Here is a 57,671-nt window from a genome sequence, read left to right on the forward strand (position 1 = left end):
GGACGCGAGTTCGTCGAAATTGGCGGCCATCTTGGTGGGAACGGGAACCGGTCGTCCATGGTATCACCGGCCCCGCGCGCACCGGTCAGCGCAGCACTTCGACGTGATCGGCGTCGACCTTCACGCTGCCCGACCATTTGCGCTCGAATTCGCCGGTCACCTTCACTTCGTTCTTGTCGCTGACGGGCTGGCCGGCCGCCCACAGCTTGCGGTCGATCTCGACGCGGATCGTGCCGGTCGCATCGGCGAATTCGTAATCCTCGCCGCCGACATGCTTGACGATGCGGCCCTGCAGCTGCACGTGCTGGTCGTCCTTGCCGTTCGCGAGCAGCTCCTTCACGGTGGTCGTGGTCAGCGTGGACGGCCCCGTGTATTGCGCGTAGACGGCGGCGGGCAGCGTGGCGAGCGCAACCGTCAGGATTCTGGCCAGGTGTTTCATGATCGTGGTCCTCTTCTTCGATGTGACGCCGCGCCCCGTTGAACGCGACGGCGCCAGATTACGGACCGTAAGATTAAGCAAACCTGAAGGTCGCCCGGAAGCGACGCGGTGCCGCATCGGACGCACGGGAGCGCCCGCCGCGCGCCGCCCGCATTTAAGCTGCGCCTAAGACACGGGCGCTTATCATGGGAACCCCGGGTGCCACGGCGCCCCGTTGAAGAGACACGAATTCATGCGCGTATTGCTCGTCGAGGACGATCCGCTGATCGGCAGCGGGCTCGAACAGGGCCTCAAACAGGAAGGCTTCGCGGTCGACTGGGTGAAGGACGGCGACGCCGCGTCGCTCGCGCTGCGCGCGACCGGCTACGGCCTGCTGCTGCTCGATCTCGGGCTGCCGAACCGCGACGGCCTGTCGGTGCTCGCCGCGCTGCGCCGCCGCGACGAAACCCTCCCCGCGATCATCATTACCGCGCGCGACGGCGTGCCCGACCGCATCGCGGGCCTCGACAGCGGCGCGGACGACTATCTCGTCAAGCCGTTCGAGCTCGACGAACTGCTCGCCCGCATCCGCGCCGTGACCCGCCGCCATGCGGGCCGCGCGCAGACGACGCTCGTGATCGGCCCGCTGCGGCTCGACCCCGTCAAGCACCTCGTCTGGCTCAACGACGACGAAGTGCCGCTGTCGCCGAAGGAGTTCGTGCTGCTGCACGAGCTGATGCGCGACCCGGGCGCGGTGATCTCGCGCGAGCAGTTCGAGGAACGGCTGTACAGCTGGGGCGAGGAAATCGAGAGCAACGCCGTGCAGGTGCATATTCACAACCTGCGCAAGAAACTCGGCCACGACATGATCCGCACGGTGCGCGGCGTCGGCTACCGGATCGGTGACGGCGCATGACGCGCATCCAACGGGCGATCGCGCGCTGGCGCAACGCGTCGCTGCGGCGGCGCCTGCTGACGTGGCTGATGCCGGCCGCGTGCGTGATCGGCCTCGTCGCGAGTGCGGGCACCTACTGGGGCGCACTGCGCGAACTCGACGACCTGCTCGACGACCAGATGCGCAGCATGTCGAAGCAGATCGTCGTCGGCCCGAACGGCGAACTGTCGTTCAGCAACCATGCCAACGGCAAGCACGGCTTCGAAGCGAGCGATCCCGACGCCGTGCTGCTGCAGGTGTGGCGCAACGGCGCGCTCGTGTATTCGACCGACCGCGATTCGAAACTGCCGCCGCCCGAGCAGAAAGGCATCGCGAGCGTCGACGTCGATGGCCAGCCGTGGCGCACCTATGTGACCGAGCGCGGCGGCACGACGATCCGGCTCGCGCAGGCACGCCACGCGCGATGGGAAGCGATCGCGGGCATCGCCGTGCACCTGCTGTGGCCGGTGTTCTCGATGCTGCCGCTGCTCGCGATCGGCCTGTGGTTCGGCATCGGCGCGGGGCTGCGGCCGCTGCGCACGATTGCATCCGGCCTCAAACGAAGGAATGCGAACAATCTGGAACCGGTCGACGTGGGCGCGATGCCGAACGAAGTCCGCCCGCTCGCCGAAGCGATCAACGACCTGCTCGCGCGCCTCGACCGCTCGTTCACGCTGCAGCGCCACTTCATCGCCGATGCCGCGCACGAGTTGCGCACGCCAATCATGGGGCTGTCGATCCAGTCGCAGCTGCTGCGGCGCGCGGCGACCGCCGAGGAACGCGAGCACATCCTCGCGCAGATCCAGGCGGGCACGACGCGCCTCGGCCACCTCGCCGAGCAGTTGCTGACGCTCGCGCGCCTCGAGCCCGACGCGCAGGCGGCCGCTTCCGCATCGGCGCCCGTCGATCTCGCCGCGCTGTGCCGGTCGGTGGTATCGGATCGCACGCGCGTCGCCGACGCGCACCGGATCGATCTCGGCGCGATCGTGTCGACGCCGGTGATGACGTCGGGCAATGCGGACACGCTGCGCGTGCTGCTGAACAACCTCGTCGACAACGCGATCCGCTATGCGGGCGCCGGTGCGCGCGTCGATGTGTCCGCGCGGATCGACGGCACGACGCCCGTGCTCGAAGTCGCCGACGACGGCCCCGGGATCCCGGAAGCCGAACGCAACGACGTGTGGGAGCGCTTCTATCGCGGTGAAGGCGCGCAGGCCGTCACGTCGTCGGGCAGCGGGCTCGGGCTGTCGATCGTCAAGCGGATCGCCGAACAGCATCGCGCGACGGTCGCGCTCGGCACCACGCACGGCGGACGCGGGCTGACCGTCACGGTGCGCTTTCCGCAGCCGGCCTGACGCGCGGGCGACGCACGACGCACGGCTTTTCCACAGATTGTGTTGGCAAGCTTGTGGACAACCTGCCATTAACGACACCAAGCCATTGATCGGAAAGGGTTTGCCGGTCGTGCGCGGCAAATGCGCCACGCCGGGTCAGCTACGCACCCGCCTCAGTTGTCGTCGACGATTCGCTCGATCCGCAGGCCGGTCGAGGTTTCGAGGATGCTGGCGTGATGCTCGACACGGCAATACAGTCGCCCCTTCGGATAGTCGTCCGGCCTGGGGCGCGTGCGATCCTCGACATGAACGACGACGGTGCCTCCGCTCGGATTCGCACCGACTCGCTCGCCCATGTAATAGAGCTGGCCGTTCAACTGGTAATAGCCGTGCCCGAGATACCAGAACGAGTCCTTCTCCGTCGCGATCGGCTGGTTGCCGAGGTAGATCGCGTTGCCCTTTCTGACGATCGGATAGAACAGCAAGCCGATTTGCGGCTCGATGACGGTGTAGTGATTGGCACGGATGTCGTCGAGCACCTTGTCGCGAATTTGTTCGCTCAGGTAGGCGCGCTCGCCGAAATACTCGGTGTGACGGTAGGCCGGCTGACAGGCATGCGCACTCGTGCCGCATACCACCGCCATCAACGGCACGGCGATCGATTTCCAGATCGTTCTCACTGATTTCTCTCCAGGTTCCTTATTGTTGGCCTGCGATCCGGCGCGGCAAATGTTACCGGTGCCGGATCGCATCGCCAGTTTATCTACCCGGCCTCGTTCCGTGACGTTTAATCGCAAAATTGACAACTAGTTGTCTAATACGTAAAGTAGTTGTCAATTCATCCTGCGTATCGAACATGACGAAATCCGCGAAGTTGACCACCGTCGCGCTGTCCGTATTCCGCTTGAACGGCCTGCTGATCGAATGGGGCAACACCTTTGCCGGGCCGCACGGCCTGACCAGTGCGCGCTGGCAGGTGCTGGGCGCCATCTCGCTGGCGCCGGAAGCCCCGAACATCCCGCAGATCGCCGACGCGATGGGCATCACGCGGCAGGCGGTGCTGAAGCAGATCAACGTGCTGACCGACGAAGGGCTGGTTGAGTCGCTACCCAATCCGGCACACAAGCGTTCCCCTTTGTACGCGCTGACGCCACGCGGCGAGGGGGCCTATCAGGCCGTGGTCGGGCAGTGGCAACAGCATGTCCGCGACATCGCCGGCGATTTCAGTTCGGCTGACCTGGATGCAGCGATCCGCGTGCTGTCGGCGATGTCCCGTGCACATGGCGCCGATGCATCGACGTGAACGTTCAATCACCCCGGTCACCCATAGGAGTTCCCATGCCTCATTTCAAACCGATGGATCCGGCCTTTCCGATCCAGCAACAGATCGCCATCGACGCGGAGCCGGTCGTCCTCGTCAACGTGTTCACGCTGGCCGCCGCCGACGAAGCGGACTTTCTCGCCGTGTGGAAGGACGACGCCGAATTCATGAAGCGGCAGCCGGGATTCATCTCGACCCAGTTGCATCGCGCGCTGGGCGACAGTCCGACTTACCTGAACTACGCGATCTGGGAATCGACCGCGGCGTTTCGCGCGGCGTTCACGCATCCGGCGTTCGTCGCCAAGCTGTCGGCCTATCCGTCGTCCGCCGTCGCGAGCCCGCACCTGTTCCAGAAAGTCGGTGTGGCCGGTATCTGCACCGCGTGAGTGCACACGGGAATCGGGGCAACGCGTGGCATTGGCGGGCGTGTCGCGCGTCGCTCGCGCACCCGGACTTCTCCACAGAAAATGTTGGCAAGCTTGTGGATATCCTGCGCACCGCAACGCTAAGCCCTTGATCCGACGGACTTTGGCACGCGTGATGCAGACGAGGCCCGGTGACGGCCATCGCCTACACCGCTTCGCCGCACTTCGCATCACGACGCCACGACGATGCGCGCCGCAGTCGGCGCACACGTGCCCGCCATGCGCGGCGCCACTTACCCACAGATTTTGTTGGCAAGCTTGTGGATATCCTGCGCAAGCCTGCGCTAACCCGTTGATCGCACGACGTTTCATGCACGGCGTCACGGTTGCGGCACCCTACGGCCCCGGCCTGCGCGCAAGCGCACGATCCCGCGCGACAGCAGCGCCTCACCGTCACCTTGACGCTCGCGCCCGCCACGCGTCAAGATCACGCGAGCCGCCGCGGCCGCGCATCATCGGCTACTCGCGACGGCTCAACGCGCCGGCCGTTCCGCCGGCGCCGCACCACGACACCTCACTCCGAGGAAGACCATGGAACACTTCACCGCGTGGCAGCTGGTCGTCTCACTCGTGCTGGTCGCCGTCGTCATCTATCCGTACGTCCGCATCGTTCGGCGCACCGGGCATTCGGGCTGGTGGATCCTGACGATGTTCGTCCCGGTCCTGAACTTCATCATGTTGTGGGTGTTCGCGTTCGCGCGCTGGCCCACCGTCGACGATCGGCAGCCCTGATCGTCGCCAGCGCGGCCGCCAGGCTTGTCCACAGATTTTGTTGGCAAGCATGTGGATAGCCTGCGCATACCGCGACCAAGCGCTTGATCCGAAAGACTTTGTCCGCGCCGCTTCAAATGCGGCACGCGGCCGGAAAAGTGCCGCTCGCACGCCCATTCGCCACGTGACCGGGCGCCTTCCGCGCGTGCGGACCGGCTTGTCCACAGATTGTGTTGGCAAGCGTGTGGATAGCCTGCGCATACCAAGGCCAAGCGCTTGATCCGAAAGACTTTGTCCGCGCCGCCTCAAATGCGGCACGGCGGCCCGCGCCACGCCGGATGCGGCCGCGCGCGGGGTTGTCCACACTTTTTGTTGGCAAGCATGTGGATATCCTGAGCATGCGTGACCTAAGTCGTTGATCGCACAACGTTTGATCACGCGGGTCACGGTTGCGGCACGGCATGCACGCGGATCGCGTCACGCACGGCGTGCCGCCCGCCTCAACCGAATGCCCGGACCACGATGCGTGCGACCGACGCGATCACGTCGTCCTTCGCGCGCGCATCGGCACGCGCCTGCGTGTAGTACACGGCCAGCGCGATCGGCGCACCCGACGGCGACCACACGACACCCGCGTCGTTGGTCGTCCCGTAGTCGCCGGTGCCCGTCTTGTCGCCGACCGTCCACCCGGCCGGCACACCCGCACGGATCCGCTTGTCGCCGACCTTGTTGCCGCGCATCCACGCGACGAGCTGCGCACGCTGCGCGGCCGGCAACGCCTCGCCGACCATCAGCACGCGCATGCTCGCGGCCATCGCGGCCGGCGTCGTCGTGTCGCGCAGGTCGCCCGGCAGCGCGGTATTCAGTTCGGTCTCCCATCGATCGAGCCGGAACGTGTCGTCGCCGATCGAGCGCGCATAGGCCGTCACCGCCGACGGGCCGCCGAGCAGCTTCATCAGCAGGTTCGCGGCCGAGTTGTCGCTGTACTGGATCGTAGCCTCGCACAGCGCGGCGACGGTCATGCCGTCGTCGACATGCTTGCCCGACACCGGCGAATAGTTGACGAGGTCGGCCTGGGTGTACGTCACGCGCTGTTGCAGCAACGCCGGTCGTTCGACGCTCTGCGCCAGCACCGCCGCGCTCAGCATCGCCTTGAACGTGCTGCAGAACGGGAAGCGCTCGTTCTGACGATGTTCCACGCGCCGGCCGGTCGCGATGTCGATCGCGCACACGCCAAGGCGGCCGCCGGCGCTGCGTTCGAGCTCGGCCAGCATCTGCCCGGCGGCAGCGGGTGTCACGGCCGCCGCCGCAGCCGCGGCCGTTGCGTCGTCCGGCGCCGCGGCCTGCCGCGACGCGCATGCGGCAACGGTCAACGCAAGCGGCGCCGTCGCAGCGGCCAGCAACAGGGTTCGACGTTTCGATGAATAGGTCATGTCGGTTGTCTCGTGGTGGAATGTGAGCGAAAGGATGTTGAACGCGCCCGGCCGGCGAGACAGCACTATCGGGACTTTACGGTTGCCTGACAAGCAAAGATAATTGAGCGCTGACAAAAGAAATTCTTATGACTAAGCTCCGCCCTCATCTTCCGCTCAATGCGCTGCGCGCGTTCGAATCGTCGGCGCGCCACCTGAACTTCACGCGCGCCGGCCTCGAGCTGAGCGTGACCCAGGCCGCGGTCAGCCAGCAGGTGCGCTCGCTGGAGGAGCGGCTCGGCTGCACGCTGTTCACGCGACTGCCGCGTGGCCTCGGGCTCACCGACGAGGGGCGCGCGCTGCTGCCGGTGCTCAGCGACGCGTTCAGCCGCATCGAGACCGTGCTCAAGCAGTTCGACGGCGGGCGCTTCCACGAGGTGCTGACGCTCGGCGTCGTCGGCACCTTTGCCCTAGGCTGGCTAATGCCGCGCTTGAAGCAGTTCGGCGATACGCATCCGTTCGTCGAGCTGCGGATGCGGACCAACAACAACGTCGTCGACCTGGCCGCCGAGGGCCTCGACTTCGCGATCCGCTTCGGGGAAGGCAACTGGCCGGCCACGCGCAACGAGCGTCTGCTCGACGCGCCGCTCACCGCGCTGTGCGCGCCGGACATCGCGCGGCGCCTCGCGCAACCGGCCGATCTCGCGAACGAAACGCTGCTGCGGTCGTACCGCACCGACGAATGGCATGGCTGGTTCGACGCCGCGCAGCTCGCGCCGTGGGCGGTCAACGGGCCCGTGTTCGATTCGTCGCGGCTGATGGTCGAGGCTGCGATGCAGGGCGCGGGCGTCGCGCTCGCGCCGGCGTGCATGTTCGCGCGCGAACTGCAGCTCGGCCTGCTCGTGCGGCCGCTCGACATCGACGTGCGCGCCGGCGGCTACTGGCTCACTTCGCTGAAGTCGAAACCGCTCACGCCGGCGATGACGCTCTTTCGCGACTGGATCGTGGCCGAGGCGGCCGCGACGGCGCAGGCCGAATGACCCGGCCCGGCTTGTCCACAGAAAGTGTTGGCAAGGATGTGGATATCCTGGGTACCCGGGACCTAAGCCCTTGATCGCGCACGAATTAGCGTTCCGACGCAGACATCGGGCAGCCTCTGTTCACGGGCGTCGCGAGCCGGCCCCCGACGGCCCGATCCTCAACTGTCGCGACGCAATCGATTGCGAGTTGTCCACAGAATATGTTGGCAAGCCTGTGGATATCCTTCCCATGCGGCGCGTAACATCCTGATACAAAAGGGGATTCAATCCACGGATCTTGCGAGGTCAACCCTGTGGCAGCGCCGGCGCTTTCGCACGGCCCGCGCCGCACCCGGCTCGGGGCCGGACGGTTCTCCACAGATTGTGTTGGCAAGCTTGTGGATATCCTGCGTACCGGCCACCTAACTCCTTGAGCGCACGGGGTTTTGTGCTTCATCTACAGAATCGGGCAGCCCCGGCGCGGCCCGTGCGGCAGGCGCCGGGGCCGGGGCCGGGGCCATCCGGGCATCAATGCCGGTCGAGCCCGCCGCGCAATTCGCTCGCCTTGTCGCGCAGCGCCTCGTAACCCGAGCGGGCATGCTCGGGCAGGTCGGGATCGCCGATCAGCGCACCGAGCGTTTCGATCAGGCTGAACAGGATGCCCTTCGCCGCGCCGACCGCGATGCTCTGCGATTCGATCGACTTGTGCAGGTGGTCGACCGCCGCTTCCAGATTCTCGAGCTTGTGCTCGCTGTCGTCGGGCCGGTTGTCGGTCGTCATCGTCTACCTCCGCCATCGTTCAAGGGTCATGTCACGATTCTATGCCGCTGCACGCGAACGTGGCGCGACATCGCGCAACGTTCGCGCCGCGCCGCGCTACAGCACCGCGACCACCTTCACGCGGCCCGGCTGCTCCGCCGCCGCGACGACCTGGCCGTCGACGCGGCGGAACGTGAGCGACACGGTTTCGTCACCGACGCGCAACGCGTCGATCCGCAGCCAGTCGACGCCTTCCGGCAGCGTCGGGCGCTCGACGCGCACCTCGTGGCGCGATGCGTCGATGCTCACGCCGAGGCAGGCCTGCAGCATCATGAACGGCGCACCGGCCGCCCACGCCTGCGGCAGGCAGGCCACCGGATACGCGGTCGGCGGTTCGCCGCGCCGGCGCGGGAACCCGCAGAACAGTTCGGGCAGGCGCATCTCGAAGCTCACTGCCGCCTCGAACAGCGCACGCAGCAGGTTCACCGCGGCGGTCTTGTCGCCGTAGCGCGCCAGCCCGCGCGCGATCAGCGCATTGTCGTGCGGCCACACCGAGCCGTTGTGATACGCCATCGGGTTGAAGCGCGGCTGGCCGGCCGCGAGCGTGCGGATGCCCCAACCCGTCTGGAACAGCGCCGAGCCGAGCACGCCGGCGACCGCCGCGCCGCGCTCGGCGTCGGGCAGACCGAATGCGAGCAGGTGGCCCGCGTTCGACGCGAACACGCGGCACAGGTCGCCATGACCGTCGAGCGCGATGCCGTAGAAATTGCCTTCCGGCATCCAGAACAGCGCGTCGACCTGCTCGCGCAGCGTCTTCGCGCGCAACGCATAGCGGGTGGCATCGGCCGCGTGGCCGCGCCGGTGCGAGCACATCGACATCGCATCGAGCGCCGCGCACGCATACGCCTGCACCTCAACGAGCGCGATCGGCCCGTCCGGGAAGCGGCCGTCCGCGTGGAACACCGAATCGTGGCTGTCCTTCCAGCCCTGGTTCGCGAGGCCGCGCTCCGACGTGCGCTGGTAATCGAGCAGTCCGTAAGGATTGCGGTCGCACTTGTCGATCACCCATTGCGCGGCGCGCTCGAGCGCGGGCCACAGCTCGTCGATCAGCGCATCGTCGCCGGTGCGTTCGACGTATGCGCCCGCGAGCACGATGAACAGCGGCGTCGTATCGACCCCACCGTAGTACAGCGCGAACGGCACCTCGCCGGTCGCGGCCATCTCGCTGCGGCGGAACTCGTGCATGATCTTGCCGGGCTCCGCGTCGCGGAATGCGGACGTCTCGCGCGCCTGGTGCTCGGCCAGAAAGCGCAGCACGCCGCGCGCGAGCGACGGCTGCAGCCACAACATCTGCAGCGACGTGATCACCGCGTCGCGGCCGAACGGCGTCGAGAACCACGGAATGCCCGCGTACGGGTACGGCCCCGTGTCGAGCTGCGTCGTGAGCAGCCCGAGATCCGCGAGCGAGCGGTCGAGCCACGCGTCGAACAGCGGATTGCCGGTGTTCACGCGCGCCATCGATTCGCGCCGCGCGCGCATCTCGCGGTGCACGCCGACGAGCGCGGTGCGCAGCGCGACGCGGCCGCACCCCGGCCCTTCCGCATGCGCGGGGCCGAGCGTCGCGTCGACGGTCAGGTAGATCGACACGCAGGCCTGCGCGGCGATCGTCAGCGTGTAGTCGGCACGATCGACCGACAGCGCATCGGGCGCCGGCGAGAAATGCACGGTCACGTTGCGCTCGACGCTGTCGAGGCCGTCATAGCGCAGCCGCACCGCGCCCGCGTCCACACGCGGCGCCGCCACGGTGCCGCGCTTCGGGCGCTGTGTGCCGCGCACCTCGAACATGTCCTTGAAATCGGCCGCGAACGACAGCGACAGCGGCACCTCGGCTTCGCTCGCGCCGTAGTTCGTCAGCGTCAGCGCTTCGTAAAGCACGTCGCCCGCGAGCACGCGCATCCGCTCGATGTGGATCACGCCTTCGGGCGTTTCGTGGCCGCCGAGCGGCGGCAGCGGACGGTTCGTCAGGTGTGCGGTGAACGACGCGTTGTCGGCGCTGGTCGCGCCCGACAGCAGCGACGGCGCGCGACCGCCGAAGGTCAGGCGCCACGTCGACAGCACGCGCATGTCGTCAACGAACAGGCCGTCGTCGTGACCGCCGATGTCGCCGAGCGCGTCGCTGACCACGAACGCGTCGCCGGATTTCAGCACGTACTGGTTGTTGCGCGCCAGTGCCTGCGGATCGGCTTCAGGCGCGATGAAGGCGGGGCCCGTCGGTGCGATCGGGGCAACAGGCGCGACTTGCGGCGCCTGGGTCGTCGTGGCTTCAGCGTGATTCGGCATCGATGCTCCTGTGTCGGGTCGCAACGCGCGGCGCGTCGCGTGTTTCGCACAGGATAGGACAGAACCGGGAACGTGCGCAGCGAGGAAAAAGCCGCGACACCGTGCGACGTTGCCGTCACCGCATGGCGTCGCGTTCAGGCACATCAGTAACCGCTCAGAACTTCCACAGGATGTTGCCGAGTATCGCGTTGTCGCGCACGCCGCTGCCGTACTGGCCGCTGTACGTGAGGCCGAGTGTCAGGCGCTTCGTGATGTTCGCGTCGATGCCGGCCTCGAGCACGGCGCTGTCGCGAGCAATCGGCACGCCCGATACCTGGAACGACGTGCCGCCATTCGCGAACGTGAACGCCGATGACGGCGTCACGTTGCCGAACGCATGCCGCCAGCCGACCGTCCCGCGTGCGGTGAACGTGCCGCTCGCGATCGAGCCGAGCTGCGACGCCGCGCGCACGCCGAGGGTCGAGAAGCCGACGTGCGTCGTCTCGCCGCCGGCGCGCAGCGCGGCCGCGCCACCGGTTTCCGTATAGCCGTCGGTGTGCAGGTTCACATACGCGAGGCCCGCGAACGGTTCGATCGCCACGGGCCCGACCGGCAGCGCGTAGCCGACTTCGCCGAACACCTGCGCCGAATTCGCGTCGTAGCCGGCCGAATCGTGATCGGAGAAGCCCGCGAAGCCCGGCGAACGGTCGCTGTTGATCCGGTACCACGTGTACGACGCGCCGCCGCGCACACCGAGCGCGCCGTACTGCGCGCCGCCGTACAGCGACAGGTAGTAGCTGTTCACCGACGCCGACGAACTCTGGTCATTGTCGAGCGAGCTGTGCGTGACACCCGCGGCCAGGCCCGCCCGCCACTTGTCGTTGAGCGCCATGTCGGCACCGGCGATGAAGCCCGTCATGCTGCGGTTGACCGTCGACGCGTTGCCGTCGCCGGTGAGCCGGCTGCGGCCGCCGAACGCCTGCCCCCAGACGACCGGCTGGTAAGGCGTGCCGCCGTAGCAGCCGTCGCGCGAGCCGATCCGGCGTTCCGGCGGCAGCGTCGGGTCGACCGCGCCGGCCGTGTTGTCGCCGCACAAGGCCGCGCCCCCCGACGACAGCGCCGCGAGCGGGCCCGATCCCGGCGCGAGGCCCTGGCGGACACGATCGGTCACCGCGTCGCGCACATAGCGGCTGTCGAGCAGCAGCATGCTCTTCAGGCTCGCCTGCAGTTCACCGTCGAGCATCCCGTAGGCGCGGCGTGCGGTCGTCGCATCGGTCGTCACCACGGCGTCGTACAGCGGGTTGCCGGCGCCGAGCCCGCCGAGCGCGCCCGCGACCGAGCGCTGGTTCGGCGTCGTCGCGACATCGGGAAACGCGGTACCGTTCGAGACCAGCCGCAGGTACACGTGATCCGGATCGTAGCTGAGCGTCGGCGCGAGGAACGCGTAGTTCGCATTCACCTGGCTGAACGTGCCCTGCACGCCCGCCCCTGCGGAGAGGATCGTATAGGTCGTGCTCGGCTGGTAGCCGCTCTGGTTCGCGAGCACCTGCACGGTGCCGCCGTTCAGCGTCGCCGTGCCGCTTGCCGCGAGACTGCCGCTTTGCTGCGGCGAGGCCGCGACCTGGAACGTCGAGCCCGGCTGGAACGTGACGTTGCCGCCCACGTTCAGCGCCGCGCCCGGCTGCGACGCGGCCGCCGTCGCGCCGCCCTGCACCACGAGGCCGCCGATCGTGCCGGTGCCCGTGACCGTCGCACCGTTCTGCACGGTCACGGTCGACTGTCCGAGCGAACCGTTCACGGCGAGCGTGCCCGCGCTGACCGTGGTCGGGCCGCTCAGCGTGCTGGTGCCCGTCAGCGTCAGTTGCCCGCTGCCGGCCTGCGTGAGCGAACCCGCACCGGACAGCACGCTTGCGATCGTCACGTTGCCGGATTGGTTGACGATCAGCGCGCCGTTGTCGACGACATTGCCGGCGATGCTTCCCGACGTGCCGCCGTTGCCGAGTTGCAGCGCGCCGCCGGCCGTGATGGTGGTGCCCCCCGTGTACGTGTTCGCGCCCGTCAGCGTCTGGATGCCGGTGCCGGCGATCGTCACGCCGCCCGTGCCGCCGATCGTCCCGCCGAACGTGCCGTTGCCGCTGCCGTTCAACGTCAGCGCATTGGCGCCGAGATTGACGGTCGCGCCGGCCGCGCCGTTCAACGTACCGATCGTCTGCGCGCCTGTCGCGCCGCTCGCGTCGAACGTCGCCCCTGCGCCCGCGAGATTCACCGCGCCCGTCGACGCAAGGCTGCCGCCCGCGCCAAGTGCCAGCGTGCTGCCGCCGTTGATGGTCGTGCCACCCGTGTAGGTGTTCGCGCCCGTCAGCGTCTGCGTGCCGGTGCCCGCGAACGTCACGCCGCCCGCGCCGCCGATCGCGCCACCGAACGTGCCGTTGCCGCTGCCGTTCAGCGTGAGCGCATTCGTGCCGAGGGTCACGTTCGTGCCGGCGCCGCCGTTCAGCGCACCAATCGTCTGTGCCCCCGTCGCGCCGCTCACGTTGAACGTCGCCCCCGTGCCGGCCAGATTCACCGTGCTGCCCGACGCGAGGCTGCCGCCCGCACCGAGCGCCAACGTGCTGCCGCCGTTGATGGTCGTGCCGCCCGTGTAGGTGTTCGCGCCCGTCAGCGTTTGCGTGCCGGCGCCCGCGAACGTCACGCTGCCGGTGCCGCCGATCGCGCCGCCGAACGTGTTGTTGCCGCTGCCGTTCAGCGTGAGCCCATTCGCGCCGAGGTTCACGTTCGTGCCGGTGCCGCCGGACAGCGTGCCGAGCGTCTGCGCGCCCGATGCGCCGCTCAGGTTGAGCGTTGCGCCCGTGCCGGCCAGATTCACTGCGCTACCCGACGCGAGGCTGCCGCCCGCGCCGAGCGCCAGCGTGCTTCCACCGTTGATCGTCGTGCCGCCCGTGTACGTGTTCGCCCCCGTCAGCGTCTGTGTGCCGGCGCCCGCGAACGTCACGCTGCCGGTGCCGCCGATCGCGCCGCCGAATGTCCCGCCGCTTCCGTTCAACGTCAGTGCGTTGCCGCCGAGGTTCACGTTCGTGCCGCCCGCGCCGTTCAACGCACCGAGTGTCTGCGCACCCGTCGCGCCGCTCACGTCGAACGTCGCCCCTGTGCCGGCCAGATTCACCGTGCTGCCCGACGCGAGGCTGCCGCCCGCACTCAATGCCAGCGTGCTGCCACCGTTGATCGTCGTACCGCCCGTGTAGGTATTCGCGCCCGTCAGCGTCTGCGTGCCGGCGCCCGCGAACGTCACGCTGCCGGTGCCGCCGATCGCGCCGCCGAACGTGTTGTTGCCGCTGCCGTTCAGCGTGAGTCCATTCGCGCCGAGGTTCACGTTCGTGCCTGCGCCGCCGGACAGCGTGCCGAGCGTCTGCGTGCCCGATGCGCCGCTCAGGTTGAGCGTTGCGCCCGTGCCGGCCAGATTCACCGCGCTGCCCGACGCGAGACTGCCGCCCGCGCCGAGCGCCAGCGTGCTGCCGCCGTTGATGGTCGTGCCGCCCGTGTACGTGTTCGCCCCCGTCAGCGTCTGCGTACCGGTACCCGCGAACGTCACGCTGCCGGTGCCGCCGATCACGCCGCCGAACGTGCCGTTGGTGCTGCCGTTCAACGTCAGCGCATTGGCGCCCAGGTTCACGCTCGTGCCGCCGATGCCGCTCAGCGTGCCGAGTATCTGCGGGCCCGATGCGCCGCTCAGGTTGAACGTCGCGCCCGTGCCGGCCAGGTTCACCGTGCTACCCGTCGCGAGGCTGCCGCCCGCGCCCAACGCGAGCGTGCTGCCGGCATCGATCGTCGTGCCGCCCGTGTAGGTATTCGCCCCCGTCAGCGTCTGCGTGCCGGTGCCCGCGAACGTCACCCCCCCGGTGCCGCCGATCGCACCACCGAACGTGCCGCTGGCAGTCCCGCTCAACGTCAACCCGTTCGCGCCCAGATCCACGTTCGTATTGGCCGCGCCATTCAACGCACCGATCGTCTGCGTGCCCGATGCGCCGCTCAGGTTGAACGTCGCGCCCGCGCCGGCGAGATTCACCGCGCCGCCCGACGCGAGGCTGCCGCCCGCACCCAGCGCCACCGTGCTGCCACCGTTGATCGTCGTACCGCCCGTGTAGGTATTCGCACCCGTCAGCGTCTGCGTGCCGGTACCCGCGAACGTCACGCTGCCGGTGCCACCGATCACGCCGCCGAACGTGCCGTTGGTGCTGCCGTTCAACGTCAGCGCATTCGCGCCCAGGTTCACGCTCGTGCCGTCGATACCGCTCAGCGTGCCGATCGCCTGCGGGCCTGATGCGCCGCTCAGGTTGAACGTCGCACCCGTGCCGGCGAGATTCACCGCACTGCCCGATGCGAGGCTGCCGCCCGCGCCCAACGCCAGTGTGCTGCCGCCGTTGATGGTCGTGCCGCCCGTATAGGTGTTCGCACCCGTCAGCGTCTGCGTGCCGGTGCCCGCGAACGTCACGCTGCCGGTGCCGCCGATCACGCCGCCGAACGTGCCGCTGGCGGTGCCGCTCAGCGTCAGCCCGTTCGCGCCCAGATCCACGTTCGTACTGGCCGCGCCATTCAACGCGCCGATCGTCTGCGGGCCCGATGCGCCGCTCAGGTTGAACGTCGCGCCCGCGCCGGCGAGATTCACTGCGCCGCCCGACGCGAGGCTGCCGCCCGCACCCAGCGCCAGCGTGCTGCCACCGTTGATCGTCGTGCCACCCGTGTACGTATTGGCGCCCGTCAGCGTCTGCGTGCCGGTACCCGCGAACGTCACGCTACCGGCGCCGCCGATCACGCCGCCGAACGTGCCATTGGTGCTGCCGTTCAACGTCAGCGCATTCGCACCGAGGTTCACGTTCGTGCCGGCCACCCCGGTCAGCGCGCCGATCGCCTGCGGGCCCGATGCGCCGCTCAGGTTGAACGTCGCGCCCGTGCCGGCGAGGTTCACCGTACCCGTCGACGCGAGACTGCCGCCCGCGCCGAGCGCCAGCGTGCTGCCGCCGTTGATCGTCGTGCCGCCCGTGTACGAGTTCGTGCCGGACAGCGTTTGCGTGCCCGTGCCGGCCACGGTCAGGCCGCCGGTGCCTCCGATCGTGCCGCCGAAATTGCCGCTGGCGGTGCCGCTCAGCGTCAGCCCGTTCGCGCCGAGGCTCACGGCCGAGCCGGCGACGCCGCTCAGCGCGCCGATCGTCTGTGCGCCCGTCGCGCCGCTCAGGTCGAGCGTCGCGCCCGCACCGGCCACGTTCACCGCACCCGTCGCCGCCAGGCTGCCGCCGGCACCGAGCGCCAGCGTGCCCGCGTTGATCGTCGTGCCCCCCGTGTAGTTGGCCGCGCTCGTCAGCGTCGTCGTCGCCGCGCCGTTCTTCACGAGGGCACCCGCGCCGGTGATGCCGCCGTTCAACGTGAGCGCGTTGCTGCCGCCGAGCGTCAGCGTCGCGCCGGTGCCGAGATTGACCGCGTTGTTGACCGACAGGCTCGCGCTCGTGTCGAGCGTCGCCGCGCCGCCGACGTTCAGCGCGCCGCCGCCGAGCGCCCCGTTGTTGCCGAGCACCAGGCCGCCGCTGTTCAGGTTCGTGCCGCCCGTATAGACGTTCGCGCCCGTCAGGGTCTGCGTGCCGGTACCGGCCAGCGTCAGGCTGCCGGTGCCGCCGATCACGCCGCTGAAGGTGCCGCTGGCGGTCCCGCCCAGCGTCAGCCCGTTGCCGCCCATGTTGACGGCCGTCCCCGCGACACCCGACAGCGCACCGATCGTCTGGGCGCTGGTCGCCGTGCCCAGGTCGAGCGCCGCGCCCGCGCCTGCCAGGTTCACCGCGCCCGTCGCCGCCAGGCTGCCGCCGGCGCCCACCGCCAGCGTGCCCGCGTTGATCGTCGTGCCGCCCGTGTAGGTGTTCGCACCCGTCAGCGTCGTGGTCGCCGGGCCGTTCTTCAAGAGACCGCCCGCGCCGGAAATGCCGCCGCTCAACGCGAGCGCATTGCTGCCGCCCAGCGTCAGCGTCGAACCGTTGCCAAGACTGACCGCGTTGGCGACCGACACGTTCGTGTTCGTGTCGAGCGTCGCCGCGCCCGCGACGTTCACCGTGCCGGTACCGAGCGCGCTGTTGTTGCCGAGTACCACGCTGCTGCCGCCGCTCAGGTTCGTGCCGCCCGAGTAGGTGCTCGCGCCGTTCAGCGTCTGCGTGCCGGTGCCGGCCAGCGTCAGGCTGCCGGTGCCGCCGATCGCACCGCTGAAGGTGCCGCTGGCGGTTCCGCCCAGCGTCAGCGCGTTACCGCCCAGTGCGACGTTCGTCCCGGCGACACCGGACAGCGCACCGATCGACTGCGCACCGGTCGCGGCGCTCACGTCGAGCGTCGCACCCGCACCGGCCAGGTTCACCGCGCCCGTCGCCGCAAGGCTGCCGCCCCCGCTGATCGCCAGCGTGCCCGCGTTGATCGTCGTGCCGCCCGTGTAGGTGTTCGCGGCCGTCAACGTCGTGGTCGCCGCGCCGTCCTTCACGAGCCCGCCCGCGCCGGCGATGCCGCCGTTCAGCGTGAGGGCATTGCTGCCGCCCAGTGTCAGCGTCGAACCGGTGTTGAGGTTGACGGCGTTGTTGACCGACAGGTTCGTGCTCGTATCGAGCGTCGCCGCGCCGCCGACGGTCAGCGCGCCCGTGCCGAGCGCCGCATTGTTGCCGAGCACCAGGCCGCCTGCGTTCAGGGTCGTGCCGCCGGCGTAGTTGTTCGCGCCGGACAGCGTCACCGTCGCCGCGCCGTTCTTCACGAGACCGCCGCCACCCGACACCGTGCCGCTCAGGCCCAGATTGGTGCTGCCGGCAAGCGTCAGCGTCGTGCCGGCGGCGATGTTGACACCGTTCGCGAGCGATACGTTGGTGGTCGCGTCGAGCGTCGACGAGCCGTTCACGTTCACCGCGCCGAGGCCGAGCGCCGTATTGCTGCCGACGGAGAGGTTGCCGCCGTTCAGGTTCGTTCCGCCCGTGTACACGTTGGCGCCGGTCAACGTCTGCGTGCCCGTGCCCGACAGCGTCACGCCGCCCGTGCCGCCGATCGTGCCCGCGTACGTCGCATTGCCGCTGCCGTTCAACGTCAGCGAATTGCCGCCGAGGTTCACGGCCGAGCCGGCCGCGCCCGCCAGCGCGCCGACCGTCTGCGTGCCCGACGCGTTGCTCAGGTCGAACGTCGCGCCCGCGCTGCTCAGGTTCACCGTGCCGGATGCCGCGAGGCTGCCGCCGGCACCCAGCGCGAGCGTGCCGCTGTTGATCGTCGTGTCGCCGGTGTAGGTGTTCGTGCCCGTCAGCGTCAGCGTTGCCGCACCGTTCTTCACGAGGCCGCCGTTGCCGTTGATGCTGCCGGCCAGTCCGAGATTGTTGCTGCCGCCGACCGTCAGCGCGGTGCCCGTAGCGAGATTGACGGTGTTGTTGAGCGTCGCGTTCGTACTCGAGTCGAGTGTGGCCGAGCCGTTGACGTTCAGTGCACCGGTGCCGAGCGACGCATTGTTGCCGACCACGAGGCCGCCCGCGTTCAGGTTCGTGCCGCCCGTGTAGTTGTTCGCGCCGGACAGCGTCAGCGTGCCGCTGTCGTTCTTCGTCAGCGCGCCGCCGCCCGATACCGTGCCCGACAGCGTGAGCCCGGTCGAACCCTGCACCGTCAGGCCGCCCGCGCCGAGGCTCACGTTGTTGCTGACGTTGAGCCCGACCGCACCCGCCTGCAGCGCGCCGCCGGTGGCCGTGATGGTGCCGGTGCCGAGCGACGCGTTGTTGTTGATGATCGCCACGCCGCCCGCGAGCGTCGCGTCCTGCGCGGTCGACGCGCCGTTGATCGTCCAGTTGCCGCTCTGGACATCGACGTGATTGAAGTTGATGTAGTTGTTGGCCGCGATCGTGCCGTTCGCGCTCGCCCCCTGTTGCAGCTTGAGCGTGTTGTCACCGCCCGCGCCGCCGTCGACCGTGCCCGTCGCCGCGATACCGAGCGTGATCGGGCCGACCGTGATGTTCAGTGCGCCCCCGGTGCCGCCCGCCGTGTTGACCGACGAGCCCGTCACGGCGGTGAACGCGTTCGTGCTGTTCGCGCCCATCGACACGCTGCCGTTGATCGTGCCCGAGTTGACGAACGTATTGCCCGCCCCGGGCGTGCCGTTCGAACCGAGCGACACGCGGCCGGTGATCGTCCCGCTGTTCGTCATGTTGACCGTGGCGCCGCCGTACGCGGCGACCACGGGCGCATCCGCGCCGGTGAGGGTCGCGCCGACCAGCGGGTTCGAGCCGATCGTGCCGGTGTTGTTGATCGTCGACGTGCCGCCCGTGCCGTTCTGGACCGACAGCGCCATGCCCGTCACGCCGCTGATCGCCACGCCGGTCGAGCCGTTCATCGTGCCGTTGTTGACGACGGTGGTGCCGGCGCTCGCCGCCGCGTTGCCGATCACCGTGCCGCTCGACAGCACGCCGAGGCCGGTGCCGAGCGCCGACGGGTCGATCGTGCCGTTGTTGGTCAGCTGGGTGTTGTTGCCCGTCAGCGACATCGCGGTGCCACCGACGCCGAGCAGCACGCCAACGCTCGCGCCGGCGTTGACGGTGGCATGAACGTTGTTCGCGTTGTTCGAATAGTTCGGCGCCAGCGGGTTGGCGACCCCGGAGCAGGTCACCGTCGTGCCCGCGGTGCTACAGGTCGCATAGGCGGGCACGATACCGGCGCCGGACAGCGCCAGGAAAACACCCGTCGGCAACAGCAATTTCGGAAACGGTTCGCCGGATTTTTTCGAACGCGCAAGATTCATGCTTTCCCTCGTCATGTTATTGGAATTGGCATTACCGTGAAATCGAACAGCCGGCCGCAGAAAATCGCGGACAAAAGCGTACCCCCGGCTGTCGCGATGCGACGCCGGCTAATTCATGGACGAATCTTTAATTGGCCCTGGCAGGCAGGCGTGAAACTAGTCGAATGACATGTCGGTGGCCCCTGTTTTTTCTGCAGCGATTTTCTGGTTGATTTGATTACCGCCCTGCTTTTGTCAGACAAGGCTAGTTCAAAAAAACAGGCTTTTCCAGTCGATCTTTACCCTTGCATATCAGGGGTGCAGCGAGCGCGTATTTTTTACTTATCGGGGCGCTTCAGACAGGCAATTTCGTATGCCGCTTGCCCGCTAATTTGATATTTATCAAAAAATACGGAAATCAACCGCATCGGTGAAAATACCGATATCGGCGCGATTATCACGATGATTTATTGCAACGCAATATCCGCACGCCCGAAAAATATCGACACGAGATAATCCCCCGCGCCGTCATTTGTCAGACAAAAGGAAGGCAAATCCGACATTTAGCCGATCCTTTGGATTTCCGTCGCGTATCGGTCGAACACCATCCCCGTTACGAAAACAGGCTCATCAGATAAAGCATCGGCCGGAACGAAACCGGCCGCGCATCGGGGTTCACCCACAGCCGCGCCGCATACACCGCATACGCCGGCACTTCGCGCCAGCTCGAATAGACGTCGCGCAACTGGAAACGGCGCGGATACGCGGCGGAGATGTCCGCCCGCGCGATGCCGACGCGCTCGAACGCGAGGCGCGCCCGCGCGAGGTGGTAATACTGGCTGACGATCACCACGCGCGACACGCGATGCGCCTGCAGATAGGCGAGCGTGTGCTGCGCGGTCGCGAGCGTGTTGTCGCCCTGGTCGTCGACCGCGATCCGGTCGGCCGGCACGCCGCGCGCTACGAGATAGTCGCGCATCGCGGTCGCCTCGTTCAGCCCGGGGCCGTCGATCGCGCCGCTGACGAGGAACGCCGGGCACTGCCCCGTGCGGTAGCAGCGCACGCCCACGTCGAGCCGGGCGGCGAGCACGGGCTTCGGCGCGCCGGCCTCGTCGAGCGCGTTGCCGAAGATCACGGCGACGTCGGCCGGCTCGCTCGCCATCCGCATCCCGGACGCGACGAGCACAACGGCCGCGACGATCCAGAGGCACGCGACGACGGCCAGCAGGCGGCCCAGGCGGGCAAACACGCCCCGTTTGGTGTGGTTTTTCAAGGTTTCGGTCTCTCAGGTCGTCGGGCGTAGCGGCTTGCCCCGCCCCGGACGGGCGCGTCACGCTAGCACGATGCGCGTTCGGGTGTCCACGCAACGGACCGATGCCGGACGGCGGACGGCCTTCCCGAAAGTCGACCGGAGACAGCTACCCGGCGAGGCGGGTAAGCAATACGGAGATCGAATGGATGCGCATGCGCGCGCCGCTCGGCGACGCCCGGCCGGCACGACCCGGATCAGTCGACCTGGCACATCGTGAGCCGCCCCATTGCCTCGCCCGCGCCGCGCACCGCGCAGGTGGCCGGCTCGTCGGCGATCCGGGCGACGAGCCCCGTCTCGTCGTACAGCAGGCGTTCGAAATCCGCGAGCAGCGCGCCGCCGCCCGTCAGCACCACGCCGCGATTCGCGATGTCGGTCACGAGCTCGGCCGGCGCGTTCTCCAGCACCGACTTCACCGCGCCGATCACCTGCTTGAGCGGCGCGGCCAGCGCGTCCGCCACGTCGTGGTTGGACAGTTCGATCGAGCGCGGCAGCCCGTCGCCGACACCCCGCCCGACCGCGCGCGTCGACCGGCGCGGCACCGCGCTGGTGGCCGAGCCGATCGTCTGCTTCACGTGTTCGGCCGTCTGTTCGCCGAGCAGCACGCCATACAGGTTGCGCACATGGTTGACGATCGCCGCGTCGAACTGGTTGCCGCCCACGCGAATCGCCTCGCGGTAGACGATGCCGCCGAGCGCGATCACCGCGACTTCGGTCGTCCCGCCGCCGATATCGACGACCATCGAGCCGACCGGCTCGGTCACCGGCAGGCCCGCGCCGAGCCCGGCCGCGAGCGATTCCTCGATCAGTTCGACCTCCGACACACCCGCGGCAAACGCGGCCTCGCGGAGCGCGCGGCGCTCGACGGCCGTCGCGTCGGACGGCACGCACAACGTGACTTCGACGCGACGGCCGAAGCGCGAACGCGTGCGCGACATGTCGATGAAGCTGCGGATCATCTGCTCGGCCGCGTGCGCGTCGGCGATCACGCCGTGCCGCATCGGCCGCACGGCTTCGAGATGCCCTGGTTCACGGCCGAGCAGCGCCTTCGCGAGCTCGCCGACGGCCTCGAGCGTCGGCCGGGCGTCGGTCGCACCGGCACCGGCCTTGCGGAAGCAGACAACCGACGGCTGGTTCAGCACCACGCCGCGTTCGTGCGTATAAATCCGCGTACTCGCCGTTCCAGGGTCGATCGCAACGGGTTGCGCAAACAACTTTCCGAACAGCGGTGTCGACATATCAAACCTTTGTAATCGAACGGACCAGGGCAGCCGCGCTGCATTTCGCGGCGCGTCCATGCCGCCCCATCACGAACTTAGCGGCAAATCGTTCCGATACTTTAGGCAATTCCGATGATTTTTTCGCGAAACAATTGTCAAAAGTGCCGACCAGGACACCTCCGGCTACGCAACAGCCTCTCGCATTGCGCCTGTAAAACACGGTAATCTCTCGGTCTTGCCTGCTCCCGGCAGGCCTCAGACGCCCGATCACGCCAGGTATTTCCTCCATGACAGCGACCGGTTCCTTCCGCTGGGCGCGGGTGCGCCCGCTTTGCACGACGCTCGTCGCCTTCTGGTGCTGCACGGTCGCCGCGCAACCGCTGCCGGCAGCCGACTCCGCCGCCGCCCCGGTCGCTGCCGCCAGCGCGCCGGCTGCCACGCCCGCCGCATCCGGGCACACCTGCGAAGCCGACGGCGGCCCGGCCGGCCGCCCGTCGATCGGCCTCGTGCTGTCCGGCGGCGGCGCGCGCGGCTACGCGCACCTCGGGGTCCTGAAGGTACTGGAAGACAACCGCATCCCGATCGACTGCATCGCGGGCACCAGCATGGGCGCCGTGGTCGGCGGCCTGTACGCGAGCGGCATGGCTGCCGACGAGATGCAGAAGCGGCTGTCGGAGGTCAACCTCGCGGACATCGCATTCGACGTGACGGAGCGCGCGGACCTGCCGCAAACCAGCCGGGAGGACGAGCGCCTGTACATCAACGGGCTGACGCTCGGCTTCGGCAAGAAAGGCGTGAAGGTGCCGGTCGGCCTCGTGCAGGGCAACCGGCTGCAGGCGCTGCTCGCGAACTGGACGGCCGCCGTGCCGACCAACCAGCCGTTCGACCGCCTGCCGATCCCGTACCGCGCGGTCGCGACCGACCTGCAGACGGGCCAGATGGTGGTGCTCGACCGCGGCTCGCTGCCGCTCGCGATCCGCGCGAGCATGGCGATGCCGGGCCTGTTCGCGCCGGCCGAGATCAACGGGCGTGCGCTCGTGGACGGCGGGCTCGTCAGCAACCTGCCCGTCGACACCGCGCGGCAGATGGGCGCGAACGTCGTGATCGCGGTCGACATCGGCTCGCAACTGCGTCCGCTCGACGCGCTCGCGTCGCCGGCCGACGTGATGCAGCAGATGGTCGGCATCCTGATCCGCCAGAACGTGACCGCGCAGCGCAAGCAGCTCGACACGCAGGACGTGCTGCTCACGCCGGACCTCGGCTCGCTCGCGTTCACCGATTTCCAGAACGCGAAGCAGGCGATCGCCGCAGGCGCCGCCGCCGCGACCGCGGCGCTGCCGAAGCTGAAGCGCTTCGCGCTCACGCCGGAACAGTACGCGGCCTACCAGTCCGCGCACGCGCAGCCGCTGCCGCCGCCGATCCGGATCACGCGCATCGACATCAAGACCACCGGCGGCGTGCCGAAGCAGGTCGTCAGCAACGCGCTGCACGTGAAACCGGGCGACACCTACGATCCGAACACGGTCAGCCAGGATCTGCTCGGGCTCACGACCGGCGGCAACTTCGAGAGCGTCACGCAGCAGATCGTGAGCCACGGCGACGAAAACGTGCTCGAGATCGATGCCCGCGAGAAATACTGGGGGCCGAATTTCCTGCTGTTCGGGCTCGGCATGTCGAGCAGTTCGACCGATGAGGGCGGCTTCCGCCTGCACGTCGGCTACCGGCGGCCGTGGCTCACCGAATCCGGGCTCGAATTCCGCGCGGACACGACGATCGGCAGCGACCTGCAATCGGCGCGCATCGAGTTCCGCCAGCCGCTGTCGATGGCCTACGGTGTCTATCTGTCGCCGTACGCGGAATACCAGCGCCGCTACGCGAACCTGTACGACGACACCGGCGACGTGAAGATCACGCAGTACCTGATGCAGACCGCGCGCGCCGGGCTCGATCTCGGCCTGCCGATCGGGCGCCTCGGCGATTTCCGGATCGGCCTCGGTTATGTGACCGGGCACGGCTCGCCGACCTACAACGTGCCGTTCGACGACGGCAGCGGCCGGTCGCTGCTGTGGCCGAGCTTCACGTCGCAGGCGCTGACCGCGCGCGCGCGGCTCGTCATCGACCAGCTCGACGATCCGCTGTTCCCGCGCAAGGGCTATTTCACCGAACTGCGTATCGAACGCTCGCTGGTGTCGCGCAACGGGGGCTCGGCGTCGGACTTCGACGACAGCATCAACAGCGCGCCGTACACCGAGATCTACGGCAAGGCGATGGTCGCGCAGCAGTTCGGCCGGCACAGCGTCAGCGCGACGATCGAAGGCGGCAAGAGCATCGGCGGCACCAACCTGATCAACGCGTTCAATTTCACGCTCGGCGGCTTCCAGCATCTGTCCGCGTATGCGGCCGACCAGCTGAACGGCAACGAGCTCGCGTATGCGCAGGTGACCTACATGAACCAGCTGATGACGTTCAACGCATCGCCGATCAAGGCGCTGTCGGTGGGCGCCAGCGCGGAAGTCGGCAACGTCTGGTCGAGCGGCCAGCAGATCGGCGGCGGTGCGCTCAAGCAGAGCTATACGTTCTTCACGAGCCTGTCGACCGCGTTCGGGCCCGTATACATCGGCGTCGCGCTCGCGCCCGGCGGCCGCCGCAACTTCTACCTGCAGCTCGGCCGTACCTACTGAGCGTGCGCGGATGCCGCTTCGGCGGCCTCCGCGTCTGCCTCGCGCCGCCCAGCCGGGTCAGAACTCCGCCGCCATCGCGACCGCGCGGGCTTGCGCCCGCTCGATACTGTCGCTTGCGCGTGCCCCCCACGTGTGTTCGACGGTCAGGCTCCTGACCTCGCTCACGCCGATGAACCTCAACCAGAATTCGATGTAATCGGCCTGATGCCGGAAACCGGGATTGTCGGCGCCTGCGCCGGGTTCCCGGCTTTGCCCGCGAACATGGATCACCAGCGCGCGCGGAATCTCCAGCAACGGCGCGTACGCCGTACCGTCGAACGAAAACAGCATGTTCCGCTGGCTGACGAGATCGATCAGCTGCTTGAGCTTGTACGGATAGCCGAAATTCCACATCGGCACGCCGACGACGATCCGGTCGGCCTCCTGAAAGCGCGTCACGAGCGACTGGATGCGCCGCCAGATCGACTGCTCCGCCTCATCCATCGGCGCGTTGGCGACGCCCTTGTACTTGGCGCCGATCGCCTCGCTGTCGAAGTCCGGCAAGTCCTCCTCCCAGACATTCAGCGTATCGACGTCGATCGTGGCGCCCGTCTCCCGGTACGCATCGACAAAGGCAGTGGCGACCGCGATCGAAGCCGACCTGGCGCCGCGGGGAGAAGACACGATATTCAACAGCCGCATGATGGGTGACCCGGACAGGAATGCATGAACAAGGGGCGGCCATCGCGGCGGCCCCGGCTTCACTGCTGCGTCGCGGGCCGCCCGCCTGCGCTGCTGGGATCGGCCCGTCGATATAGTTGCAATTGCAATCGTAATGCAAAGCGCGTGCGCGTGGCAAACGAATCGCCACGCGATTGCGGTGTGGGAAGGCATCGAGATGGGGAAGGTGCGGCGGGAACGGCCGGCGACGCGCCCGAATCCGGCGCGCGCGGCTGTGTGCTGTCGTGGTGTGGTGACTAACGAGGCTCGGCGCCCGCGACGTGTATCGCTAGACCGGCCAGCTGATCTCGAAGCGCGCGCCGCCGAGCTCGACGGGATCGACGACCGCGATCCGGCCGTTGTGCGCATGGAGCACCTGTCGCGTGATCGACAGGCCGAGGCCATAGCCGCCGGTGCGGCGGTCGAGGCGCACGAATGCGTCGAAGATTCGCTCGCGTTCGCTCTCCGGCACGCCGGGGCCGTCATCCTCGACGAAGATCCCGATGTTGCCGTGCACGAGCGAGATCCCGACGACGATCCGCGATTTCGCGTACTTGCTCGCGTTGCGCAACAGGTTGCGCATCGCATACGACATCAGCCGCCGGTCCATCTTCACGCGCAGGTCCGATGCGATCGCGATGCGCGACTCGATCGCGCGCTCCGGATACAGCAGCTGCGCATCGCTGACCTGATGCTCGAACCACGCGACGGGGGCCGTCATCTCGAGGTTCGACTGCAGCGAGCTGTATTCGAGCCGTGCATACGTGAGGCTCATGTCGATCAGCTCTTCGAGCTCGGTCACGTCCTGCGCGATGCTCTCGAGCGCGCCCTGGTATTCGGCCGCGGAACCCGGTTCGCGCAGCATTTCGAGCGCGAACCGCACGCGCGCGAGCGGCGTGCGCAGCTCATGCGAGATCCCGTTCGTCAGGTCGCGCTGCGCGGCGATCAGCCGTTCCATGCGCATCGCGAGCGCATTCAGCGTCCGCGCGAGCGGGCCGATGATCACGCTGTGCGATTCGCGCGCACGCGTGTTGAAGCGCCCGCCCGTGAAGTCGATCGCGCGCTCGCGCACCATCACGAGATCCGACCACACGGGCCGCATCCACCGGTACGCCGCGAGCGCGGGTGCGGCGAACACGAAGACGAGCACGATCCAGATGTCGCCGGGCAGCGAGTCGAACGCATGCCACACGACCTGCGGGGACAATTCGACGCACAGCGCGAGCGCCGGCACGAGCGCGGTCAGCAGCACGAGGCCGAGCAGATGCAGGTACGTGCGCACGTAAAGGCGCGACCAGCTCGGGATGCGGTCGGCGCGCGTGTCGGTCCACGCGCGGCGGAAATGCAGCCAACGCCACTTCACGTAGCGCAGCGTCGGCAGCGGCGGTGCATCGGGGTGCGAACGGGTTCGTCGGATCATCTCGGCTCCCGGCCGGCGGGTGGAATGCCCGCGCGGAACGTGACGGCGTCGTGCGACCGCCGCGTCATTCCCACGCGTGCTTGCTGAATTGGTAACCCTTGCTGCGGATCGTCTTGATCCGCTGCGGGTTGCTCGCGTCGTCGCGCAGCTTGCGGCGCAGCTTCGAGATGCGCCCGTCGATCGTGCGGTCGAGGCCGTCGAATTCGACGCCGCGCAACTGCAGCATCAGGTCGTCGCGGCTGACGACTTCGCCCGCATGGCAGACGAGCGCCCACAGCAGGTCGAATTCGGCCGACGTCAGGTCGGGCGTGCTGCCGTCGGGCAGCACGACGGAGCGGTCGGTGCGGTCGATCGAGAACTTGCCGAACGCGTAGCGCTCGGGTTGCGGCGCGGTGCTCTCGGTCACGCGCGCGGGCGCGCGGCGCAGCTGGGCCTTGATCCGCGCGAGCAGGATGCGCGGCTCGACCGGCTTGTGCACGTAGTCGTCCGCGCCGAACTCGAGGCCGAGCAGTTCGTCGAACGGCTCGTCGCGGGCCGTCACCATGATGATCACGCCGTCGTACTGCTTGCGTGCCTCGCGGCAGATTTCGAAGCCGTCCTTGCCCGGCAGGTTCACGTCGAGAATGACGAGATCGGGACGAATGGACAGGATCGCCGGCACTGCGGCGTCACCATGCAGCACAGTGTCGACTTCGTAGTCGTTCTTGCGCAGGTAGCCGGCGATCAGCGTGGACAGGCGGGTGTCGTCTTCGACGAGCAGGATGCGAAAAGACATGGGCAGCGGTCGGGTCATCGGGGAAGCCGCGGCGGCGGCGCCGGCCCGTGCCGGACGCCGGCCATTGGCCGAAACGTACCGCATGATACTGCGCCGGCCGATTGCCTGTTCAGAGGTCTTGAAAATAAGGGTTCGATATCGTCCGAGCTTGACGAATCGGCGCCGGGACGGTTCCATACGGGCTCGCCTGAATCCGGCCACTCACCTACCCGCCTGACTTGATGAATTACCAGACGATCCTCGAACGCATCCATACCGAACTCGCCCCCTGGATTGGCCAGGGCCGGGTTGCCGACTACATCCCCGAACTCGCGAAAGTGCCTGCCGACAAGTTCGGGATGGCCGTCGTGACGCTGGACGGAAACGTTTGCACGGTGGGCGATGCGTACGAGCGCTTCTCGATCCAGAGCATCTCGAAGCTGTTCGCGTGCACGCTCGCGTTCCAGCTGCTCGGCGACGAACTGTGGGAACGGGTCGGCCGCGAGCCGTCCGGCAACGCGTTCAATTCGCTGGTCCAGCTCGAGAGCGAGCGCGGCAAGCCGCGCAATCCGTTCATCAACGCCGGGGCACTGGTCGTCACTGACGTGCTGTGCCGCCGCTTCGTGAAGGCCGAGACGGCGCTGGTCGAATTCGTGCGGCGGCTGATCGGCGCGAACGACATCGACTACGATTCGCGCGTCGCGCAGTCGGAGCTGCAGCACGCGGAACGCAACCGCGCGATGGCGCACTTCATGGCGAGCTTCGGCAACATGCAGATGCCGCCCGACACGGTGATCGACGCGTATTGCCGCCAGTGCGCGATCACGATGAACTGCGTCGAGCTCGCGCGCGCCGCGCTGTTTCTCGCGAACGGCGGCGTCGCGCCGGTCACCGGCGAGCGGATCGTCGATTCGAGTTCCGCGAAGCGGCTGTCGGCGCTGATGCTGACTTGTGGCACCTACGATGCGGCGGGGGATTTCGTGTATCGCGTCGGGTTGCCTGCGAAGAGTGGCGTCGGCGGCGGGATCGTCGCGGTGCTGCCGGGCGAGATGGCCGTGTGCGTGTGGGCGCCGGGGCTCGATGCGAACGGGAACTCGCTGGCGGGGACGTTGGCGCTGGAGTGGTTGACGACTTATTCGGGAAGGTCGATTTTTTGACGCGGCGGGGTTAGGCGAGCGCCACCTGGCACAACGGCGGCAGAGTCATATCGGCGCATGCGCTTGATGGGGAATTCGGCCATCGGCTGCGATCGACCCAACTGGGCCGCACAAAACGCCGACCTCCAAAGGGCCGTTTCCGAAGGTAAAACGGTCACTCGCATGCAGGCCGATGTCGATTCGGTGCAAGCCGAGCCGCTAGAAATTGTGCGCCACGCCGACCATGAACATGTCCTGGTCCTTGTCGTTGCCGGTTGCGACACGATTAAAGCGTAAGCTCGCCGCCCAATCGTTCGTTACCTGATAGGTCACCTGCGCGCTGAGCAAGGCATTCAGTCTCGTTTTACTCGCGACCTCGTCCCGATCATGCGAGAGATACGGGCCCACACCTGCCGAAAGCGTCCATTTGCTCTTGATCGGCGCGACATACCAGAATTGCGCCGCCACACCTCTTCGGCCGGCGACGCCGTTATTGCCTTCGTAGACGAAGCTCGCCGAATAGGCCCACGCATTGCCGAGCGGCCGCTTGACTTCGACCATATACCCTTTTTCGATGGGCACTTGGGGACGGTTCGTCTGCGATGTCCCGGCCCAAACGCCAACCTGCGTCTTGCCGTCCGAAAAAGCCGGGCCAGGATCGCCGCCAAAATCCGAGCCGATGCCGAAGAGCACCGCGTCGGAGTTGAATCCGTCGATCATCTGCACGTGGTTGTACTGCACCTTGAGGAAGAAGCGGTTGGGAACGACGTAATAGCGCACCGCTGCCGAGGCGCGCACGCCCCATCGCTTTTCATTGCGCGGCTGGTCGTTGACATGTGTCGTGTCCATGCTGAAATACGGCCCCGCCGACAACTCGAGCGCCAGGCGATCGCCGACCGGCCAACGAAACGAACCTATGGCGGCGAAGCCGTCACGGTGGTGATCGAGGGGATGCCCCTCGTTCAGATACGCGAGGTAGACCGAGAGGTAGTCATTCAAGACATCGCCGAAGCCGACTTCGTACGCACGCCAATGCATATCGCCGCCGTTGGTCGCGCGTCCGTCGCCATACACCGCATAGACGTTGATCGTTCTTTCCGATGGCTTGAACCCGGTCGGCACGCTCGACGGACTGTCCTCCGCGTACGCGAGGCCTGCGCCTGCCAGACATCCCAGACCGGCGATCGAGCTTGCGAGGACGAAGCGCGAATAGATGCGACGGCACTGTCCCATTTGGACACCCCCTCACCTTGGTAACCGCGATTTCTCGCGCAAGTTGATGACGATTATAGGCAGCCTCGGGTAATAGGGGTAATAGGGGCAATCCGCACAACTTCGGCCGCTGCTCCTGATAGGCAAAGGTCGGGCGGCCATGATCCGATCCGTCGTCATCGCTGAATTCCGGATTCAGCTATCGGCTATCGTCGGAGACGATGAAGGCGACCGCCAGTACATTGCCGGCCGGCAGGAATGCGACGCCGGCGTGACGGTCGCCGGCTCGCAACACGATAAAACCTACGAAAATCGCATCGGCAGCCGACCCGATTTTCCGGTACAAATCGGGGACGCTGACATTCCTCACGGGCTATCGGAGACTCTCGTTCATGACTCGGCAACACGCATCGGATATCGCAACGACCACCCGCACGAACCCCGGCGACAGCCCGTCCGCGCCGGTTCCCGCCATCGTGCCGTCGAGCACCGCGCTGCTCGTCATGCATTACCAGACCGACATCCTCGGCCTCTTTCCGTCCGTCGCGCCCGAATTGCTCGCCAATACGCGCCGGCTCTGCGATGCGGCGCGGGCCGGCGGCATCGGCGTCTGGTTCGCGAACCTCCGGTTCAGCCCCGGTTATCCGGAAGTCAGCCCGCGCAACAAGAACGGCCAGGGCATCAAGCAGCTCGGCCGCTTCATCAACGACGGCCCGTGCCCGGAACTCGGCCGGCAGCCCGACGAGCCGCTGATCGTCGCGCACCGCGCCAGCGTGTTCTTCGGCACCGATCTGGAGGCGCGGCTGGTCGAGCAAGGTGTCGATTCACTGATCATGGTCGGCATCGCGTCGACGGGCGTGATGCTGTCGTCGATCGCCCACGCGAGCGATGCGGACTTCCGCTTGTACACGGTCAAGGACTGCTGCTACGACCCGGATCCGGTGGTTCACGAGCATCTGTTCGCCACCGCCTTCGAATCGCGCACGACGGTGCTGTCGCTCGCGGACGCGTTGCGGCTGCTCAAGTAAACAAGCGATCGCGCGAGCGATGCGAAAGACCGGCCGCGACTGCGCGCCGTGCTCGCACGGCCCGACGGTATCGTCGAGAGAGCCAGTGGCGATGCGTCGAACGTCGACGAAGCCGCGCACGCGGCCATGCGATGGTTCGGCACACCCTGCGCCAGGCGTTGAACGCTACCGCTCTTCGTCTGAAGAATCCGGTGTATATTGCCGCCGATACGCCTGCATGCGCGCCATCGACGGCGCGCCCGACCTCATCGAATGCCTACGCCATCCGCCCTGCCGACGCCTGCCGAACTGAACCGCACGCTGCCGTTCGCAGCCGGCGCGCGGCCGTGGCGACTCGTCCGCTATGTGTGCATCGACTGGCTCGGCATCCTGCTGGGCTGGGCCGCGATCCGGTTCGTGCCAAATCCATTCGTCTATGTCGTGGCCGTGCTGTTGATCGCGGGCCGGCTGCAGGCATTCGGCGTGATCCTGCACGATGCCTGCCACCTCCCGATGCGGCGCATGACGCTGCCGCTCGCGCTCGTCGAAGCGCTCGCCGGCTGGACGATCGGTTCGTCGATCGCCGCGATGCGCTATCACCACCTGCGTCACCACCGTGCGGTCGGTACCGCCGAGGATCCGTACCTGCACCGCCTCGCCGCGCGCGGCGGCTGGGTGCAGCGCGTGATGATGCTGCGCGGCGCGCTGCTGCCGGTCTGGTGGCCGCTGCGCGCGCTGATGGCGCCGCTCGCGCTCGCGTGGCCGGCGTTCCGGCCGTGGTATGCACGCGGCTTCATGCAGGACCGCTCGCGCCAGGATTTGCGCCGTCACCCTGAAGTCATCGCCTGCGCGCGCGCCGACCTGCCGCATTGCGCGGTCTATCTGCTCGCGATCGCGGCCGTCGTGCACTGGGATCTGCCGTTCTTCACGTACTACGGACTGCCGTGGATCGTCGGCGGCATCATGAATGCGAACCGCGTGCTGCTCGAACATCAGCACGTCGAGATCGAAGAACGCGCACCGGAATCGATCTGGCACATGACACGTACGATGACATTCGGCTGGATCGGCAAGCTCGTGCTGTATCCGCGCAACATCGGCTATCACCAGGTGCATCACGCGTATCCGGCGCTCGCGCTCGAGCATCTGCCGGCCGTGCACCGCTACCTGACGGACGGCACCGCGTTCGCGCCGCCCGACTCCGGCCAGGCCGGCTCCACGCGCTAGACGTCCTTCGCCGCGCGGCGCCTACAGCTCGAACCGCATCACCTTCTCGCCGCACTGTGCGGCCGGCAGCGGCTCGCCGCGTTTCACCGCATCGAGCAGCCGGTCGATCGCGACGTGCACGATGTCGGCGCGCACGTTGTGCGGACGGAAGCCCGGCGCGTTGTCGAGGCCCTGCCGGTGCGCGCGCATGATCCGCACGTCCTGCTGGATCACGAGGTGCGTGTACAGGTTCAGCAGCGGCCGCAGCGCGCGCAGCATCCAGCGCGGCAGCCGGAAGCGATATGCGATGTACGTATAGACGCGCGAGCGGCGCGCATCGATCGGCGTGATCTGGCTGACGATCAGGAACCCGGAGCGTTCACCCCACAGGTAGTCGCAGCGCGTCACGTTCGGCGCGATGAAGCGGTCGACGTGCGCGAGCGGCACGCGATCGGGGTTCGTGAGCCAGTCGAGACAGAAGCCAATCTTGTCATCGCCGTCGTGATAGGTGACGGCCACGCTGTCCCGTGTCGTCGCGACCGTCGCTTCCATCGCCTGGCCGCGGCTGCTGCGAAAGATCCCGTCGTGTACGAACACCGTATGCGGCACGTCCATGAAATTCTGCGCGAGCATCGCGATGTCGCCGTCGAACGTGTTCACCATGAAGTACGACTGCCACGGCGTGACATCGCGGAACGGCATCCGGAAGATCGCGCGCGCCGACGGATCGCCCGCGCCGAGATACACCCACACGAGCCCGTCGAGCAGTTGCACGGGCAGCGTGCGCTGTCGGAACGGATAGCGGCCGGGCATGCCCGTCGGCTGCGTGCCGTCGATGCTCGGCACATGGACGACCTGCCCTTCGCCGTCGTAGCGCCAGCCGTGATACGGGCACACGAGCGTGTCGCGATCGACCTTGCCGGCCGACAGCCGCGTGCCGCGATGCACGCACTGGTCGATCAGCGCGGTGATCCGGCCGTCGCGCTGCCGGAACAGCACGATGCCGGTATCGAGGATCCGCACGCCGAGCGGCTTGTCGCGCGGGAGTTCGCGTTCGGTGCACGCGACGAACCATTGCTCGTGCAGGCCATCGGCCGGCGGCGCATGCTCGTGCGCCCCCGCCGCATCGCGCGACGGGCAGTCGTGCCCGCATCCGCGTGGTTCGATCATGTCGTTCATCGCGTCAGTCATTCGTCATCGCCAGCAGCGCGCCGGCCACCGGCAACCGCGTCACGAGTGCGCATGGCTTCACGTCGCCCGCACGGATGCCGGCCCGTTCGAACGCCTGCTGCTGCAGGTCGCCGAGCCGCGCCGGCGACCGGCCCAGTACGCGCACGCGCAGCGGGCCGAGCTGGCCGAGGCGGCGGGCGTGCGCGTAGTGAAACGCCTGCACCAGTTCGGCTTCGACGGCTGCGCACATTGCGTCGGCTGCATCGGTGCCGATGTCGCCGGCAACGCACAGCACGTAGTGCTGCAGCTCTTCGTTCGCCACGCACGGCACGATACATGCGCCGACTTCGCGGTGTTGCCCACGCGCGCGGTTCAGCGCGTCGGCCGCAAGCTGTTCGTCGAGCTTCTCGCCGACGAGATCGACGCTCGCCGCCGCGCGCCCGACGAATGCAATGCGCGGCGTGCGGGCGGTCATGCCGACCACGCGCACGCGATCGCCGAGCGCATATCGGTACAGCCCACCACCCGTGGTCAGCAGCACCTGCGCGTCGCCGCCGGGGCGCAGCCCTTCGACGTCGCACACGCTGCCGTCGTCGCGCACGAATTCAAGGTAGTGGCTGCCGATCGCGAGCGGGCAACCGCCGCCCGTGCCGAACGGAATGCTCGCGACACCTTCCGTCGCGAACAGCCCCTTCGGCAACCATTGCGCCTGCGGAAACCGCACGCGCAACGCGTCGGCGTAATGCTTGCTCGGGCCGTCCAGCCAGCAGCTCACGGCGGCCAGGCGCGGCCACAACGCATGGCAATCGCCCGCCTCGATCGCACGGCGCAGCGCGGCGCGGCGCTCGGCCGGCAGCGATGCGTCGACCCATGCGAGATCGCGCGCGCTGTCGGCATCGTCGCGATCGAACAGCGGGCGCAGCACGCTCGTCAGGAACGTCGGGCTCCATACGCTGATGAAGGCGAGCGCTTCGTCCGCGACGAGCGCACGCAGCGTCTCGCGTCGCCACGTCGACGCGTTACCGGTCAGCGGCGGCACGAGCAGCGTCGACGCGAGCGCGGCCGCGCTGCTGTCGCCGAGATAGTCGAGATCGCTTGCCGAGCCGACCGGAATCCCGTTGGGCGCGACACCGGGCGCCTGCAGCGGCGGCGACATCGACCAGTACGCGCGCCCTTCGCCGAGCGCCGGACAGGCGCGATACATGTCGGCCAGCCATACGATCATCGCGGCCTGCAGTTCGCGCAGGAACGCGGGCGTATAAGGAATCAACTTCTGGCGCGCGGTGCTGCCGCTGGTGCGCTCGAGGAACACCGGGCGCTCGGCGGTCAGCACCGTTTCCGTTTCGTGCGACACACGATCGAGCCACGGCAGGAAATCGGCGGCCGCATGCACGGGCACGCGCTCACGGAACTGCGCGGGGCTGTCGATCCGGTCGAAGCCGAACCGGCGTCCGAATGCGGTATCGCGGTTCGCGGCGAGCAGCGCCATCAGCCGCCGCGCCTGCGTGTCGCCCGGTGCATCGAGGCCGGCTTGCCAGCGATCGACGTCCGGCTGCACGGCGCACGCGAACGTGCGCCATGCGTCGGCCGGGCTGCGGGCCAAGATATCCATCAGAAATAGGTCTTGTCGAGTTGCGCGAGATCGTCGGGCAGCCGGCGCGGCGGCGCGAAGATCGTGAGCCAGCCGTACCACAGCGGCCGTGTCTCGCGCAGATCGGACACCGCGTGCATGTCCTGCCAGCGCAACGCGGGGCGGCGATGGTGCGTGAGGTTGTAGTTGAAGTTCAGCAGCAGCCAGCGCACGGGTGTCGGCGCGCGCATGTTGTACGTGCCTTCGACGACGTCGAGCGGCGTGCGCATGTGGTACACCCATTGCAGCGACGACCACGAGAACGCGAACGCGACATACGCGACCAGCACCGCCGACACCGACCAGTCGAGCAGCCAGCCGGCCAGCAGCCCGGCGCCGACCGCGGCGAGCGTTTCGTAGCGGATGCGGCGGAAGTCGGCCGTCGTGAATTCCTTGAAGGCGGCCGCGTAGGTGTTGTCGTCGCCGCGTGCGGCGAGCCGCTGCATCGTGCGGCCGGGCACCAGCGCCAGCACGAAGCTGCCGACGAAACTGCCGAGCCAGATGCCACCGAGGATCGCCGCGTAGTATTCGATGCGCTTGCGCAGCAGCGATTCGTCCGCCGTCGCGAAATCCGCGCGCTCGGCACGCGTGCGGTTGCGCACGTGATGGCCGAGATGGTTCACGTGGATGAGCGTCGCGGCCGCGCCGAACATCGTGGACGCCCACCACATCATCATATAATTCGCGATCGGCCGGCGATGCCCGAACCCGTGGAAGGTTTCGTGCATCATCGAGAATACGCCCTGCATCACGAGGCAGAACGGCACGAGCACGAGCCATTTGATCGCGCCAACGCCGGTATGCGAGAGCCACGTGAGCGTGCCGGCCCATACCACGCTCTGCAGCGCGAGCACGAGCAGGTTCGCCCGGTCGTAACGTCGGGTCTGCGCGGCGGCGGCTTGCGCGCTCGGTCGGTTCATGGCTCGGAATGGCGGTTGTTTGCACGGGAGGATACAACAGATGCGTCAGCCGCCGGTAACGGCCCGCGGCCCGTCCCTGGCGGGGCGGAACTAGCATGCGGCCGTTTCGCCACCCGAGCACCGACAGCCCCGCGTCGCGCATGCCGACCCGCGACGTGCGCTTCGCGATCGACGAACGCATTCCGCGCTTCTGGTATCGCGGCACGTGCCATGTCACGCGCTTCTTCGACGCGTTTTCCGTGATGTTCCCGCTCGGCGAGCGCTTCTTCATCGAAAGCGTGCGGCCGTTTCGCGACCAGGTGGGCGGCGACGCTTCGCTCGCGGCCGACGTCGATGCGTTCGTGCGGCAGGAAGCGTCGCATATCCGCGTGCACCGCCTCTACAACGCGCGCCTCGCGTCGCAGCGCGTGCCGGTCGACGCGCTCGAGGCGCTGCTCGAAAAACGCCAGCGCAATGCCGCGCGGCAGGTAGCGCCCGTCACGCGGCTCGCGCTGACGGCATGCCTCGAGCACTACACGGCGATCCTCGCGCACCGCCTGCTGAGCGACCCGACGATCCTCGACGGCGCCGACCCGACGATGGCGGCCGTGTGGCGCTGGCATGCGATCGAGGAAACCGAACACAAGACCGTTGCGTTCGACGTGTTCACGGCGGCCATGCCGAACGCGGCGCGGCGCTATGTCGTGCGCTGTGCGGCCATGCTCGGGATCTCCGTCTACTTCGTGATCGACCTGATCTACTTCGTGCACCGCCTTGTCGCCGTCGACGGGCAGACCTGGAACGTGCGCGGCTGGCTGCAACTGCTGCGCTGGCTGTTCGTCGCGCCGGGCATCTTCACGCGCGTGATGCCGATGTGGCTGTTCTGGTTCTCGCCGCGCTTCCATCCCGATCGCCTCGACAGCGACGCGGCGCTGCGCGCGGCACGCGCCGCACTCGAACCGTACCTGGCCGCCGCCGAACCCGAACCGGAGTCGCACGCATGACACGCGCGCCGTGGACGCCCGAGGGGTTCGACGACTGGCGGCGCCACTATCCGGCGACGCCGTTCACGCGCGCCGTGCCGAACCTCGACCGGACCGACGCGTTCATCGAAGGCTGGACGCGGCGCACCGCCCGCCTGCCGCTGGCGACGACGGTCGTGCTCGTCGCCGGGCTGTATTCGGAATGGCTGCCCGGCTGCAATCGCGGCGCGCGGCAGACGCTCGGCGCGGCCGGCTATCGCGTGCTGACGGTGCCGGTGCGTTCCGCACGCGGCGTGTTTGATCAGGGCGCGCATATCGGTGCATACCTGCGCAAGCACCTGCCGGCCGGCGGCGAATTCGTCGCGCTTGCGCACAGCAAGGGCGGCATCGACACGCTCGCCGCGCTCGTCGTCGACCCGGCGCTGGCGGCGCGTTGTGCCGGCCTCGCGCTGATGCAGCCGCCGTGCGGACCGTCCGCGATCGTCGACACGATCTTCCGCCACGGCATGCCGTCGCACGTGGCCGCACCGTGGCCCGACCGCATCGCACGCCGCATGCTGCGCACGCGCTGGGCCGACGCCGGCACGCGCGACATCAGCAGCCGGCGCGATCCGCGCGTCGGTGCAATGCTTGCCGCGCTGCCGCCCGACCTGCATCTCGTGCACGGCGTGAGCTGGTCCGTCGAGGCGTCCACGCGCTTCGATTCGCATCACGGGCGGCTGAACGGGCATCGTCCCGGCTGCGCGCACGACGGACAGTTCTATCTCGACCACCAGGTGATGCCCGGCATCCCGCAGGTCTGCCTGCCGCGGCTCGACCACGGCCAGCCCGTGCTTGGCGGGCTCGGCTTCGACGCCGGCCGCTTCTGGCTCGCGTTCACCGACCTGCTGCACGTCACGCGCGCTCAGACCAGGTAGATCTCGAAGCCCGGCACGCGGCCGGCCAGCAGGCCATCGACCGGCGCGGCCGGCTCGCCGGTCGACAGCGTATAGAGATCCATCGGCGTACGCGCCGCGTGGTATCGCACGAGCGCCGCCCCGAGCGGATCGCCGTCGTACAGGCACAACTGCATCAGCGCATGGCTATTGCGCACGCGCAGCCACGCGGCATCGAGCAGCGCCGCGAACACGGACGGATCGCGGTCGCGCACCTGCAGGTGCGTCAGATAGACGTCTCGCAACGGCTCACCGGGCGCCGCGATACGCGGGCGGCGCAATGCGGGTGCGACCGCATTGAATGCGACACGGACCGCCCGCAGAGGCAACGGCAGCCGTTCGAGCACGATCCGTTTGATCTCGCCCGCATCCCACGGCGCGACGCAGCCGACCAGGTTGTCGTGCGCGTCGAGCGCCAGCAGGAACGCGTCGATGCCGAACGATGGCCACGTGTCGAGCCGTCGCGCGAATTCGTCCGCGGAGAACACGCCGCCGAACGGCTGGCGGCGCGATTCGGCATCGAGAAACGCGCGCAGTGCGTCCGCATGATGCGGCTGCGCATCGACGATCCGCACGCCCGGCACACAACGCGGCACCGACGACAGCCCGCGCTGCGCGTAGATCGACACGTTCTCGTAGCCGTGCCAGTGCGTGAAACGCAGCCGGTTCTCGCGCCGCGAGCGGACCAGCGACTGCACCGCGAGCCGGTTGTCGCGGATCATGCAGCAATACGCATGCTGCACGCCGGCGTCGGCGCGCAGCGTCGCGAAGCGCGCGCGCACCGAGTCGGTCCACTCGCGCGACAGCCGCCGGTCGTGCATCAGCCGCAGGTCACCGAGATAGGCGACCGGCTGCGCGCGCTCGCCGAGATAGCCGTCGCGCACGACGAGGCTCGCAAGCCCCTTCAACGACGCACGCTCATCTTCCGCGAGCCAGACCTCATGATGCGGCGCGTGGCAGCGATGCAGCGCGAAGTAGTCAGGCGCACGATCGAAGCGCAGCGGCAGGCTGCCCTGCATCGCATGACGGGACTGGAAATCGAGAATGCGCGCGTTGTCGGCCGATTGCGCGAGACGGATCCGCATGCGCGTGGCTCACACCCCGTCGAACAGCCGGCGCGCAAGCGGCCGCAGGTTCGACGCCGACAGTTCGCACAGGCACACGAGTTCGTCGCCCTGTGCGTAGCCGGGATTGCGTGCGAGGAAGTAGTCGACGTCGGCCAGCCGTCGGTGCGCGGCCGGCACCTCCGCGAGCACGGGCGCAAGCCGGCCCTGCGGCGTGTCGAACGACAGCAGGCCGGTGGCGGAGTCGTACGCGTGCCCGTAGCGGCTCGCGGCCAGGTAATCCATCAGGTCCTGCGTGGCCGGAGCGGTCAGGTGATCGGCACGCGGCGCGTAGTCGCGCGCGAACGCGCGCAGGTAGCGATAGGTGCGATGCCCCTTGCAGATCAGGAACCAGTACAGCGGCACGGCGGGTGCCTGCCGCCACACGTTGCCCGCGTGGCGGATCCACGCGAACGCGAGATGCTGCGTGCCCCAGTGCGCGGGATCGATGATCGTGTCGCCGGAAAAGATCACGCGGATCGACGCGTCGCGCCAGCGTGTCTCGTACTGCTTGAGCGTCGAGAAGCCCTGGATCGCGCCGCCGCCGTCGCGCAGCACGATGCAGTGCGTCTTGTCGCCGAGGTCGCGGTCGAACTGCGCACGAACCGTGTCGCAATAGGACGCCGCATACAACGAGAACATCCGGTCGATGTCGTCCGGGCCCAGGGCCGCACGTTCGACGGCGGTGGCACGCAACTCCATCGGGTACTCCTGCAAGACTGAACAGCTTGCTATGATAGCCCGTTACCCGCCTGCTCCCGCCATGCCCAACGCCGTTTCCCGCCAGGATGCGAACGACGCGCCGATCGCCCGGCCATGGCGGCTGCTCGTCGCCTATCTCGTCGTGACGGGCGCGTTCTACTCCTTCGTCACGCACCTGCCGCTCGGGCCGGTCACGATCATTCCGGCGAGCACACTCGATCGCGCGGTTCCGCTGCTGCCCGGCACCGTGCCGCTTTACCTCAGCTACCTGTTCGCGATGCCCGCGCTCGTGTGGCTCGGGCGTGGCCGTGCATGGCTGCTGCCGGCGCTCTTCGCCAGCACGCTCGCGGCCGGCATTTGCCTCGTGTGCCATCTGCTGCATCCGACCGCCGTCGCATGGCCGCCCGCTCATGACGGCTGGATCGCGTGGCTGCAGCGGATCGACACGCCGCTTGCCGCGTCGCCGAGCGGGCACGTCGCGCTGCCGGTCGCTATCGCCATCGTGCTGCTCGCGCTGCGGCAACGGTCAGCCGTGCTGTTCGCCGCATGGAGCGCGCTGCTGATGGTGACGGTCCTGACCACCGGCCAGCATCGTGCCGCCGACGTCGCGTGGGGCGGCGCGACCGGTATCGCGGCCGGCGCGCTCACGCTCGCGCTGCTGCGCGCCAAAGTCGACCTGCGCACGATGGCGGCCGCGCTGCTCGAATGGGCGTGCATCGTCGTGGCGATCCGGGTGGCCACCGCGCTCGGCACGTGGTACCTGTATGCGCTTGCCGTACTCGTCGTCGCGACGCGGCAGCATGCGCTGTTCATCCTGTATCACGACGCGACCCACTATCACCTCACGCGCCGCCGCGGTTTCAACGACTTCCTGATCAACGTCGCGATCGGCGTGCCGGGGCTCGTGCCCATCGAGTTCTACCGGCCGCTGCATCTCGCGCATCACCGGCATCTCGGCACCGCGCAGGACCCAGAGCGGCAGTTCCTCTATCACGACCAGCCGTGGCAGTTCCGGCCGCTCGACGCATGGCCGCTTGCGCGGCAGTTCCTCGGCGACCTGCTCGTGCTGAACATGGTGCGCAACATGGCGGCATTCCGGCGCGCGGGCGGACAGAACACGCGGCTCGGCCGGCCGTTCCTGGCAGCCGCGGCGGTATGGGGAGTCATCGTCGCGCTGCTCGTATGGGCCTGTACCGTGCAGACGATCCTGCTGGTCGCCGCGCTGTGGTTCGTGACGCTGCTCACGCTGTCGGTCCTGCTGCAGAAGATCCGCAGCATGGCCGAGCACAGCGGTGGCCCGCACGCGACGCCCGGCTGGGCCGACTGGACGTATTCATGGCGCACGGGCTGGATCGGCCGCGTGTTCGTGTGGCCGTATCACATCAACCTTCATCTGCAGCATCACCGGAATCCGGCGGTGCCGTGGCATGCACTGCCCGACGCGATCGACGAACACGAGCCGCAACTCGACGCACCGGAACTGGCCCGGCTGCTGTGGTCGGGCATCCCGCCGAAGCCGTGACCGGCGACGGCGTGCGCGATGTCGCACGCCGTCGCCCTCCTTCCCCGTTACTTCGCGATATACACGCCCGACGTCGGGCACGTGCCCTGCGTATTGCCGTCCGTCACGAGCGAGGCGGCGCTCGGGAACTGCGCGGCCGCATTGGTCTTCACCGCGATCCATGCCTCGGTGAAGTAGCTGACGCCGTTCGTCTTCGTGCACTTCAGCGACACCGCGCTGCGCGTGTTGCTGCCGAACGCGCCTTCGAACGCCGACAGCAGCTGGTTGCGCGTGACCGTCTTGCCCGCGTTCGCCTGCAGGAACGCGTTGAACGACGTGTTGCCGAGCCGGCTGATCATGCCGGATGCCTGGTTCCAGTACGCATCGGGCGATGCCGAGTTCGAGCAGGTGCCGTGCTTGAACCACTCGTGCTTGTCGAGGCACGACGCGACGCCCGGCATGTACGTCGACAGCGTGTTGCGGGTCGCGCTGCTGATCGGGTACGCATCCATGCTGCACCACTGGTGCGCGTTGTCGAGGTCGATGTCGTTCTGCGGCACGCCGCAGTAGAACGGCTGGTTGCCGTCGTAGTTGTTCGGCCACAGGCCATGCAGCGACAGGCTCGTCGCCGCGTACGTGCCGGCGAGGTTCGTGCATTCGGGCGTGTCGTGCGATGCGCAGAAGCCGGGCTCCCACGACGCGGCGAGCAACAGGTAGTCGTAGCTGGTCTGCGCGGTGGCGTGCAGTGAAGCGGAAGCGACGGCGAGTGCGGCAGCGGCGCGGGCGAGCGTCTTGAGCATGGCGTTTCCTCGGAAAAGGCTTGCGGTCGCGGGATGCGCCGCAAGGTTGTCGAATGTCTGTCCGCGATTGTTGCCGACGCAACGTGGCACGAATGTGAAGGTGGACGAAAGATATCCGGTGGCACGCGCACAGGTGCGGGCACGCGCTGGCGCGCCGCTTCACATGTCTGAAGCGCGCCGCCAACGCGGCGGCACGCCGCCCGTCACGACCCGGCGCCCAGCTGCGTGCACGCGCGTGTGATCGATTCGGGGCCTTCGAGCGCGAGGATCTGCCACACGCCGATGCTGACGCGCTGGCGCGCCGCCGTCGACGCATCGGTCAGCAACGCCTCGACGCGCGGTGCGGCGTCCGGCGCCTGCTGCTTCAGCGCCGCGTGATGCCGCGCGCGCGACGCCGGTTCGGATTCGTAGACGTCGCACAGACGCACCATGCCGGCGAGACCGGCAAGGTCGTCGTCCTTGTCGATCGCGCCCGGCTCGACCGGCGCGAGCCCCTTGCGCTCCGCCGCCGGCAGCTTGTTGCGCGCGCCTTCGTCGATCGACGTGGCGGATGCCGGCGGCAGGCCGCCGATCGCCGCGACGATCCGGCTGCCCGCGGCGATCATGTCGCCCTGGCACTCGATCTTCTCGGCGGCCGCGACGTTCGAGCAGAACGACACCGACATGCGGTACACGTCGTTGCTCATGCGCGGCACCTCGTCCGCGCTCGCCTGCGCGAAGCCGGCGCTCGTCAGCGCCAGCGCGGCGGGAATCAGGATGCGGAAGGCTCTCGTCTTGTTCATTGTTGTTTGCGTTGGGGGGTCTCGTGGCGGGCAACCTCGCGCGGCCGCGCGGAGCGGCCGCAGTGACGCCGGGCCCGCGTCCGGCGGCACGCGATCACTTCATCGACGCCGCCTCCGATCCGCCGGGCGACAGCGCCGCGTGGTCCTGCTCGCGCCACGTGCGGCGCGACGCCATGATCGCCTTCACGGCCGAGCGCGCGACCTTCCACCACGCGAACGGCCGCGGGTCGGCGAGCATGCTCAGCGCGCGCGCATAGTCGAGCGTGAGCCCGGGCGTCCACGCCATCGTCACCGCGCGCTTGCGGATCTGCGCGGCGACCCACAGCTCGGGCGTGAGCAGCAGCCGCACGAACGCGCCCCACCCGGCCCGCGCGCCCTTCAGCCGCCACACCGCGCCGTCGAGCGCGGCCTCGAGCGCGTTCGACACCGTGCTCGAGCAATTGCGGTGCGTGAGGTTGTACGTCAGGTTCTGCCGGTACGACATCCAGAAGGCATCCAGCTTCGACGGATCATAGTTGCGGATCCGCACGCGCACGGTCGACGGGCACCACGCCTTCGACTCGGTCGCGTAGTCGGGCTGGAACAGGCCCGGCACGTCGTTTTCTCGCGTTGCGCGCAGGATGCGCGTGAATTCGTCCGGAGAACGATCGATTTCGACACCCGGATACAGGCTGATATACACCCCCTCGGGCGACTCCAGCGCCGCGTGCCCGGTCGAGATCACACCGTTGACGTCCACGGCCGCGATATAGCGGTCGATCACCGGATAGCGCTGCGCCTCGGCCTTCGACGTGCCGGTCGGCGTCCACACGTGCACGGTGAGCGCATGCTCGCCGTCGGCCGGCGGGCCGTCCCATTCGGATTGCGCGAAATGCGGACGGTCGCGCGTATCGTCGAGATCGGGCGCGAGCGCCGGCGCCGGCGACGTCGCGAACGCCGGATTGCGCGTCAGCCGCCGCACACGCGCGGCGAGGCTCAGCATGTGCATCCCGCCGAACATCAGCAGCAGCCCGAGGCAGTACGGCACGGTGCCCACATAGTGCGTCGGGTACGGCTGATAGAAGAAGATGGCCAGCAGAATCTCGACGACGCCCCAGGCGAAGGCGACGTTCCAGCGGCGATAGCGCACCATCCACGCTGCAGTGCACTGCAGCAGCCCGTCGACGAGGAACAGCGTGCCGAAGATCATCGACAGCAGGAAATGGCCATGGTGATGCCCCGCGAACACGAGCCCGGCAGCGACCACCACCGCGATCCCCTTCACGTAGCGCAGGATGCGCTGCCCGCCGACGCCGCTGCCGGCCACCGCAAGCGTCGCGAGCCCCTCGATCAGGAACAGCCACGCAAAGATCTGGATCGGGAAATGCAGCGCGCCGTCGAGCGCATCGACGAAGATCACGACGCCCGCGACGACCCACACCCAGCCGAGCACGGTCAGCCCGCGCCAGCGGGTCCGCAAGTATTCGATGCCCAGCAGCAGCAAGACCAGTCGTACCATCGCGCTCTCTCGTCATTTTTTGGGATACGCGCGGGTCACGCGTTTCCTGTCGTTTCGACCGTGCCTCGTGCAGAGTGCCGGCCGAAAGGCGGTAATTCGTACCGGCGCGTCATGCCTCGACATGACCGTTGGCGGCCGGTATACCTCCGCACTGGCCGAATAATAAGATATGCAGGAGACGGTTGAAAGCGGCGGCGACAACGTCGTCGGCACGGCACGGTCAGGGGCCATCGACCGCTGCCAAGGCAGATTTCCCGTTCGACAACGCGCGGCAGATACGCGAGAATCCGGCTTCCGAGGGCGAAAGCCACTGAACTGAACCGCACAGACGGGACAACAACAATGAACGTATCGATCACGCGCCGGCGCCTGCTGGCCGCCGGCGTGGCCGCCAGCAGCCTCTCGCTGTCGGGCTGCTTCACGCCGAAGCTGTACAAGGAAGACGGATACAGCGAGCACGTGTCCGGATTCATGATGACCGAGGACGGCAAGAAGCTCGTCGTCCTGGGCACGGACTACCATTACATCTTCGATCTGCCGGCGCAGTTGCGGCCGGTCTTGATGTCCAGTTACCGTAAATCGCTGCGCACGACGTTCGCCGCCTTTCATGCGAGCGGCGGCAGCATCACGGGCCAATACCGTATCTTGCTGCCGAAGGACGCGTCGGACGACGATCGGCAGGCGGCCGTTGCCGACGGCTTCACCGCCGCGCAGGCCGGCCTCGTGCTCGAAGGCGACATCAGCGGCAAGCGCTATTCGACGGAAGGGTTCGTCGAAAAGTACAAGACGAGCACGCAGCCGTTCAACCGGCCGTACTCGGTCTATATCAGGCAATCGCCGTCCGCGCTCGGCATGGGGCTGCGGATTCTCGCCACGCCGGTCACGGTTGCCGCCGACGGCGTGCTCGTGCTGGGCGGCATCGTGCTCTTGCCGTTCGCGGCAATTGCGATCAACGCGAACGGCGGCATCCGGATCATGTAAAGGCGTGCGGTACGAGCGCAACAGGAGCACCACCATGACCGCCTCACCGCTTCACGCCCCGCCGCTCGGCCCGCAACTCAAGCGCTGGCGCGCGCTGCATCGCGTCAAGCAAAACCACGCGGCCGAGCTGTTCGGCGTCGCGCAATCGACGATCTCGCGCTGGGAAGCCGGCCGCCAGCAGATGTCGCCCGACGAGCGCGCGACCGCCGAGCGGTTGCTCGCCGCGCGCCTCGATTCGGCCGGCGATCACGCGCTCGCACGGCTCGTCGCGGGCAGCGCGGGCCGCATGCATCTCGTATGCGACCTCACGCACCGCCTGCTCGCGTCTTCCCCGGCGCGCGCGGCCGAATTCTCGCAACCGCTGTCGATGTTGCTCGGCACGTCGCTGTGGCGCTACGCGACGCCGGAGATCGTCCGCATGGAAACCGCGCTCGACACGCTCGGCTGGCATGACCACGCGGGGCCGCCGAGCGTCGAATTCGACACCGGCGCGAATGCGTCGCGCGTCGTGCCGATCCGCGGCAGCATGTGCCGGTGGACGCGGATGACACTGTCGGACGGCTCCGCCGTGCGGCTCGTGGAGACGCTCCAGGATGCGTGATTGCCGGGTCGCGATGAAGCACCGCATGCCGGCAACGGTGCGGCAACCTTCAACGTGTCCGGCATGCCACGCAAAAAATACCAACGTGAATGGCAGCACGCCCAGGGGACATGCCACATGTCGACGCTTGTCATGCGAGAACTCGTGATCGTCGCGTTCATTCTCTATACGGGCGCGGCCGTGCTCGTTGCGCTTCGCTCGGGTGTGGCCAACGCCGGCGGCAGGCGGGTGGCGCGCCGCAGCAGCCCCTGGCTGTTCAGCCTGATCGTCGGTGTTCAAACGGGCTTCTTCGCGCTGTTCTGCTGGGCCGGACTTTTCGTGAAGTAGCGGCCCGGCAAAACGCCCTCGCCGCGCATATTTCATGCGTGGACGAAGCACGCCCACCCGCATTACGCTAGGCGGCTCATCATTACGCTAGGCGGCTCATCGCAAGGACGCCGACCATGACCCCCGATACGATCCACGCGCGGCTCGCTTTCCTGCGCGAAGCCGAACGCCTGAAGGATGTGCTGCGCAGCGGCCACACGTCGTCCGGGCGCGCGGAAAGCACGGCCGAACATAGCTGGCGGCTGTGCCTGATGGCGCTCGTGTTCGCCGACGCGCTGCCCGGCATCGACACGCTGAAGCTGCTGAAGCTGTGCGTCGTCCACGATCTCGGCGAGGCGCTGCACGGCGACATTCCCGCGATCGAGCAAGCCGCGCACCCCGACAAAAGCGCGCAAGAGCGCGACGACCTGCTGACGCTGACCGCCCCGCTCGATCCCGCGCGGCGCGACGAGATCGTCGCGCTGTGGGATGAATACGAGGCGGCGACGACGCCGGAAGCACGCGCGGCGAAGGCGCTCGACAAGCTCGAGACGATCCTGCAGCACAACCAGGGCAGCAACCCGCCCGATTTCGACTACGCGTTCAATCTCGGCTACGGCCGCCGCTACACCGACGCCGCGCCGCTGTTCAGCGCGATCCGCGACATCGTCGACGCCGACACGCAACGCCGGATCGACGCGGGCGGGCAGCGCGCGTAAGCTCTCGGGATCGGGCGCGCGGCACCGCGCGCCCTGCCCGCACGAGGCGCCACGCATGACGCAGAACATCTACGACGATCCGGCCTTCTTCGAAGGCTACAGCCGCCTGAACCGCTCGATTCACGGCCTCGACGGCGCACCCGAATGGCCCGCGCTGCGCGCGCTGCTGCCCGACCTGCACGGCCGCAGCGTGCTCGACCTCGGTTGCGGCTACGGCTGGTTCAGCCGCTGGGCGGCCGATCAGGGCGCGGCAAGCGTGCTCGGCATCGATGTCTCCGAGCGCATGCTCGAACGCGCGGCCTCGACCGCCGCGCACCCGGCGATCACGTACCGCCGCGCCGATCTCGAAACGCTCGCGTTGCCCAACGCCGCATTCGATCTCGCGTACAGCTCGCTCGCCTTCCACTACGTCGCGCACCTCGACACACTGCTGCGCACGATTCATCGCGCGCTCGTGCCCGGCGGGCGGCTCGTGTTCTCGATCGAGCACCCCATTTATACGGCGCCGCGCCGGCCCGGCTTCGTCGTCGATGCGCAGGGCAACCGCGCCTGGCCGCTCGACGGCTACCAGCATGAAGGTGAACGCGTGACCGACTGGCTCGCGCCGGGCGTCGTCAAGCAGCACCGTACGCTCGGCACGCTCGTGAACCTGCTGATCGGCAGCGGCTTCACGCTCACGCACCTGGACGAATGGGGACCGACGCAGGCGCAGGTCGATGCGCTGCCCGCGCTCGACGAGGAACGCGACCGGCCGATGATGGCGCTCGTCGCGGTGACCTCGTAAACCTGCGGATCGGCATCGGCTTCGCGCACACGCGTCCGGGCAAAGCATGACGCGGCACGACCACGATGCCACCTTCTTCGACGGCGACAGACGCCTGAACCGCACTGCCCTCCATCTCGACAACCTGCCAGAATTGCGCGCGTCGCACACGCCGCCACCCAACCAGCGCGGTCGCCACGTGCTCGACCTCGAACGCGACCGCGCCCGGTTCAGTCGCGGAGCACCCTAACACGGCGCGTCGAGCGCCACGCATCCCGCCCCCGGCTATCAACGCATGGCCGACTGACTCGCGCAAGGTGCCTCCAAGCCGCACCGTACGTTCGACACGTTGACAATCCGGCCAATCACCAGTGGCTGCGCATTCGTCAACACGAATTCCACAGCAATCCCAAATCAACGCGCGACCTCGGCCCCAACTACCGAGGCACGCAACCGACAATCTCAATTTAGACAAATCTCGCCAGCCAATTTAACAATCAACAACAATCAACAAATCTCAAAAAAAATAAATCATTGAAAATCACGTGAAAAATAAAATAACCTTATCAACACAGGATTCCTAAAAAATGCAATCCCCTCAAATACAAAGAATCATCGCACACCACAGTTTCACATCAATCTTCAACTCTCAACCAAGGAGAAATAGATGTCTGAAAATAGCAAAATCATCATGAGAAAGGCGATCCGATCGACCGTAGCTGCTTGTTGCATGGCCGCTTCTTTACTTCACACCGGCATGGCCACTGCAGATGGTCTCGCAAATCAAATCCTCAGGGGGCCAAACAGCACCGACACCCGAGGATACACAAGCTGCTCCGTTTCTTACACAATGTGCATACAGCGATACGGGAGCAGACCCGGCAGCAACGCCGGTGTCACGCGATGCGCGGACTGCCTGAGAAAGTGCAACGTCTCGAACGGCTGGTGGCCCATGGTAAGCGGCTGCACCGTCTGAAATGACGATCCGGCTCGTCGCGAGCCCCACGATCCAAACCGGTGTTCCTTCGCAGATCAACAGCACCTACAACCACTCGCGGCGATTTCCTCATCCAGGAAGCCACGCACTATCATCTCAATATTCGTGAACACCAGGGCACCGAAATGAATCACGAGACCGATCGTCAGCCGGAAATCCACATAACGTTCTCCGAGTATTCTCTAGACACCGTTTCCTCAGCAATTTCAAGCGGAGAACTTTCTGGATCATGCATTCTCGTCGCCGGAAACTGGCATCTGGGTCCGCTCAAGGAGCGCAATGACCCCGCACTTGCGGAATGGTTCAGCGAGCATTTTGGCTACGTGCCGGACAATGTGACGATCGGCGATACCTCGACCGCCGTCAAAAATCAGGAAAGGGCTTGCGCATGGGTGAACCCGACTTCGTCCGAGGAATATGCGAACTTCCTGCACTGGGCAAGCATCTGCAAACTGCGGAATATATCGTTGATCCGATTCTCGGCCCAGGACATCCACCCTATCGGGATGGCGAGACTTGCCGTCACAGCGCCCCAAGCAGATCCGAATGAAATCGAGCTTTATGCCCGGGAATGGGCAAACCTGGTCGAAGAGAACGCCGACTTCAGACTCCTCAACCCGTCCGGGAAATTACGTTCGTTTTCGGCGTCCCACTTCGACAAATACATTACCGGCGCAACAAGCAATAACTGGACCTCCTCTCCGGAAGTGGTGCTGCACATCATGGAAACACTGGGCAGCGAGCATCAAGATTTCCCCGGCGACATTTTTCTCTACCATCGGATCGAAAAGTTCGTCACGTCCGGCATCGTGGAAAAACAGACAGATTCCGACGTCACACAAACCAAGATTCGGTCGACCTCCCGCTAATCCGCTGTTACATGAACGTTCGAGCCACAACGACCTGTCGCCATGTCGAAAATTTCGAAATCATTCACGGCATCACTCCTGCCATTCGCTCTCGCCGCCATTTGCGACAACGCACATGCTTCCCAGGAGGATCATCTGAAGCGGATTCTCCAGCAAAAAGTTCCGGAGCTTGAAATAGGCAGCGTCTCCCGATCACCGATCGGCGGGCTCTATGAAATCGTCGCAAATTCACGAATTTTCTACAGCAACTCTACCGGAACCTATATTCTCGTTGGCGACATAATCAACGCGTCCAGCCAGGAGAATCTGACGGAAACGCGGCTCAACAAGATGAACAGCGCAGCCCTCCGTGACCTGCCACTTCGACATGCAATCAAAATTCAAAACGGCAGCGAGAAACGCGTCATTTCGACATTCTTCGATCCGAATTGTTCGTTTTGCAAAAAAATGAGCCGCGAGCTGAACAAGATTCCGGACGCAACCTTGTATATTTTTCTGTACCCCGTGCTCTCCCAAGATTCCGTCGCCAAATCGGAGATGATCCTTTGTGCAGAGGACCCATCCCTTGCCTGGAGGACATGGGTGAAAAAAGGAACGATTGCGCGCGCGCGAACTTCATGCTCACCGGACGCTACCAAGGAACTCCTCTCGCTAGGAAAGAAACTTGGCATTAAGGGAACACCGACCACATTCCTGCCATCCGGGAAAAGAGTCGAAGGGTTCGTTTCCGGAAAAGAGCTGGCCGAAATCATGGACCTCCAATAGCGGTACCTGCCCCTTTACGCGCCGGAACAGCAAAAGCTGGTTTCCCGTTGCTCGCAGTCGATGTGCAAACCGGAAGACCACCGTCGCCGCCGAAGGTCGCTCATTCGCGACCTTCGGCGATTGCAACAACGGCGACATCGAGGTTCGGTTTCAGCGACGTCATCGCCACAATTGAGCACAATTTCCACACGATTTCGCGAGATTTTCTCGATTACCATGAACGGCTGATCCGAATCGACGCTTCCGCGCCCGGCACACACGACCTGTGTCGCGGTCGAACCGCGCCGCCGGCCGAGCTGAACGGTTCCTCCGGATCGGCAGCACGCACCGCCGACGCCCGACTTAACCTATCGGCATGCTCATGAATCAAACGTCCCGCCGCCGACGACGCATCGTGCTGGCCACCATCATTGCTGTGGCAGTCGCCGCAGGTGTCGCGTTATCGTTATTCGCGCCCGAGAAGCATCCGCAATACCTGTCCGCGCCCGTCTCGCGCGGCGATCTCGAGAACGCGGTGCTGGCAACCGGCGCGCTTCAGGCATTCAAGCAGGTCGACGTCGGTGCGCAGGTGTCCGGTCAGTTGAAGTCGCTGAAAGTCAAGCTCGGCGACAAGGTCACGAAGGGCCAGTGGCTCGCCGAGATCGATCCCGTGATCTCGGAAAACGCGCTGCGCCAGGCCCGCGCCAGCGAAGAAAGCCTGCGCGCGCAGCAGCAATCGACCGCCGCGCAGCTCACGCAGGCGGAACTCGCGTTCAAGCGCCAGCAGGCGATGCTGCCCGACGATGCAACCTCGCGCGAATCGTTCGAGGCCGCACGCGCGACGCTCGACGTGCAGCGCGCGACCCTCGCTTCGCTCGCCGCGCAGATCCGTTCGGCACGCATCCAGATCGAAACCGCGCAGGCCAACCTCGGTTACACGCGCATCGTCGCGCCGATGAGCGGCGAAGTCGTCGCGATCGTCACGCAGGAAGGCCAAACCGTCATCGCCCAGCAGCAGGCACCGGTGATCCTTAAGCTCGCGGATCTCGACACGATGACCGTGAAAGCGCAGATATCCGAGGCTGACGTGATTCGCTTGCATCAAGGCCAGTCCGCTTATTTCACAATCCTTGGTGAACCCGACAAGCGCCACTACGGTGCACTGCGCGCAATTGAGCCCGCCCCGCAGAACTTCGCGGATTCGCAAGCTAACCTCGGCGGCGGCACGAAGCCGAATTCGGCCGTGTTCTACAACGCGCTGTTCGAAGTGCCGAACCCCGAGCATCGGCTGCGCATCTCGATGACCGCGCAAGTCAACATCGTGCTCGGCAATGCACGCAACGCGCTCAGCATTCCGGCCGCCGCGCTCGGCGAAAAACGCAAGGACGGCACCTACGCGGTGCGCGTGCTGCGCGCCGACGGCAGCACGGAAACGCGCAACGTGCGCATCGGCATCAACAACAACGTGCGCGTCGAAGTCCTGGCCGGCCTGAAGGACGGCGAACGCGTCGTGATCGGCGAAGCGGCCGGTGACGACCACGCGCCGCTGGCGGACGTGGTGTGACGATGAGCCAGCCCCTGCTGAAACTCGCCGCCGTCACGCGACGCTTTCCGGCCGGCGACAAGGATGTCGTTGTCCTGAGCAACGTCAACCTGTCGATTCACGCGGGCGAGATCGTCGCGATCGTCGGCGCGTCGGGCTCCGGGAAGTCGACGCTGATGAACATCCTCGGCTGCCTCGATCATCCGAGCGAAGGCACCTACACGGTCGGCGGCCGCGACACGCACATGCTCGACAGCGACGAACTCGCGCAACTGCGTCGCGAGCACTTCGGCTTCGTGTTCCAGCGCTACCACCTGCTGCCGCACGTCGACGCGGTCGCGAACCTCGAAATGCCCGCGATCTATGCCGGCACGCCGCGCGCGGAACGGCACGCCCGCGCACGCGAACTGCTCGCACGCCTCGGGCTCGCGGATCGTGCGCACCACCGGCCCGGGCAGCTGTCCGGCGGCCAGCAACAGCGCGTGAGCATCGCTCGTGCGCTGATGAACGGCGGCCAGGTGATCCTCGCCGACGAACCGACCGGTGCGCTCGACACGAAAAGCGGCCAGGACGTGATCCGCATCCTGCACGAGCTGAACGCGCTCGGCCATACGATCGTCATCGTCACGCACGACAAGGCCGTCGCGCGCCATGCGAAGCGCATCATCGAGATCAGCGACGGCGAGATCGTCGCCGACCGGCCGAACCGCCACTATGCGGAAGCGCTCGCGGAAGCGGGCGTCGACGACGCAGAAGCCAGCGCGCTACCCGCTCGCGATCACCGCGACACGCCACCGCCGCCCGCACCGGTCGACACCGATGCGCATCCCGAGCCCGGCACCCGCACGCGACGCTTCGCGGCCGGCTCCGGCCGCTTCGCCGAAGCGTGCCGGATGGCATGGATCGCGCTCGTGTCGCACCGGCTGCGCACGCTGCTGACGATGCTCGGCATCATCATCGGCATCACGTCGGTCGTGTCGATCGTCGCGATCGGCGAAGGCGCGAAGCGCTACATGCTCGACGAAATCGGCAGCATCGGCACGAACACGATCAACATCTATCCGGGCACCGACTGGGGCGACAGCCGCGCCGACGCGATCCAGACGCTCGTGCCGGCCGACGTCGCCGCGCTCGCCGAGCAGCCGTACGTCGACAGCGCGACGCCCGAAACGTCGCGCACGCTGCTGCTGCGCTATCGCAACATCGACGTGAACGCGCTCGTGAGCGGCGTCGGCGACCGCTTCTTCCAGGCGCGCGGGATGCGCTTCGCGCTGGGTGTCGCGTTCGACGAGGACGCGGTGCGCCGCCAGGTGCAGGTGGCCGTGATCGACCAGAACACGCGCCGCAAGCTGTTCGGCGCGACGCGCAACCCGATCGGCGAAGTGATCCTGGTCGACAACGTGCCGTGCGTCGTGATCGGCGTGACGGCCGACAAGAAAAGCGCGTTCGGCAGCGTGAAGAGCCTGAACGTGTGGGTGCCGTACACCACCGCGAGCGGGCGCCTGTTCGGGCAGCGCTATCTCGACAGCATCACCGTGCGCGTGCGCGACGGCCAGCCGAGCGCCGCCGCCGAGAAAAGCCTCGAAAAGCTGATGACGCAGCGCCACGGCCGCAAGGACTTCTTCACGTACAACATGGACAGCGTGGTGAAGACCGTCGAGAAGACCGGGCAGTCGCTCACCTTGCTGCTGTCGCTGATCGCGGTGATCTCGCTCGTCGTCGGCGGGATCGGCGTGATGAACATCATGCTGGTGTCGGTCACCGAGCGCACGCGCGAAATCGGCATCCGGATGGCGGTCGGCGCGCGCCAGTCCGACATCCTGCAGCAGTTTCTCGTCGAGGCCGTGCTCGTCTGCCTGCTCGGCGGCACGATCGGCATCGCGCTGTCGTTCGGGCTCGGCGCGCTGTTCTCGATGTTCGTCGCGCAGTGGAAGATGGTGTTCTCGGCCGGCGCGATCGTGACCGCGTTCGTCTGCTCGACGCTCACCGGTGTGATTTTCGGCTTCATGCCCGCGCGCAACGCATCGCGGCTCGATCCGATCGATGCGCTCGCGCGCGATTGAAGAAAGACCTGTCATGACGCATTCCTCCCCCCTTCACCGCCTGGGCGCAGTCGCGTGCGCGGCCGCGCTGCTCGCCGGCTGCGCCGGTGCGCGCCATGAACCGCTGCCCGCCGTCGCGATGCCGGCGAACTGGGAGGCGCCGGTCGCAGCCGGCGCACCGGCCACCACACGCGACTGGTGGCGCAGCTTCGGCGACCCACAGCTCGATGCGCTGATCGACGACGCGCTGCGCGCCAACAACGACCTCGCGATCGCGGCGATCCGCGTGTACCGCGCGCAGCTGCAGGCCGGGCTCGCGGATACGAACCTGACGCCGAACGTGTCGGTCGGCGCGAACGGCGCCGTGTCGCGCACGCTCGATACGCACCGGATGAGCCGGACGAGCGGCGTGACCGGTTCGCTCAGCTATGAAATCGACCTGTGGGGCCGGCTGGCCGCGCTGCGCGACGCCGCACGCTGGGAAGCCGACGCGACGGCCGCCGATCTCGAAGCCGCGCGGCTGTCGCTGATCGGCACGACGGCGTCGCTGTACTGGCAGATCGGTTATCTGAACCGGCAGATCGCGCTCGGCGACGCGAACATCGCGTATGCGGTCCGCACGCTCGCGGTCGTGCGGTCGCGGCACACGGCCGGCGCCGTGTCGGGGCTCGATCTCGCGCAGGCCGAACAGAGCCTCGCCGCGCAACGCGCCGCGCAGACGCAACTGATCCAGCAGCGCACCGAGAATCGCCACGCGCTCGCGATCCTGTTCGACCGACCGCCGCAGCAGCGCGCGGCCGAGCCGGCCGCACTGCCCGTCGCGGCGCCGCCGGAAGTCGTGGCCGGCCTGCCCGCGAGCCTGCTCGGCCGGCGTCCCGACCTGCGCGCGGCGGAATTCCGGCTGCGCGAATCGCTGGCACAAGTCGACGCGACGCGCACGAGCTTCTATCCGACCTTCACGCTGACCGGGCAGGCCGGCACGTCGAGCACGAGCCTCGAGCGCGTGCTGATGAATCCGGTCGGCACGCTCGGGCTGGGCCTGGCACTGCCGTTCATCCAGTGGAACACGATGCAGCTGCAGATCAAGGTGTCGAAGTCGCAGTACGAGGAAGCCGTCGTCGGGTTCCGCCAGAAGCTCTACACGGCGCTCGCGGAAGTCGAGAACGCGCTGTCGGCGCGTGTGCAGCTCGAACGCGAAGCCGAACAGCGCGCGCTGTCGCTGGCCCAGGCACAGCGCGCCGAACAGCTGGCCGCCGCGCGCTTCGCGGCCGGCGCGACCGCCGTGCAGCCGTGGCTCGACCAGCAGCAGCGGCTGCGCGATGCGCAAAGCGCCGACGAACTGACGCGCCTGAACCGGCTCAACAACCAGATGACGCTGTACCGCGCGCTCGGCGGCGGGATGTCCTGACCAAAGCGCGCACCGGCGCCGGCCGCACCGATCAGGCGCGACGTCATTCACACACGGGCGCTCGGCGTCGGGCCGGCGCGAACGCCACCGCGCTCGCCGTCGCAAGCACGGCCACGCCCGCCGCGCCGTACACCATCACCCAGCCGAACCCGTGCACGAGCGCCGCATGCAACGCCGCGCCGCTCGGGTCGGCCTGCGCGAGCGCCGGGGCGATCTCGTGCAGCCCGTCGGTCCGGCCGGACGCAATCTCCTGTGCAAGGCGGCGCAGCGCCGCGTCGCCGATCGTGCCCGCGACGCCGCTCTTCAGGCTCGCGACGATCCCCGCGACCAGCACGAAGCCCATCGCCGCGATGTTCAGCGCAAGCGAAATCATCCGCGCGCTCATGTCGATACCCGACGCCATCCCGGCCCGCGAGCTCGGCACCGCGCCCGTCGTCGTGTTGGTCACCGGCGTGTTCGTGAGCCCGAGCCCGATGCCGGCGATCACGCAGCCGGGCAGCATCGTGATCCAGCTGGCAGGGTCGGCCGCACTGCCGATCCGCATCAGCACGAAACCCGCCGCGATCGTGAACAGGCCGCCCGGGATCACGACGCCCGGCCCGTAGCGCAGCGCGAGCCGTTCGCCGAACGGCGGCGCGACCAGCGTCGGCAACGTGTACGCGAGCAACGCGAGGCCGGCCGTCACGCTATCGTAGCCGAGCGCCACCTGGAACCAGATCGGCAGGTAGATCATGAACGGCCAGAAGCTGAAGTTCATCCCCATCGAACCGAAGATCGCGCCGGTGAACGCGCGAATCCGGAACACCGAGAAATCGAACATCGGCCGCGCACTGGCGCGTTCCGCGATGAAGAAGCCGGCCAGCGCCAGCACGGTCGCGCCGAGCACGCCGAGGCCGGCGGCACTGGTGAGCCCGAGTTCCGCGCTTTGCGTGATGTAGAACGCGAGGCCGAGCACCGCGAGCGACAGCGTGACGATGCCTGCGACGTCGAGCCTGCCCGCGTGCGGATCGCGCGACTCCTGCACCGCGCCGCCGATCAGCACGAGCGCGACGGCCGCGAGCGGCGCATGGACGAGGAACACCCATGGCCAGCTTGCCAGCGCGACGATCGCGCCGCCGACGATCGGCCCGAACCCGAGCCCGATGCCGAACACGATCCCCCAGATCCCGAACGCACGGCCGCGCTCGCGGCCCTCGCGGAACTGGTGCGACAGCACCGCAATCTGGCAGATCAGCATCGCGCCGCCGCTGGCGCCCTGCAGCAGCCGGCCCGCGACGAGCACCGGCACGTTCGGCGCGAGCCCGCACAGCAGCGACGTCGCGCCGAACAGCACGGTGCCGATCACGTACACGCGCTTGCGGCCGAACCGGTCGGCGAGCGTGCCGGCCGCCATCAGCACGGTCGTGCACGCGATCGTGTACGCGTTCATGATCCATTGCATGCCGTTGAAATCGCCATGCAGCACGTGTTCGAGCGTCGGCAGGATCACCGGCACGCTCGAGATTTCGAGGCCGAACATCAGCGACGTGAGACAGACGGCCGCGAGCGCGACCGCATTCCTGCGGGAGTCGGATAGCGTCATGCGTATTGCGCCACGGCCCGGCAACGGGCCGCGCGCCTCCAGGTGAGAAGGATTCGCCGCGTGCGGCCGGCGACGCACGCTGGACGGGAATCGGTACTATAGTGAGAATCTTCATCCCCATTGACGCATGCATTTCTCCAGACTGGGGAATCACAGGACTCAATCCCGCCCATGACCGACAGACTCGACGGCGTGACGACCTTCGTCCAGGTAGTGGAATCGGGCAGCTTCGCGCTCGCCGCGGAGCGCCTCGACATGACGCGTTCGGCCGTCGGCAAGGCGATCGCGCGGCTCGAGAAGCGGCTCGGCGCGCGGCTGTTGCAGCGCACGACGCGCAGCCAGAGCCTGACCGACGACGGCCAGGCGTACTACGACCGCTGCGTGCGTGCGCTCGCGGAACTGGAAGCGGCCGAAGCCGACCTCGACTGCGGCCGCAACGAGCCGCGCGGCAAGCTGCGCCTGAGCGTGCCGCTCGCGTTCGGGCATCACTGCGTGATGCCCGTCGTGCTCGACCTCGCGCACACCTATCCGCATTTGCGGATCGATGTATCGATCACCGACCGTTTCGTCGATCTCGTCGAGGAAGGCATCGACCTCGCGGTGCGGATCGGCACGCTCGCGGACAGCACGAGCCTCGCGGTACGGCGGCTCGGCACGCAATACGGCAGCCTCGGCGCGGCGCCGTCGTATCTCGCCCGCTACGGGACGCCGAAGACGCTCGACGATCTGAAGCACCACCGGACGATCGCGTATTCCCGCTCGGGTGTGGTTCAGCCGTGGGACTTGCGCGCGCCGGACGGCTCGACGGTACGGATCGACATGCCGCACCAGCTCAGTTTCGACGACGTGCAGGCGATCGCGGCAGCCGGCGCAGCGGGGTTCGGGATCGCATGGCTACCGAGCTGGCTGCTCGATCACTACGTGAAGCGCGGCGAGATGACGGTCGTGCTCGACCGCTGCTTCGTCTGCGAAGGCGACATCCACGCGATCTGGCCGAAGACGCGCTACCTGCCGCGCAAGACGCGCTGCGTGATCGATGCGTTCGTCAACGCGATC

The 57,671-nt window shown here is 67.5% G+C and carries 47 protein-coding genes and 1 pseudogene (2 of these 48 only partly in view); 26 read left to right on the forward strand and 22 right to left on the reverse strand.

Going from position 1 to position 57,671, the window contains the following annotated elements; genetic code table 11:
- Together QZM35_RS16075 and QZM35_RS16080 are read right to left on the reverse strand one after the other, a co-directional pair.
- A protein-coding gene (locus QZM35_RS16075; protein ID WP_089426983.1) for a MurR/RpiR family transcriptional regulator crosses the window boundary here: on the reverse strand, positions 1-30 show its 5' end (the start). The gene continues 831 nt to the left of window position 1, outside the view; only the first 30 of its 861 coding nucleotides appear in the window; the start codon lies at positions 28-30; the stop codon falls past the left edge of the window.
- Positions 31-85: 55 nt separating this feature from the next.
- Entirely contained in the window at positions 86-439 is a 354-nt protein-coding gene (locus QZM35_RS16080) for a YgiW/YdeI family stress tolerance OB fold protein (protein WP_089426982.1), read from the reverse strand.
- Between the two features lie 232 nt (positions 440-671).
- Here QZM35_RS16080 and QZM35_RS16085 point away from each other — a divergent pair, with 232 nt between their 5' ends.
- Both QZM35_RS16085 and QZM35_RS16090 read left to right on the forward strand, forming a co-directional pair.
- Positions 672-1,334: a response regulator gene (locus tag QZM35_RS16085; protein ID WP_089426981.1), complete on the forward strand. Its 663-nt coding sequence runs from the start codon at positions 672-674 to the stop codon at positions 1,332-1,334.
- On the forward strand, positions 1,331-2,707 hold the full coding sequence (locus tag QZM35_RS16090) for an ATP-binding protein (RefSeq protein ID WP_089426980.1): 1,377 nt from the start codon (positions 1,331-1,333) through the stop codon (positions 2,705-2,707). Before QZM35_RS16085 ends, QZM35_RS16090 begins: the two co-directional genes overlap by 4 nt.
- Positions 2,708-2,859: 152 nt before the next feature.
- On the opposite strand, the gene QZM35_RS16095 is transcribed toward QZM35_RS16090, so the two are convergent.
- Positions 2,860-3,366, reverse strand: coding sequence for a hypothetical protein (locus QZM35_RS16095; protein WP_301776350.1), 507 nt, complete (start codon positions 3,364-3,366; stop codon positions 2,860-2,862).
- A gap of 176 nt (positions 3,367-3,542) precedes the next feature.
- Between QZM35_RS16095 and QZM35_RS16100 the strand changes: the two genes are divergently transcribed.
- From QZM35_RS16100 to QZM35_RS16110, 3 genes are all read left to right on the forward strand, one after another.
- Positions 3,543-3,989 (forward strand): MarR family winged helix-turn-helix transcriptional regulator, encoded by a 447-nt coding sequence (locus tag QZM35_RS16100; RefSeq protein ID WP_301776351.1) that lies wholly within the window; start codon positions 3,543-3,545, stop codon positions 3,987-3,989.
- A gap of 35 nt (positions 3,990-4,024) precedes the next feature.
- Positions 4,025-4,393, forward strand: a complete 369-nt coding sequence (locus QZM35_RS16105; RefSeq protein ID WP_089426977.1) for an antibiotic biosynthesis monooxygenase — start codon at positions 4,025-4,027, stop codon at positions 4,391-4,393.
- 570 nt (positions 4,394-4,963) lie between these two features.
- The gene (locus QZM35_RS16110; protein ID WP_046548390.1) at positions 4,964-5,164 is read left to right on the forward strand and encodes a membrane protein; all 201 of its coding nucleotides are present in this window, start codon (positions 4,964-4,966) and stop codon (positions 5,162-5,164) included.
- Between the two features lie 479 nt (positions 5,165-5,643).
- On the opposite strand, the gene blaPEN-bcc is transcribed toward QZM35_RS16110, so the two are convergent.
- Positions 5,644-6,576: a PEN family class A beta-lactamase, Bcc-type gene (gene blaPEN-bcc / locus QZM35_RS16115; protein ID WP_301776352.1), complete on the reverse strand. Its 933-nt coding sequence runs from the start codon at positions 6,574-6,576 to the stop codon at positions 5,644-5,646.
- 128 nt (positions 6,577-6,704) lie between these two features.
- Between blaPEN-bcc and penR the strand changes: the two genes are divergently transcribed.
- The gene (gene penR, locus QZM35_RS16120; RefSeq protein ID WP_089433036.1) at positions 6,705-7,595 is read left to right on the forward strand and encodes a beta-lactamase transcriptional regulator PenR; all 891 of its coding nucleotides are present in this window, start codon (positions 6,705-6,707) and stop codon (positions 7,593-7,595) included.
- A gap of 507 nt (positions 7,596-8,102) precedes the next feature.
- Here penR and QZM35_RS16125 read toward each other — a convergent pair.
- From QZM35_RS16125 to QZM35_RS16145, 5 genes are all read right to left on the reverse strand, one after another.
- The gene (locus tag QZM35_RS16125; protein ID WP_011354368.1) at positions 8,103-8,354 is read right to left on the reverse strand and encodes a hypothetical protein; all 252 of its coding nucleotides are present in this window, start codon (positions 8,352-8,354) and stop codon (positions 8,103-8,105) included.
- A gap of 96 nt (positions 8,355-8,450) precedes the next feature.
- Complete coding sequence (locus QZM35_RS16130; protein ID WP_301776353.1) at positions 8,451-10,673, reverse strand: amylo-alpha-1,6-glucosidase; 2,223 nt, start codon at positions 10,671-10,673, stop codon at positions 8,451-8,453.
- A 154-nt stretch (positions 10,674-10,827) separates the two neighbouring features.
- The gene (locus QZM35_RS16135) at positions 10,828-19,434 is read right to left on the reverse strand and encodes an autotransporter-associated beta strand repeat-containing protein (RefSeq protein WP_301776354.1); all 8,607 of its coding nucleotides are present in this window, start codon (positions 19,432-19,434) and stop codon (positions 10,828-10,830) included.
- A 592-nt stretch (positions 19,435-20,026) separates the two neighbouring features.
- Positions 20,027-20,686 carry a YdcF family protein gene (locus QZM35_RS16140; protein ID WP_301776355.1) on the reverse strand — a complete coding sequence of 220 codons (660 nt, stop codon included), beginning with the start codon at positions 20,684-20,686 and terminating at the stop codon, positions 20,027-20,029.
- Between the two features lie 233 nt (positions 20,687-20,919).
- Positions 20,920-21,960 carry a rod shape-determining protein gene (locus QZM35_RS16145; protein ID WP_089426971.1) on the reverse strand — a complete coding sequence of 347 codons (1,041 nt, stop codon included), beginning with the start codon at positions 21,958-21,960 and terminating at the stop codon, positions 20,920-20,922.
- A gap of 269 nt (positions 21,961-22,229) precedes the next feature.
- Between QZM35_RS16145 and QZM35_RS16150 the strand changes: the two genes are divergently transcribed.
- Positions 22,230-24,623 carry a patatin-like phospholipase family protein gene (locus tag QZM35_RS16150; RefSeq protein ID WP_089433039.1) on the forward strand — a complete coding sequence of 798 codons (2,394 nt, stop codon included), beginning with the start codon at positions 22,230-22,232 and terminating at the stop codon, positions 24,621-24,623.
- Between the two features lie 57 nt (positions 24,624-24,680).
- Here the strand turns inward: QZM35_RS16150 and QZM35_RS16155 are convergent, their stop codons facing one another.
- From QZM35_RS16155 to QZM35_RS16165, 3 genes are all read right to left on the reverse strand, one after another.
- Positions 24,681-25,304, reverse strand: coding sequence for an FMN-dependent NADH-azoreductase (locus QZM35_RS16155; RefSeq protein ID WP_089426969.1), 624 nt, complete (start codon positions 25,302-25,304; stop codon positions 24,681-24,683).
- A gap of 307 nt (positions 25,305-25,611) precedes the next feature.
- On the reverse strand, positions 25,612-26,742 hold the full coding sequence (locus tag QZM35_RS16160; protein ID WP_046548399.1) for an ATP-binding protein: 1,131 nt from the start codon (positions 26,740-26,742) through the stop codon (positions 25,612-25,614).
- A gap of 64 nt (positions 26,743-26,806) precedes the next feature.
- Positions 26,807-27,517, reverse strand: a complete 711-nt coding sequence (locus QZM35_RS16165) for a response regulator (protein WP_039366515.1) — start codon at positions 27,515-27,517, stop codon at positions 26,807-26,809.
- Between the two features lie 221 nt (positions 27,518-27,738).
- Between QZM35_RS16165 and QZM35_RS16170 the strand changes: the two genes are divergently transcribed.
- The gene (locus QZM35_RS16170) at positions 27,739-28,653 is read left to right on the forward strand and encodes a glutaminase (RefSeq protein ID WP_011354359.1); all 915 of its coding nucleotides are present in this window, start codon (positions 27,739-27,741) and stop codon (positions 28,651-28,653) included.
- 198 nt (positions 28,654-28,851) lie between these two features.
- Here the strand turns inward: QZM35_RS16170 and QZM35_RS16175 are convergent, their stop codons facing one another.
- Positions 28,852-29,865: a hypothetical protein gene (locus tag QZM35_RS16175; RefSeq protein ID WP_301776356.1), complete on the reverse strand. Its 1,014-nt coding sequence runs from the start codon at positions 29,863-29,865 to the stop codon at positions 28,852-28,854.
- 371 nt (positions 29,866-30,236) lie between these two features.
- Between QZM35_RS16175 and QZM35_RS16180 the strand changes: the two genes are divergently transcribed.
- The 3 genes and pseudogenes from QZM35_RS16180 to QZM35_RS16185 all read left to right on the forward strand — a co-directional run bounded on the left by QZM35_RS16180 (position 30,237) and on the right by QZM35_RS16185 (position 32,078).
- Positions 30,237-30,872 carry an isochorismatase family cysteine hydrolase gene (locus QZM35_RS16180; protein ID WP_301776357.1) on the forward strand — a complete coding sequence of 212 codons (636 nt, stop codon included), beginning with the start codon at positions 30,237-30,239 and terminating at the stop codon, positions 30,870-30,872.
- A 33-nt stretch (positions 30,873-30,905) separates the two neighbouring features.
- Positions 30,906-31,034, forward strand: a pseudogene (locus tag QZM35_RS38170) (hypothetical protein); the annotation flags it as partial.
- 90 nt (positions 31,035-31,124) lie between these two features.
- On the forward strand, positions 31,125-32,078 hold the full coding sequence (locus QZM35_RS16185) for a fatty acid desaturase family protein (protein ID WP_301776358.1): 954 nt from the start codon (positions 31,125-31,127) through the stop codon (positions 32,076-32,078).
- A gap of 21 nt (positions 32,079-32,099) precedes the next feature.
- On the opposite strand, the gene QZM35_RS16190 is transcribed toward QZM35_RS16185, so the two are convergent.
- From QZM35_RS16190 to QZM35_RS16200, 3 genes are read right to left on the reverse strand one after another with little or no spacing between them, the layout of a single operon-like run.
- Positions 32,100-33,248 (reverse strand): aromatic ring-hydroxylating dioxygenase subunit alpha, encoded by a 1,149-nt coding sequence (locus QZM35_RS16190; protein WP_301776359.1) that lies wholly within the window; start codon positions 33,246-33,248, stop codon positions 32,100-32,102.
- Positions 33,241-34,839, reverse strand: a complete 1,599-nt coding sequence (locus tag QZM35_RS16195; RefSeq protein ID WP_301776360.1) for a GH3 auxin-responsive promoter family protein — start codon at positions 34,837-34,839, stop codon at positions 33,241-33,243. Before QZM35_RS16195 ends, QZM35_RS16190 begins: the two co-directional genes overlap by 8 nt.
- Complete coding sequence (locus QZM35_RS16200; RefSeq protein ID WP_089475332.1) at positions 34,839-35,777, reverse strand: fatty acid desaturase; 939 nt, start codon at positions 35,775-35,777, stop codon at positions 34,839-34,841. Before QZM35_RS16200 ends, QZM35_RS16195 begins: the two co-directional genes overlap by 1 nt.
- Positions 35,778-35,872: 95 nt before the next feature.
- On the opposite strand from QZM35_RS16200, the gene QZM35_RS16205 reads away from it, so the two are divergent.
- A complete protein-coding gene (locus QZM35_RS16205; protein WP_301776361.1) occupies positions 35,873-36,760 on the forward strand; it encodes a metal-dependent hydrolase in 888 nt (295 codons plus the stop codon).
- On the forward strand, positions 36,757-37,656 hold the full coding sequence (locus QZM35_RS16210) for a hypothetical protein (protein WP_301776362.1): 900 nt from the start codon (positions 36,757-36,759) through the stop codon (positions 37,654-37,656). Before QZM35_RS16205 ends, QZM35_RS16210 begins: the two co-directional genes overlap by 4 nt.
- On the opposite strand, the gene QZM35_RS16215 is transcribed toward QZM35_RS16210, so the two are convergent.
- Positions 37,644-38,759, reverse strand: a complete 1,116-nt coding sequence (locus QZM35_RS16215; RefSeq protein WP_089475335.1) for a hypothetical protein — start codon at positions 38,757-38,759, stop codon at positions 37,644-37,646. The genes QZM35_RS16210 and QZM35_RS16215 overlap by 13 nt on opposite strands.
- Before the next feature lie 9 nt (positions 38,760-38,768).
- Positions 38,769-39,479, reverse strand: coding sequence for a hypothetical protein (locus tag QZM35_RS16220; RefSeq protein WP_089475336.1), 711 nt, complete (start codon positions 39,477-39,479; stop codon positions 38,769-38,771).
- Between the two features lie 61 nt (positions 39,480-39,540).
- Between QZM35_RS16220 and QZM35_RS16225 the strand changes: the two genes are divergently transcribed.
- On the forward strand, positions 39,541-41,001 hold the full coding sequence (locus tag QZM35_RS16225; protein WP_301776363.1) for a fatty acid desaturase family protein: 1,461 nt from the start codon (positions 39,541-39,543) through the stop codon (positions 40,999-41,001).
- Between the two features lie 47 nt (positions 41,002-41,048).
- Here QZM35_RS16225 and QZM35_RS16230 read toward each other — a convergent pair whose 3' ends face one another.
- The 3 genes from QZM35_RS16230 to QZM35_RS16240 all read right to left on the reverse strand — a co-directional run bounded on the left by QZM35_RS16230 (position 41,049) and on the right by QZM35_RS16240 (position 44,060).
- Positions 41,049-41,780, reverse strand: coding sequence for a ribonuclease T2 (locus QZM35_RS16230; RefSeq protein ID WP_089426965.1), 732 nt, complete (start codon positions 41,778-41,780; stop codon positions 41,049-41,051).
- Positions 41,781-41,983: 203 nt separating this feature from the next.
- Positions 41,984-42,562 carry a hypothetical protein gene (locus QZM35_RS16235; protein WP_206150168.1) on the reverse strand — a complete coding sequence of 193 codons (579 nt, stop codon included), beginning with the start codon at positions 42,560-42,562 and terminating at the stop codon, positions 41,984-41,986.
- A 94-nt stretch (positions 42,563-42,656) separates the two neighbouring features.
- Positions 42,657-44,060, reverse strand: a complete 1,404-nt coding sequence (locus tag QZM35_RS16240) for an HdeD family acid-resistance protein (protein WP_174973632.1) — start codon at positions 44,058-44,060, stop codon at positions 42,657-42,659.
- Between the two features lie 342 nt (positions 44,061-44,402).
- On the opposite strand from QZM35_RS16240, the gene QZM35_RS16245 reads away from it, so the two are divergent.
- From QZM35_RS16245 to QZM35_RS16295, 11 genes are all read left to right on the forward strand, one after another.
- The gene (locus QZM35_RS16245) at positions 44,403-45,041 is read left to right on the forward strand and encodes a hypothetical protein (RefSeq protein WP_089426962.1); all 639 of its coding nucleotides are present in this window, start codon (positions 44,403-44,405) and stop codon (positions 45,039-45,041) included.
- Between the two features lie 34 nt (positions 45,042-45,075).
- Positions 45,076-45,642 (forward strand): helix-turn-helix transcriptional regulator, encoded by a 567-nt coding sequence (locus tag QZM35_RS16250; protein WP_089426961.1) that lies wholly within the window; start codon positions 45,076-45,078, stop codon positions 45,640-45,642.
- Positions 45,643-45,969 (forward strand): hypothetical protein, encoded by a 327-nt coding sequence (locus tag QZM35_RS16255; RefSeq protein WP_143329899.1) that lies wholly within the window; start codon positions 45,643-45,645, stop codon positions 45,967-45,969.
- A gap of 116 nt (positions 45,970-46,085) precedes the next feature.
- A complete protein-coding gene (locus tag QZM35_RS16260; RefSeq protein WP_301776364.1) occupies positions 46,086-46,667 on the forward strand; it encodes an HD domain-containing protein in 582 nt (193 codons plus the stop codon).
- Positions 46,668-46,722: 55 nt separating this feature from the next.
- Positions 46,723-47,451, forward strand: coding sequence for a bifunctional 2-polyprenyl-6-hydroxyphenol methylase/3-demethylubiquinol 3-O-methyltransferase UbiG (locus tag QZM35_RS16265; protein WP_089426958.1), 729 nt, complete (start codon positions 46,723-46,725; stop codon positions 47,449-47,451).
- Between the two features lie 46 nt (positions 47,452-47,497).
- On the forward strand, positions 47,498-47,680 hold the full coding sequence (locus QZM35_RS16270) for a hypothetical protein (protein WP_089426957.1): 183 nt from the start codon (positions 47,498-47,500) through the stop codon (positions 47,678-47,680).
- Positions 47,681-48,447: 767 nt separating this feature from the next.
- Entirely contained in the window at positions 48,448-49,296 is an 849-nt protein-coding gene (locus QZM35_RS16275) for a DUF3658 domain-containing protein (protein WP_301776365.1), read from the forward strand.
- Positions 49,297-49,338: 42 nt separating this feature from the next.
- Positions 49,339-50,061 carry a DsbC family protein gene (locus QZM35_RS16280; RefSeq protein ID WP_301776366.1) on the forward strand — a complete coding sequence of 241 codons (723 nt, stop codon included), beginning with the start codon at positions 49,339-49,341 and terminating at the stop codon, positions 50,059-50,061.
- A gap of 361 nt (positions 50,062-50,422) precedes the next feature.
- The gene (gene macA, locus QZM35_RS16285) at positions 50,423-51,604 is read left to right on the forward strand and encodes a macrolide transporter subunit MacA (protein ID WP_089429049.1); all 1,182 of its coding nucleotides are present in this window, start codon (positions 50,423-50,425) and stop codon (positions 51,602-51,604) included.
- 2 nt (positions 51,605-51,606) lie between these two features.
- On the forward strand, positions 51,607-53,646 hold the full coding sequence (locus tag QZM35_RS16290; protein ID WP_301776367.1) for a MacB family efflux pump subunit: 2,040 nt from the start codon (positions 51,607-51,609) through the stop codon (positions 53,644-53,646).
- 13 nt (positions 53,647-53,659) lie between these two features.
- Complete coding sequence (locus QZM35_RS16295) at positions 53,660-55,033, forward strand: efflux transporter outer membrane subunit (RefSeq protein ID WP_089433048.1); 1,374 nt, start codon at positions 53,660-53,662, stop codon at positions 55,031-55,033.
- Between the two features lie 43 nt (positions 55,034-55,076).
- Here QZM35_RS16295 and QZM35_RS16300 read toward each other — a convergent pair whose 3' ends face one another.
- On the reverse strand, positions 55,077-56,615 hold the full coding sequence (locus tag QZM35_RS16300; protein ID WP_301776368.1) for an MFS transporter: 1,539 nt from the start codon (positions 56,613-56,615) through the stop codon (positions 55,077-55,079).
- Between the two features lie 171 nt (positions 56,616-56,786).
- Between QZM35_RS16300 and QZM35_RS16305 the strand changes: the two genes are divergently transcribed.
- Positions 56,787-57,671 carry the 5' portion of a LysR family transcriptional regulator gene (locus QZM35_RS16305; RefSeq protein ID WP_301776369.1) on the forward strand. It continues 21 nt past the right edge of the window, so 885 of the gene's 906 nt are visible here — the first part of the coding sequence; its start codon is at positions 56,787-56,789; its stop codon lies beyond the right edge, outside the window.

The organism is Burkholderia sp. AU45274, from assembly GCF_030482505.1.
GTDB lineage: Bacteria > Pseudomonadota > Gammaproteobacteria > Burkholderiales > Burkholderiaceae > Burkholderia.

Bases quoted from the DNA above. Each gene is read 5' to 3' on its own strand.
- macA (WP_089429049.1), top strand. From the start codon at position 50,423: ATGAATCAAACGTCCCGCCGCCGACGACGCATCGTGCTGGCCACCATC.
- QZM35_RS16260 (WP_301776364.1), top strand. From the start codon at position 46,086: ATGACCCCCGATACGATCCACGCGCGGCTCGCTTTCCTGCGCGAAGCC.
- QZM35_RS16155 (WP_089426969.1), bottom strand. From the start codon at position 25,304: ATGCGGCTGTTGAATATCGTGTCTTCTCCCCGCGGCGCCAGGTCGGCT.
- QZM35_RS16105 (WP_089426977.1), top strand. From the start codon at position 4,025: ATGCCTCATTTCAAACCGATGGATCCGGCCTTTCCGATCCAGCAACAG.
- QZM35_RS16215 (WP_089475335.1), bottom strand. From the start codon at position 38,759: ATGCGGATCCGTCTCGCGCAATCGGCCGACAACGCGCGCATTCTCGAT.
- QZM35_RS16170 (WP_011354359.1), top strand. From the start codon at position 27,739: ATGAATTACCAGACGATCCTCGAACGCATCCATACCGAACTCGCCCCC.
- QZM35_RS16160 (WP_046548399.1), bottom strand. From the start codon at position 26,742: ATGATCCGACGAACCCGTTCGCACCCCGATGCACCGCCGCTGCCGACG.
- QZM35_RS16245 (WP_089426962.1), top strand. From the start codon at position 44,403: ATGAACGTATCGATCACGCGCCGGCGCCTGCTGGCCGCCGGCGTGGCC.
- QZM35_RS16150 (WP_089433039.1), top strand. From the start codon at position 22,230: ATGACAGCGACCGGTTCCTTCCGCTGGGCGCGGGTGCGCCCGCTTTGC.
- QZM35_RS16165 (WP_039366515.1), bottom strand. From the start codon at position 27,517: ATGTCTTTTCGCATCCTGCTCGTCGAAGACGACACCCGCCTGTCCACG.
- QZM35_RS16130 (WP_301776353.1), bottom strand. From the start codon at position 10,673: ATGCCGAATCACGCTGAAGCCACGACGACCCAGGCGCCGCAAGTCGCG.
- QZM35_RS16090 (WP_089426980.1), top strand. From the start codon at position 1,331: ATGACGCGCATCCAACGGGCGATCGCGCGCTGGCGCAACGCGTCGCTG.
- QZM35_RS16100 (WP_301776351.1), top strand. From the start codon at position 3,543: ATGACGAAATCCGCGAAGTTGACCACCGTCGCGCTGTCCGTATTCCGC.
- QZM35_RS16295 (WP_089433048.1), top strand. From the start codon at position 53,660: ATGACGCATTCCTCCCCCCTTCACCGCCTGGGCGCAGTCGCGTGCGCG.
- QZM35_RS16085 (WP_089426981.1), top strand. From the start codon at position 672: ATGCGCGTATTGCTCGTCGAGGACGATCCGCTGATCGGCAGCGGGCTC.
- QZM35_RS16190 (WP_301776359.1), bottom strand. From the start codon at position 33,248: ATGACTGACGCGATGAACGACATGATCGAACCACGCGGATGCGGGCAC.
- QZM35_RS16180 (WP_301776357.1), top strand. From the start codon at position 30,237: ATGACTCGGCAACACGCATCGGATATCGCAACGACCACCCGCACGAAC.
- QZM35_RS16300 (WP_301776368.1), bottom strand. From the start codon at position 56,615: ATGACGCTATCCGACTCCCGCAGGAATGCGGTCGCGCTCGCGGCCGTC.
- QZM35_RS16175 (WP_301776356.1), bottom strand. From the start codon at position 29,865: ATGGGACAGTGCCGTCGCATCTATTCGCGCTTCGTCCTCGCAAGCTCG.
- QZM35_RS16250 (WP_089426961.1), top strand. From the start codon at position 45,076: ATGACCGCCTCACCGCTTCACGCCCCGCCGCTCGGCCCGCAACTCAAG.
- QZM35_RS16270 (WP_089426957.1), top strand. From the start codon at position 47,498: ATGACGCGGCACGACCACGATGCCACCTTCTTCGACGGCGACAGACGC.
- QZM35_RS16205 (WP_301776361.1), top strand. From the start codon at position 35,873: ATGCGGCCGTTTCGCCACCCGAGCACCGACAGCCCCGCGTCGCGCATG.
- QZM35_RS16185 (WP_301776358.1), top strand. From the start codon at position 31,125: ATGCCTACGCCATCCGCCCTGCCGACGCCTGCCGAACTGAACCGCACG.
- QZM35_RS16145 (WP_089426971.1), bottom strand. From the start codon at position 21,960: ATGTCGACACCGCTGTTCGGAAAGTTGTTTGCGCAACCCGTTGCGATC.
- blaPEN-bcc (WP_301776352.1), bottom strand. From the start codon at position 6,576: ATGACCTATTCATCGAAACGTCGAACCCTGTTGCTGGCCGCTGCGACG.
- QZM35_RS16210 (WP_301776362.1), top strand. From the start codon at position 36,757: ATGACACGCGCGCCGTGGACGCCCGAGGGGTTCGACGACTGGCGGCGC.
- QZM35_RS16080 (WP_089426982.1), bottom strand. From the start codon at position 439: ATGAAACACCTGGCCAGAATCCTGACGGTTGCGCTCGCCACGCTGCCC.
- QZM35_RS16135 (WP_301776354.1), bottom strand. From the start codon at position 19,434: ATGAATCTTGCGCGTTCGAAAAAATCCGGCGAACCGTTTCCGAAATTG.
- QZM35_RS16195 (WP_301776360.1), bottom strand. From the start codon at position 34,839: ATGGATATCTTGGCCCGCAGCCCGGCCGACGCATGGCGCACGTTCGCG.
- QZM35_RS16110 (WP_046548390.1), top strand. From the start codon at position 4,964: ATGGAACACTTCACCGCGTGGCAGCTGGTCGTCTCACTCGTGCTGGTC.
- QZM35_RS16235 (WP_206150168.1), bottom strand. From the start codon at position 42,562: ATGAACAAGACGAGAGCCTTCCGCATCCTGATTCCCGCCGCGCTGGCG.
- QZM35_RS16280 (WP_301776366.1), top strand. From the start codon at position 49,339: ATGTCGAAAATTTCGAAATCATTCACGGCATCACTCCTGCCATTCGCT.
- QZM35_RS16240 (WP_174973632.1), bottom strand. From the start codon at position 44,060: ATGGTACGACTGGTCTTGCTGCTGCTGGGCATCGAATACTTGCGGACC.
- QZM35_RS16225 (WP_301776363.1), top strand. From the start codon at position 39,541: ATGCCCAACGCCGTTTCCCGCCAGGATGCGAACGACGCGCCGATCGCC.
- QZM35_RS16265 (WP_089426958.1), top strand. From the start codon at position 46,723: ATGACGCAGAACATCTACGACGATCCGGCCTTCTTCGAAGGCTACAGC.
- QZM35_RS16290 (WP_301776367.1), top strand. From the start codon at position 51,607: ATGAGCCAGCCCCTGCTGAAACTCGCCGCCGTCACGCGACGCTTTCCG.
- QZM35_RS16200 (WP_089475332.1), bottom strand. From the start codon at position 35,777: ATGAACCGACCGAGCGCGCAAGCCGCCGCCGCGCAGACCCGACGTTAC.
- QZM35_RS16220 (WP_089475336.1), bottom strand. From the start codon at position 39,479: ATGGAGTTGCGTGCCACCGCCGTCGAACGTGCGGCCCTGGGCCCGGAC.
- QZM35_RS16125 (WP_011354368.1), bottom strand. From the start codon at position 8,354: ATGACGACCGACAACCGGCCCGACGACAGCGAGCACAAGCTCGAGAAT.
- QZM35_RS16230 (WP_089426965.1), bottom strand. From the start codon at position 41,780: ATGCTCAAGACGCTCGCCCGCGCCGCTGCCGCACTCGCCGTCGCTTCC.
- penR (WP_089433036.1), top strand. From the start codon at position 6,705: ATGACTAAGCTCCGCCCTCATCTTCCGCTCAATGCGCTGCGCGCGTTC.